Origin of the sequence: Sphingobacterium prati (assembly GCF_013167215.1) — a bacterium.
GTDB lineage: Bacteria > Bacteroidota > Bacteroidia > Sphingobacteriales > Sphingobacteriaceae > Sphingobacterium > Sphingobacterium prati.
Genome location: NZ_JABJWY010000027.1, coordinates 1 through 47296, shown reverse-complemented (window position 1 = coordinate 47296; position 47296 = coordinate 1). Strand labels below are relative to the sequence as shown.

The window sequence follows — 47296 nt, the reverse complement described above, 5'->3', positions numbered from 1 at the left end:
CATTGATCTGGCGGACAGAAAGGTCATCGGATGGTCTTTGAGAACTGATATGACCGCTAAAAACACTTCTGTATAAGCCATCAGGATGGCTATTAAAAACCGGGGTGTCAAAGATGGCCTTATCTTCCATTCGAATAGAGGGATTCAATATGCCTGCGATGAATTCAGGGGTAATTGTAGAAAACAGGATACTTCAAAGCATGAGCAGAAAAGCGAATTGCTGGGACAATTCAGTTGCTGAGAGCTTTTTCAAGACTTTAAAGGCTGAAATGGTCTATCATAGAAAATTCATGGATCAGCAGTCAGCTAAATTGGAGATCTTCGGATACATTGAAGGATTTTATAACACCAAAAGAACACATTCTGCTCTGGGCTATAAGACACCAAAACAGATGGAAGAGATGCTGCTAAAAAAAGATAGATTGGCAGCATAAAAAAAGTCTCCTATTTTAAGTTGCAATTCCAACTAACCTGTAGTTCATAGGGCGGATACATATATTCAGAATCTCTTGGAAAAGAAATCGTCGATATTTTACGGGATAGCTACCTTCCTGAAAAGGGTGGTGAGTAAGTATGGCTTGGCATTTTTGAACATCTTTAGTGTCCCGAAAAATCATTACGTCTAAATGAGCTTTAGGCTACGAATAAATATTAATAAAATTGATGTGTCTAATCATAAAGGATATCGCAAGAAAATAAACTATTACAATTTACAACTAGGGTTTGAACATAGCCCACTCTATATTATATTTGTGTATTGACTCAAACTGGGAAAAAGCTACTAAGTTTTAAGGCTGCGAGTTTACGTAAAAGTCTTGATTTCAAAGCTTATTTAGGAAGATGAAACAACATTATTTCGACGTGTATTATTTTTTTACTGTCTTCCGGTAAACTGAATTCGTAGGTTAAAGAAGTCTCATGGCTATCCTTTAAATGACGAATGTAGTTTGGATGGCTACTGATGTCAGTTTTTATTGTGTCTATAATAGTAGATAGTTCCTTTTGATCTACAAAGAACATAAGTGTAGTTTTGGAGTCTCGATGAGTAAGATAACCCAATAATTGGTCAACTGCTTCCATCATCTTCTTTTGGCCTTTCCAAATTTTACATTCTGCAACGAATAAATTGCTCCCATCCTTAGCATATTTTATTAAAATATCAGTTTTGCCCTTTTTATTAAACGCTTCTCCAACTCCAGTTGCCGATTTATATCGTGTTTCTAGAAATAGCAAGAATATATCTCGGAGATCTTCCTCATGTTTGCCTTTATAAAGCGAGGGTTTACGTTCTATAGCAGTACCACCATTGTATAACACTTCTTTAATGTCAGTATAAACGCTGTCCTGTACATAAGATATCAACTTTGATCAAGTTTGAATCAGCTTTTGGTTAAGGGGAGTCTAAAATTTAATTTTTACTTATCAAGTTAAAGGAGAACAGTAATTGCAGTTGTCCCAAAATGCCGATAAATATGATAAATTTTAGAAACAGGAGCCTTCTTAATTAGGTTCGTGACTGAGATGGATTGCCTCCCTTGACGGATAACGAGGGAGGCCTTTTTGTTTACTTCATAGTCATATTAACACGGTCTAATAAATCGACTACGGTTTCCCGTAACCAATCCTTCTTTCAAACCCATACCTTAGCCTTACAATTTGTAATAATCTGGATAGTTAATATTCACAAACATATTAATTCAGCATAAATAATGTATATTAGGCTTGGGTATTAACCAAGCCCGATTGAAAAGTAGCATGCCATGATAGTAACCACGACCAATTCCATCGAAGGGAGGGAGATTTCACGATATAATGATCCAATAGCTGCCAATGTAGTCATCGGCACCAATGTCTTTAGCGATATAGGAGCCAACTATGTAGATTTCTTTGGCGGTCGCTCTACCAGCTATGAGAAGAAGATGCAGGAAATGTACAAGCGTGTCACCGAAACGCTCAAGCAACGTGCACAGGCAATTCGTGCTGATGCTATTATTGGGCTTAGTGTAGATATCGACGAAATTTCAGGAAAGGGGAGCCAGATGTTTATGATTACTGCAGTGGGGACACCAGTACATCTTAGAGAGGTTGCTCGCGTTCCGGTGGAGAAGCAGGATGATCTATTGGATGGCGAACTGATTCAGCAAAAAGTCCGAGCAGATATTATTCTGGAGAATTATAAGTCGGTGGAATCTATTAATAAAGATACAGCCGAATTCATTGCTACATCTGGTCTAAGCGAATTTGTGCCACTTATCTTCAAAGCAATGAATGAGGATTACGGTATAGAACAAACTCCCAAAGAAAAGCTGGAAATGCTATTCCGTTATTTTGATTACTTACCAGATGAGGAAGCCATTGCTATTCTTTATAATGCTTTATTAGAAGGCAATTTGACAACCTTACAGGTAAAACGTATCAATGCTATCATCACTTCATCCAATTTTATAGATTACTCAAAAGCGATTAACCTTTTTCATAGTAATATACATGCGAGACGTATTGCGCTGAAAATATTCTCTTTAGACAAAGCTTGGTATTCAAAAGAAGATATTGCAATTCTGAAAAGTTTAGAGGGAAATGTTTTAGCAAAGTTCTTCCCTGAAATTGTGCAAGTTGAGGAATCGAAGGGAATGTTTTCGAGTGGAAAAGAAGTATGGCGATGTGAATGTGGCCATACAAATAAGCTCGACAACTCAAATTGTGGCTCTTGCACACGAGATAAGAGAGGTTTTAAGGAGAAAAGTTTGAAACCTGAGGAGGTGCAAGGGAAATTAAATAGGAAGTTAAAGATCATATTTAGCTTAGAGAGTTAAACGATTTGGTTTGATATTGATAAAAACATACTGACAATATTTCACCTTTAAGACAAATTTTCAGAAATAAAATTTTGATAGTGGCATGTATTTAACAATTGTTTTCCGCAATTTCTATTATAAGGTTATCTATGGGATAATATTGGTCAACGAATTTATTATTGCTGGGTTTGGCATATTGTGTGACCTCCATTAATATAGTGAATTAATATCTAACCAATGACAAGTAGCAGTAAAAAGAAAGATCCAAAAGTTTTTAAAGTTTTAACTATTGATGGGGGCGGAATAAAAGGACTTTATTCAGCACAAATCTTACGACATTTCGAAGAAAAATTTGAATGTAGAATTTCGGATTACTTTGACATGTTGTGTGGGACTTCTACTGGAGGACTAATAGCTCTCGCTTTATCACTTAAAATTCCTGCTTCAGATATTTGCGATTTTTATGATAATGAAGGACCTAAAATTTTTACCAATTTTCGTAAAATAAAATTTGCCGGCAAAAAATACAGTAATGGTACTATTAAGCAGGTACTCCGAGGGGGTAAATTTCCTGACACTAAGCTTAAAGAATCATTGGTTGGAATATTTGGAGATAAGAAAATAGGGGAGAGTCATAACCTTCTATGTATCCCGAGTTACAATATTACTGAAGCACGACCATTTGTTTTTAAGTTTGATCATAAGGAGGGAGATCTTAATAGAGATAACAAAGCATCATATGTTGATGTGGCGCTAGCTACTAGTGCGGCTCCTACTTATTTCCCGATGGCCGAAATATCTGCTTATGACAACAAGCAATTTATAGATGGTGGGGTGTGGGGAAATAACCCTACCCTAGTTGGATATTTAGAAGCGCTGCAGTATTTTGTGGGAAAAGGGAAGGAATTCGAAAAACTTAAAATATTATCCGTAAGTAGTCTATCATTGACCGGAGGGAAACCGACTGGGCTTAAGAGAAGTCGATCGTTTTTGGATTGGAAGGACGATCTATTCGAGACTTCATTTACGGGACAAAGTTTTTTTACGGATTTTTTTATGAGAAAAATGACTGAACTACAAGATTTGGATGTTGATTATGTCCGTATTCCGTCGTCGGAAATTTCTAGTTCTCAGGAGGAATTGGTTCAGTTGGATGTTGCAACTAAACCGGCATTAGATCTTATACGAGGAAAGGGTAATGATATGGGGGATATCTATAGGAAAAAACCAGAAATTGCTGACTTTTTTAAACACGAGAAACTTTATAAAACTAAATAATTATGGCTAATTGTCACGACCAATTTGTCGATTTTAATTCGACCATTTCGCTTACTTCTGAAAGGAAATCGAAACTTAAGAAATCTAGAAAAAATTTAAGAGATAGAGTGAGGGATGATTTTAAAGAAAATCATCCCGATGAGATAAAACCACAATTTGGTTCCCAAGGTTCTTCAGAGATGAGAACAGGAATCAATCCTATCGTACGGGTAATTGATGAGGAAGGTGAGGAAAAGAGATTAACTAAATATGATACTGATGATGGTGTATATTTTGTTGGTCCTCTTGAAAAAAGAAAAGCAGTCCAGACTTATCATAATTGGATTTGGGATGCAGTGAACGGATATACTAGCATTGAGCCTGTGGATAAAAATACCTGTGTGAGAACACTATTTTCAGATGGACATCATATTGATCAACCAATATATTTTATGGATGAGGATAATGATGAGCATCCCTGGTTGGCTCATAGAAAGAAGGGATGGATATTGAGTGATCCTAGGGATTTTTATCAATGGTTCAATGATGAAGCTGCAAAAAATGAACAGTTGCGAAGAGTGGTTAAATATCTAAAAGCTTGGTGTGATTATGTGAATTTCGATGATAGTAGCAAAAAAATGCCATCTGGTTTTATCTTGACTATTTGGGCAACGGATAATTTCAGGGAATCAGAAAGGGATGATATCTCATTAAAAAATACCCTTGAGGCCATTTATGATAATCTTACCATACATTTTCAATGTCTTCGCCCTACAACTCCGATCGGTGAAGATGTTATGGATGGATATAGTTACAAACAATATTTTATGGAAAAACTAAAATCCTTTCTCGAAAGTGCTAAGCAGGCTATAAATGAAACTAATCAGAAAGATGCCTGTTATAAGTGGCAGAAACATTTTGGAGCGAGATTCAGTTGTTCAACAGCTAAAGACGAAGATGAGGGAGCAAAAAGCTATTCCAATCCACCCGTAGTTACTAATAATGCTAAAAGTGCTTAAAACAAATGGTTGATTTCAAAAAAGCAAGGGAAGCAGCATTTGAGTTCGTCGAAAGAACAAATAGCATTGAAAAGATAAATGTCGTTGTGCCTGACAGAAGAAAGGGCTTAAAGCGCACAATTGAAATTTTTAGAGTTACTATTGAATTACTTCGCGGAGGTGTGTTGACTGATGTTGTACTTGAAATTGAATTAAAACAGGATTTTCCACTTTCTCTGCCAAAAATAAAAATCTCGCAAAACGATTATGAGGCAATAAAATATATTCCTCACATAGACTGTTCTAGAGACATCTGTTATATTGATAGCGACAATTTAAAACTTGATGTCGAAAATCCAGGAGGTATTTTGAAATATTGTATCAATCGTGCGAAAAAGATAATTGGTGATGGAATAAATGGTGACAAATTATCAGATTTTCAGGAAGAAATTGTCGCCTATTGGGAAAATACTTACTCGCCGAAGGATACTGTTGTCGGTGGTTTTGCAGGTGTGGAAATGAAGAATATTATTCCCGGGAATACATTTCCAGCTTACTTTTTGAATCAACCATATCGAGATACCAATATTTATGTGTGCGGTAATTCGGACGATTCTGATAAACTTTTGGATTATTTTAGATTTCGGGGCCATGTTATATCCAGAATGGAAGGCTTGTTTTTAGGACATGTTGATGAAATGGAGCCTCCTTTCTTTTACACGAATAAAAGTCTATTGGAGTTCCTAACAATGGAATTTGAATCAAAGAAAAATAATTTAAAAGCCTATTTGAATAAAAATTCCTTTGATAAGAAACTTATGATGTTTTCGTCTGGTAAAAAAGACAATCCAATTTTTTTTGGTTTTTTTCTTTATCCATTCAAAACCAATATTAAGGGATGGCGATTAAATAAACTTAATGCATTAGATATAATGTTAAGGGTATATCCAAAAGAGCCTGTTATTAGAGTTAGGTTTGTGGACTTTACTCCAGAGAGAATTACTAAACGAACAGATGGACGAAATATAAAAAATACCCCTTATAAGTTTGTGATGTCTGGGTTAGGGAGCATAGGATCCAATCTTCTTCAATATTTGAACAACCTGAATGTATCTGATTTCTTTTTGATTGATCCAGAAATTCTCGAGGTAGAGAATATAAATCGGCATCTTCTATCTTATAATGATGTCGGAGAAAAAAAGGTCGACGGACTATATAAATACCTAATTCACAATAATCCGTTTCTTAATATCGATACTTTTGGAGGGTCAGTCGTTGATGCAATGAATCTGCATCTTAAAAAAATTAATGAAATGGATTTTATCTTTTGTGCGATAGGAAAAGATCCGATAGAAAACTACATACTACAAGGACTCACAGAAGGTATAATTAAAGTTCCTATTTTTATATTTTGGGTTGAACCATACCTTATCGGTGCTCATGTGCTTTATTTACGCCCATTTTCTTCATTAAATTTAAAGGAAATGGATAGAGATGGCTTTTATCGTTTTAATGTAATTGACAAGTCTGACTATTTAGATCCTGAAAAACAGCTCTCTCTAAAAGAAGCGGGGTGCCAAGGAACGTATTTACCTTACGGTCAAAAAGAAATAACTTTATTCTTTAGTCTTTTGATGCCAAGGTTGTATGAAATGATTGCTAATCCTCCAACAGAAAATAGGGCCATTACTTATACTGGTGATTTTGATGACCTAAAAGAATTACAATTGACCATTTCTGACTTTGGTCAAAGTATTGGGCCGAATAAGATTACCATTAAAGAGATTTAATTGATTATGGAGTTGAAAATAAACAAATACTCGATTGTTATACATAGAGGGCCATTGGACATCTTAGAAAGATTCACCCAAAACGGGGCGAAGGCACATGAAGCCGGTGGTATAATTGTAGGAAAAATAATAAATGAGCAAATAAATATAATTAAACTTTCAGTTCCCTCAAGAATGGATAAGTCTTCGAGGATGAGTTTCGATAGAAACAAAGATAGTGCACAAATAATTTTGGATTATGAATTTCATAACAGCAACGGACAATTTACTTACCTAGGTGAATGGCATACGCATCCAGAGCCTTTTCCAACTCCATCTAATACAGATTTACAGATGTTGAAGCAACAGTTTAAGAATAATAGAATCATGACCGATTTTATTATTCTTTTAATAAAAGGAACTAAAGGCATATATCTAAGGGTTTTAGACAAATATGGATTCCATGAATTGAGAATTCCAAACAAAAACTAATTTGTAAATTTTAAATGTTATACTTGGAATTATACAGATACTTTGGAATAAAAAAACAGTAAAATACCATCATTTAAATGTATAGCCGATACGACATAGCGAAGGATGAATTCGAAATTGAGGACGATGATGGCAAACATCGACTCGTTTACGCATATTTTGGACTTGCGATCTTTTTTGGACAGTTCTTTTTGCACATGACGCAGAAGATTTTTGTCAAGATTGATATTAATAATAAACAGAATAATAAGTATTATTGTGTGTGAATAAAATAAATCATTCTTCATTGCGACTTACTGTCCTTCAATCTATCGGGGATTTATTGACCGGAGAGGGCTTCATAGTTGATGAAAGGATAAATTTAGGAGTGCTTGAAATTATTAATCTTTTAGCAGATTATTATGAAGAGGGCCAACACCTATTTCCTGAGGTATTAATCACAAACGATATCAATACTTTCTTAGAAACCATTCCCAACAAAATCTTTCCAATTAAGGAGACTGAAATTAGATCAGATGAATTTAAAGAAGTAATTAAGCTTTGTGCACCTCTAGCATTATCAGGTTGGGTTATTTTTATTCAAATCATTGAAGGGAAAATGAAGTATGGTTTAATAAGTGCAGAAATGATCGAAACTAGCCCGTCAATGTATAATCAAACCGTTGGAGAGCTTAAAATAACAGGATGGTATAAGGGGGTTTCAATTGTTTATCTTAGGAATATTAGTCCTAAAGTTGTTGAAGTTTCCGGATTGAACAATTGCCTAATTGTGTCACAAAATCTTGAACAAGAAAAGGATTTTTTTGAAAACGAAATACATCAACTTGCTCTCTCGATTTCGCAAGATGCCGAAGATGAAATAAAAATAAACTTAAAAGCCTATATTGAAAAGATAATTGATCAAGCTTTAAAGGATGGTCATGGTAATTTGATAGGTATTATTAGCGATACCGAAGAGGCAATTAAGAATGTTAGAAATAATCTTGCCGTTAAGGGGGGCGTTTTTCTTGAGGAACCAATTGATTTTTCGGATCTTCTAAAAGATGTAAACACCTTGGAAGGTGAATTTTCTACAAATTTAAGAGCATATTCTTCGTTGCTAAAGTCTATGCTAAACCATGATGGTATAACTATTATCACAAGTAAAGGGAAAGTAATAGGTTATCATCTTCTGATTGATGGATATATTAATGCTCATGATGTTATTAGTGGAGGATCTAGGTCAAAAGCGTTCGTTGCGATGAAAAACTGCGAACACTTTATTTTCTGTTTTTACAAATCTCAGGATGGAACAATTAAAATTTGGAAGAAATGAATGAATCGCAATTGTGGACGGGACCAAATGGTGTAAATTTACCAAGATCGTCAGATAAGCCAGATGAAATTTTGCCATACGCCACTACGCTGACCGGCAGGCAACAACATCAGATTGTGGCGGCTTTTCAGTTGGAAGCATATGATATGGCCGCGGAGTATGCGTGGAAAAAAGCAATGGTTAAATTAAAAGAAACTATTGGTACTCTAGGTATGAAGTTTATTGGGGAGATGCTTTCGCGTCCAGATTTAGATGATTTTACACCAATAGACGTCGCAATTACTGACCACACTGCAATAGAACTTGCGGAACAACTTGGCGTAATTAATAAAACAGCTGCAATTAAGCTAAGACATAGTAATGAATTAATTAATCATTATTTCTCGAAAGAAGCCGATGAAGAACTAGATAAAACTACTGCTTTTGGCATAGTTAAGTCAAGCATACAATATATACTTGGCGAACAAGATATATCAATTGCGTTAGAGTTTTCTACTTTTAGAGATCGACTATTAAATGAAACTCTAAGAATTGACGATCCTCACGTTGAGCAAATAATTAATTCGCCAGTATTTTACTTGAGAACTGCTTTGACAGTTTTGATATCTGCTATCAAATATGAAAATGGTGCGAAATTAGAACACGCTCTTAGTAATCTTAATTTAATGCTTCCTCATATATGGGATTCAATTGGAGATAATGATAAATGGAACGTTGGAGCTACCTATAGGGACGTAACTGCTACAGGTAATTCTATAGCTATTAATGGCGTAAAGTCCGCTTTGATGAAAGTAGGTGGATTCGATTTTGTTCCAGAAAATTTACGGTCTTCAACTTTTGTTAAAGCAGCGAAGCAATTGTTAGAAGTTCATTTTGCTTTTAATAATTTTCATAATGAGCCTTCAGCAATAAAAAAACTTTCTAATCTAGGTACGACTATTCCAGTACCAGCTTTAATTGACTGTATGCAAGCCTACTTAGCAGTCTATTTAGGTAACTCATATGGTATTTCACGAACTGCTGCTCCAATTGCGGAAAACGAATTAAAAAAGATCTCTAGAGATAGATGGCTTTATTATTTTGAAAGAGTTATAGATAAGGATGAAGTCGTTCTAAGAAAAATGGAGGCGGGGCAAGTGAGTAGATTTCAAAGGTTGTTAGGTGAAATCGGTAATTTAGATTTTGAAGGTTTGCCTAAAGATAATCAATCGCTTTATAGCGCTATAACCAAGAATAATTGGCATAAAGCTTACGGAATTAGTCAAACAATGCTTAATAAATTAAGAGGTAGCTAGATCATAATTATGAATATTCTAACATTAGACGGGGGCGGCTCAAAAGGAATTTATACTTTAGGGATTCTAAATGAATTGGAAAAACTATTGAATAAGCCATTGCACGATCACTTTGATATTGTTTACGGAACTAGCACTGGGTCAATAATTGCTTCAATGATAGGATTAGGTTATACTATTGAGTCTATTATTAAAAAATATTATGAACTTATTCCCAAAATTATGAACAAAAATTCGGCTGCCTCAAAATCCGCCGAACTAAAATTACAACTTGAAGAAGAATTTGGTGAAAAAAAATTCATGGAATTTCTTACAGGTGTTGCAATTGTTTCTATGAACTATGAAAGGGAAAAACCTTTTATCTTTAAACGCAATGTTGAGCAAGCATATAGATTGAAAGCAACTTTTTCACCTGGATTTGGTGCGACGATAGCTCAGGCAATACAAGCTTCTTGTGCTGCATATCCTATTTTTGAAAAAGTTTTAGTGAAAACAGAAAACCAAGGTGACATTTTAGCTGTTGATGGAGGATTTATAGCCAATAATCCAACTTTGTTTGCTATCACAGATGCTAAGGTTGCTCTAAAGGAAGCATCAAATAATGTAGCTATTTTAAGCTTAGGAACAGGGAATTTTATCGAAAAATCAATGGGCTGGAAATCCTCATTTTTTAAAAGCTTACAATTTGTACAATTATTTGAAAAAATGTTAAAGGCAAGTAGTTCCACGACTGAAATACTAATTGATCTGAATTTTAGTGAAATCCCTTTAGTACGTATTAATGAAACTTTTAACCAACCAGAGTATGGAACAAATTTTGTTGAAACTGATGTTGAAAAATTAAAACTCTTACAAAGACTTGGTAGAGAGTCATTTGAACGAAATGAAGATAAAATAAAAACATTATTTAAAATTTGAAAATCACTAGGATTTATTTGTGGGATTTACACACATCTTTTTGTAATCTCACCCTAACTAGCTATATCCAAAACTAAATAATTCCAATCGAATATAACAAGATGTACTGGAAATCTATATGCAGAGCAGCATCCGGTATACTGCATAACTTCGAAAAAATCCATAGCTACTATGCCTAAGATCACAGACCTTCCTATGCATGCCAGATACAGTTCAATTTATTCATATGTATATTAAAATCGATAATTTCTTCTACTCGAATTCCCAAAAGTTATAGTTGGATCTGCACACTTTTTTATTGATGTTTTAAGAAATGTTTCCTTTACCTGTTTTAAAGTTTCTTTGATTAAAGTTGAACACAATACTTTTTCATCATCTATTTTTTCAATAACCCATTTTTGCGTTGAGTCGGCTTTGTGAAACACTTCGTCGCCAATTTTAAATTCTTCCATTATAATTATTTGTTTTATTAACGTGCATAGAACAAATTCAGACCATCAAATCGATTAGTCATAGGTGCTGATAGCTCTTTTTTAAGTTCATTTGATTCACAATGTAGAAAAACTAAATTTTCATCACGCTGTTTACGCAAAACGTCTTCACTTCCTCTAATTTCAATAAGATTTTTTATAATACTGAAGCGAGAGGAGTCACTGTGGTAGATGACTATGATTTTTCCAGTTGCACCTTCTTTGTTTATGTTATCTACCTTATTAAAAACTTCGTTAATATATAGAGCGTCTGATTTATCTAACGAATGTCCCCAAAAAAAGAACTGATATAGCTTGTCCTCATTTTCAATTTCATCCACAAATTTTAGATTTATCCCAGAATACAACTTTTGGAAATATTTAGTAAATGGAATCAAACTAGATCGGTCATTTATTGTTTGTTCCCAATCGTTTATTCCTAAAACAATGTTGTTTTTTTCCAACTCACCATGAATAAAGGTTGTAGGTATTGATTTGGAGATTAGTCTCGAAAACGTAGGAGTATAATTAAATGTAAAATGATAATCTATGTGTTTTAACAAATCTATTCTGATAGTTCCTTCCGAAAGCTCTGTTAAAGGTAGGACTATATTTGACAAATAATCACTAAAAAGACTTGTGAAAATATTCAGTTCATTCAGAATAAAGTCATATAACTTTTCCTTTTCTAGATCGACATAAAATTTTTCAATCGATTTTAAAAATGTTGGGTTTAATTTAATCTGGTCGAACTCATCATAAAGTATAATTTTAAAATCGATTAAGGTGAGATATATCTCATATTGTGTTTCGTCAAGATCTTCTTTATACAATATTCCGCCATTAATTGGGTATCTGCCATTTTTAATAAAAGTTTCTACTTTTATGTCATCTAAAATAGCTAGTATAATAGATAATGCTTTTTCAATATGCTTTTCAAAGTCTATCCATGTATTGATACCATACTCCCTAGATAAGTATCTGAACCAAGTGTTTTCATTAAGTTTTTCTTTGAAAGTCTCGAAATCAAGAAAATCGGAGTTAGGTAGCTTCTCTGAATTTTTTAGCACTATGATGTCATCTTTCAAATTGCTCCAATCAAATTCTTTAGAACTCTGAAGTTTTTTACAGATTTTAAGGAAATCAGAATATCCAGTGGGTAGACCAAAACTCAGGTCAAAACCATTTCCGGTAATAAGTATTTTAGGCATATCTTGAATTAATTCTTATGATAGTTGTAAGGTTTACCTTTCATTAAGGGTTCTAACACTTCTTTGTCTGCAATTATAATTTATTACTCATATATTTTAGCTCCCTTGAAAATATCAGCAAATGTTGACCACGCAGCTTTCTCAGCATCAACACTTGAATTTGTATTATCATAATACCCTTGGATATCTTCTGTATATGCAGCTAAAGCTTCCAGAAAATCAGGTAAGGTTTTGTTTTCCCAAGTCTCAGGATGTTGAAGCAAATCCAGACGCAACAAATCAAGAAATTTGATGAAGCTTTGTCTGTTTGTTACCTTCAATTCATCAATTGATTAACCATGTATTTTTTAATATATGTTTATAATAATTTTTCACCAATTAAGTGAAGACACATCCTTAATTATGGCCATAACAAATAATATTATCACCGTACAAAAAAACAGATGCCCCATAAAGAACATTGTCCGTTTTTTCCTTGGTTCTTCTTTTGCTTGATAACTTTTCCAACTATAATACAAACCTATTGGAGCCAATATTAATGGAATTAATACAGGTAATAGTGTTATCGCCGATATCAATATTAAATAATCCTGATGTAAAGGCGACAAAAGCATAACTAGTAAAATCAAGATTAATGACGCAATGGTATAGAATCTAAATATTTTTATAGATTTGTTTAAATACTGTGTTTCTGCGATTACGGACATGTAATTATTATTTCTTACTTTGTTTATTTCCTTCCGCTTTAGTCTCAGCATCAACAACTACAATTTCAACAACTACATTTTCCATAAGTTTGGAATCTGTTCCATCCGCTTTCTTCTTCGGCACCTTTTTATATTGGATTACGATTTGCTCATCTTCAGGAATTCCGTTGGGAAAAAAATCATCCAAGCTTTCAAAACCAAATACCTTCTTTAATATTCCCATATGGCGAAGGTTATACTTTTCAGGTTGGTCAAGCGATTCGCATTTACCTACAAATTTTACTGCAAACCCCATTTTTGCGCTCAATACTTCTTGTGACCATCCTTTCTCCTCACGCAAAACTTTAATATTGCAAGTCAATTCATACTCTATTCGGAATATAGATTTTGTTTGATAAATTTTAATCATGTAAAAAAAATTATACGACCAAATATTTGGTCGTCTTAAACATTGTTTTTATATTTGTCTAGCCAATCTAGGATTGGTTATAAAATAGTTAACTAACTCCACCTAAGTGGAGCGTGAGTTGAACGAGCCTCTGAATCCAAAAACTAGCAACTTTAAATTCAAAGCGAGGCAGCAGGTTTAACCCACGTCTAAAGATATTGTGTATATTTACGCAGTCTTTAGGCAGGGCCTGTTGATTACCGCTTTGAGGGCTGCTAGTCCCTGGATTCTGGTATGAGACAGATAACCCTGCCTTCTGCATTTAAGGTCGTTCACATAAAAACCAAAAACGATTATGAGAACGAGCAAAACAAACACCGCCCATTACCCGCATTCGATCAGAGATCGCTTCGCGAGGTATTCCCGCAAATCACTTTTAAAGAACATCTTTCGCGCACCTGAATAAGTAGCACACAATCAAAAACAGGCTGTAAAGAGCAATAAAAAAGGGAGGCTTTGACTTTCTTTTAAATGAAAAGACAGCTGAACTTAGTTCAGTTTAATTTCCCTCTTTAGATGCCTGTCACCGACCTATAAATACCAAGGATTGCATAATAAGGTAATATTGGCCAATGAAAGAGCTTGTTTTAACCTTTTCCACCCTAAAATTAAGTAATTTTTTGTTGAGTCCCAATTTTTTACCGTCAGTTTTTATTGCAATACAATAGTATGCTATGGGTCGGTTTGTCTTTTATTCCGGTAGGAAGCGTCATAATTATTCCTAATCAATGCCTTGTAACCGTTTTGACGGCGCTTTTCGGATAAGCTAATTCTTTATTGTTGGATCGGCAAGAGTCATACCCAGGGCCTTTGCACAAAACATTTTTAACATGCAAAAATTTTGCAACGGGGAGCGTATTGCCTATTTATTGGGAACTGTCAGTAAAAAGGCTCTTAATATTTTAAATGATTTTATTTGCCTTTCAAAGGCATTAAGGAATACAACAATGCTTTTGACATACATTGCTGTATTTCACATGTTTAGTTTATCAGCTCAGACGCCCCGCAAGGACAGCGGGGCCGATGGGCTCTTAACAATATCCGGGAGAGTCGTGTCGGCTTCGGACGGTGAACCAATACAGGGGGTGTCGGTTCGCATAACAGATGAAAAGGGGAGAGCATCCACTAAAAGTGACGGTACCTTCTCAGTGCCAGTAGTAGCTTCGACAGGAACGGTGAAGTTTAGCCATGTGGGTTTTAAGCCTTTAACTTTGCTGCATTCCGTTGGGGTATCGTTAAGAGTAAAGTTGATACCGTTGGAGAATCAATTGGAAGAGGTGCAGGTAGTAAGTACAGGATATCAGAAGATTCCCAAAGAACGGGCGACGGGAAGCTTTGAGTTTGTGGACAATAAACTATTCAATCGCAAGGTGTCAACAGACTTTATCAGTAGGCTAGAGGATGTGGTGCCCAGTGTATCAAGTATCAAAATCTTTGATGACAATAGGGGTCTGCTGCCTAATATCAACATTAGAGGCCGTAGTACCATTCAATCTAAGGTATGGCCACTCATTGTATTGGATGGTGTCCCTTATGAGGGTGACTTCAACTCAATCAACCCCAATGATGTTGAAAATGTAACCCTTTTAAAGGATGCTTCCGCATCTTCTATCTGGGGTGCGCAATCAGGTAATGGTGTCATTGTGGTGACCACAAAACGTGCTGGCTATGAGAAACCTGTGCGTGTCACCTTTAATAGTAATGTAACGGTGACACAAAAGCCAGATTTATACTACCAGCCCCAAATGAATACGTCGGATTTTATCGCTGTCGAAAGATTGTTGTTTGATCAGGGCTTCTTTGATGGGCGCATGTACGACATCAATTACAATATCACGCCGGTAGTCCAGTGGTTGAAAGGGCACAAAGAGGGAAATATCTCGTCAGCTGAGCTGGAAGCTGAAATGGAACGCTTGCAGAAAATTGACATGCGCGATGATTTTACCAAATATATTTATAGAAACGCCTTAAAGCAGCAATATAATGTACAGATTGACGGTGGCGGCAAGCTGATCAATAGCCTGTTTTCCCTTGGCTATGACAAGAATAAAAATGGACTGGTGACGTCGGGTAATGACCGTCTTTCTTTGCGAAGCAGTACGTCCTATCGTCCGCTACCTAATCTGGATATCAATCTTGGTACCCAATATACGGAGTATAATACCAAGGAGTCCATGATTCCTATAGGCTACAATGCCCTTGGCGCGGGCTATGGCAATTACCCTTATATGGAACTGGCTGATGCAAATGGAAATCCTTTGATCGTGGATGCGATCGGCTTAAATCCTATATTTCGGGATACAGTTGCCGGGAGCAGGCTATTGGACTGGAAGTATCGTCCATTGGCGGAGCTGAATGAAACCGCTGTCACCAACAGGATGCGGGAGATGATGCTTTCCTTCAACGCGCGATACAAGGTGTTGCCATCCCTTAACCTGTCACTGCTCTATAATTACCGAAACGCAAATACATTGCAGGACAACTGGCGGGGAATGGGGAGTGTATTCCAGCGGGCTGAAATTAATTATTTTGCCGTATGGGACCAAAATAGCGTCAAATGGAATATCCCTGTGGGGGATTACCTGTATCGCCTGAATAGGCAAAATGTCTCTCAGCAGGGACGGATACAGGCTGATTTCAATAAAAAATTTGGCGATGCCCACGAACTTAGTTTCCTTGCCGGTGCCGAGGTAAGGCAGCAGAAGGAAGGTTCGTACTCTACTACATTCTGGGGCTATGATCCGGAGAGCCTTATCGCACAGCCGATGGACTATATCAATCAATACCCTTACCTGAATGGACGCTTCGGTAAACGCCGGATACGGGACAATACGGTCTCTAGTGAACTGATCAATCGCTATACCTCATTTTTTGTGAATGGATCCTATACGTATCGGGAAAGATATATGCTGAATGCCAGCGCCCGTAAAGATGCGTCTAATCTGTTCGGCGTCAAAACAAATGACAAGGGTAAACCATTTTGGTCTCTGGGAGTGGGGTGGATCGTGAGCAATGAGCACTTTGTCGGGAAAGAGCTTTTTTCATTGCTTAAGTTGCGTGCCACCTATGGACATAACGGCAACGTCAACAACACCTCCTCCGCTTACCCGATTATCTATCGTGCTACGGAGACTCATTTTTTGACGGGATTGCCTTACGCTACGATGCAGTCGCCGCCCAATCCCACGCTCCGATGGGAAACGGTGGGCATGTTAAATCTTGGTCTCGATTTTCAGTTGGCAAGCAATAGGCTTAATGGATCGGTCGAGTACTATGTGAAGAAACCGAAAGACCTGATCTCAGATACACAACTGGATCCGACCACCGGTTTTGGCAGTCTTTATATCAACAGTGCGAATTTGCTGGGACGGGGACTGGATATCGGATTACACAGTGTAAACATCCTGCGTAATTCCTGGGACTGGAAGTCTGATCTTGTATTTGCCTATAGCAGGACCAAAGTGACACAGTCCTATGTATCCAGTCCGATCGGACAGTATTTTCTGGCGGGGGCGTATGGACTGATGACCACCCCGATTAAAGGTGCTGATCTGAACAGTATATATGCCTATAAATGGGCGGGACTGGACCCTGAGACAGGGATGCCCCGTGGATATATAGATGGGGAGGTATCGACCAACTATAGCCAGATCTATTACGATACACCGGTAGAGGAAATGGATAACCATGGCTCTGCACTACCCATCGTATTTGGCTCCTTGCGTAATTCATTTCGCTATAAAGACTTTGATCTTTCTTTCAATATCAGCTATCAGCTGGGACACAAGTTTATGCGCAAATCGGTCAATTACACCGAACTGATCTCGGATCATATCGGGCATCCGGATTATGCCAAAAGATGGCAAAAGCCGGGGGATGAAATGCATACGGATGTGCCGGTATTTAAATATCCGGCCAACTATTTTGCCAGTTACTTCTATAATTTTTCATCCGCGCTGGTGGAGCCTGCCGATCAGATCAAGTTCAGGGATATTCAGCTGGGTTATTACCCGAGACTGCCAGCAAGGTATGGATTGAAGGATCTGCGGCTATATGCCTATATCAACAATATCTGTACGCTATGGCGAGCCAATAAATTGGGCATAGACCCTGAATTTGGTAGTAGCAGCCCGGATCCACTGGCTTGCTCGCTTGGTATCAGTTTTAAGTTTTAATGATTTAACCCTATTTAAATGAAAAAAATAATGCAACTGCTTCCCATCCTGTTGATGATGTATGGATGCAATGGTTTTTTAGACATTAAACCGGATAAAAAAATGTCCATCCCACAGACTTTAGAGGATTGTGAGCTTCTGCTCAATGACTATACCGCATTGAACAGCTCTTATCCTGTATTGGGGGCAATTGCTGCTGAGGAGTTTTACCTCACTTCGGCAGATTGGAACAGTATCAGCGATCAGGATGATAGAAATGCCTACATCTGGTCGGACGAACCCTCATTGAAAGCATCGGCCTGGCAGAGCAGCTATAAGGTTGTTTACATCGCCAACCAGATGCTACAGGTATTGGATGGGTTGGATGATACGCAAAAGCAATCCAGTCAATTTAAAACGGTAATGGGGAACGCGTATTTCTTTAGGGCTTTTGCCTTTCAACAGCTGATAGAGATCTATGCTCTTCCTTATGACAAGGCAACAGCGGAAACGGAACTTGGTGTTCCGATCCGATTGAGGCCGGATCTTGATGTTATCTCACCTCGTGCTACCTTAAAACAATCTTATGATCGTATCATTGAGGACTTTAAAAATGCGACTTCGCTATTGAGCAGTACAAGTATTGCGAAGAGCCTGCCCGCCGCTGTAGCAGCGAATGCCGCACTTTCAAGGGTATATCTAACCATGGGGGATTATCAAAACGCCTATACCTATGCAGATCTGGCCTGGAAAGCCAGTCCTCAGTTAATGGATTATAACACATTGGATATACAGGCGGATTATCCGATTGCCCGTTTTAATAAAGAGGTATTGTTCTCAGCCCTCACGCAATACTCGGATGCGATAGGCAATTACTATGCACGTATCAGCCCGGAATTATTGGCTGCCTACGAGCCCAATGACCTGAGAAAACAGATTTTCTTTCGGCCAAGTGATGCAGATCCAACTGCATTTGCCTTTAAAGGTTCTTACGATCAGGGGCCCGGTGGTGTATTTATAGGTCTTACCAGTAGTGAGGTTATTTTAAACAAAGCTGAATCTGCCTGCCGGCTTGGGCAAACAGCAGTAGCACTGGCGGATTTAAACAGCTTGCGTAAAAGCCGGTGGAAAACAGGATTGTATCAATCCATTTCGGAGACGGATCCTGATCGCTTGCTTGATCTTATCTTGCAGGAACGCCGGCGCGAACTTGTGTTCAGAGGAAGAAGATGGTCTGATGTAAAGCGTCTGGCTGCAGACCCCCTGTTAGCAGTGGAACTCAAAAGAACAGTTGATCAAAAGGTATATATACTTGAGACTAACTCGTTGAAATATGCTTTTTTAATTCCGCAATTAGTCATAAACCAGAATAACAATATCCAACAAAATAAAAGATAAGATGAAATTAAACCTGATTTTTATAATAGTATTATTTGCCAACAACCTATTTGGGCAGCATAATGGAAAAGGAAATGAATACCTGAACGTTGGAGATCGATTTGAAGTCAATTCAAGCTTCCCGGTACTAAATTACAACAGCGCAAAAGTTGACCTGAATAAGTTCAAAGATAAGATTATCGTACTCGACTTCTTTGATACCTATTGTGTAAGCTGTATAGAGGGGATGCCCAAACTGCAAGAAATGCAGCAACAGATGCAGGATAAAATTCAGGTCCTAATGGTGACCTGGCAGTCTAAAGAAGTTATTGAAAAATTCTATCGTAATAACGGATTTCTGAAAGAAAAGAAAGTCAAACTGCCCACGATAGTTTCCGACGTCAAATTTAAAAAGTTATTTCCGCATCAGGGTGTTCCACATACGGTATTAATCTATAAAGGGAAAGTTCAAGCGATAACTTATCCCGATTATATCAAACCTAAATTTATCAGCGAGTTATGGAAAAATGGAAAGATCAATCTGCCTGTAAAGGATGACTATAAAGCTCAAAATTCGAATAGCTTCGGAGAAGTGGATGGAGTAAAAGGAACGGTGTTGCTCACAGGTTATCAGGAGGGTCTGCAGGAGAAAGGGGGATTAAATATCACGCTAGATACAGCTTCCGGGATGTATACCAGCTACTTCAACAACGTCGGGATATTGAGGGCATATATCGCCATGTACAGCTATATGGCAAAACCTCAATTTTTGATAAACGATCAGCGGATAAAGTGGAAAGTTGCGGATAAAAGCAAGTATGAATACAAGGAAAATAGCGGTGGACAGCATATCTGGTTAAATGAACACGGTATTTGTTATAAAAGGACGAGCAATAGGAAGATGGAATTGCCCGAGCTTGCGAAGGTCGTTGTGCAGGATCTAAATTCGTTATTGGGACTAAAAGTGTATTGGGGTAAAGAAGCAAAGGATTGTCTTGTGATCCGTAAACTCGACAAGATAGATGTTACACTTAAAAAGCCAACGAACGGGCAGGTAATGGAAAGCCTATCCGTCTTAACCTTTCTGATGGACTACTCAGGTGAATATCCGATCGTTATTGATGAATCGGGCTATTCCTCGTCCATTGAAATCTCAACGTATACCGGTGTCGATGAATTAAATAAACAGCTCAACGCCTATGGGCTCGAAATCGTTAAGGCAAAAAGAGAGGTTGATGTATTGGTGGTAGAGGAAACGATCTAAAAGTAAAAGGGAGCATGAAGTTGCTCCCTTTTGTCCTCAATCGTCTAACGACTAAGGGGTGCTTCGCAATTCAACATTGGAAGAAGGTGATCCCGTTTGCAGCGCAACGATCATCTCATCACGCAATGCATTGGTGAGCTGAGGTTTGTTGCTGCCATCGGGTGTAGCCTGTATTGCACAAATTTTTCCTGTCCCGCTACAAGATGGTGTGCTTGCAGCGTTATAGTCATTTGGAATAGTCGGGTTACCACCAGCTTTTAATTGAAACCATGCCATAATAGTAGGTTTTAATAGGTGACTAACTAAATTTATAATTCAGTACGCTGCAGTCATACCGGCCCCCATACTGGTTACGGTTGCTCGTAACCGACGATCTGGCGGGGTACTCCTTTTGCCAGACCGTTTTTTTACCCTTTGAACTTTTGTCTCCCAAGTTCATGATGTCGGTGATGTTTTACTTATGTTCCTTTTCTTATCACTAAGTTCGTAAGTGCTTTGCCACATTCAATTTGGATATTCAAAGACCTGGATATAAAAATTAATAAGGATGGATATCAATTTTCACAGTGGCAATTGACTGAAGTAGCTGACATTCATATGCAGATAATTGGCCAGATCTTTATTTTGAATGCGATTATAAGACCAACCCAAACGCTCCACAAGTGCTGCTTTACGCTCCGCCGCGGGTAAAAGCATCAGCTCAATACGTCGTTGCCGTTGCTTTGCCCATTCAAAAATCAAATCTCTGTAAGGTGAAATCAGTTGCTTGTGTTGAGATAGGAGGTTGTCCAAGTCTCGCGCCCTTAATACAAACAAAACACAAGGCTCCACACTGACAAAACTATAATTGCTTCGGTCGACCGGAAATATGCCAAAATCTCCCTCAAGCATAAAATGGGCGATATCGCCACTGAGCTGATTCTCCTTTTTCAAAATTCCCGAATGGAGAAAGAAATTATCCTTCTCATGCAAAGACAGATAATGGTCTCTGTTGATACGTTTGATAAAAATATGGGACAGTAACTGTTCCTGCATCTCTGGAAGTAGGGATACATGTTGCAAAATGGTGTTAATGAGATTCGCCGTCGGTTCCTTATCCATAATCTTTCTTTTAGCTGATAAAATAGTTGACACCGCCAGATACAAGATCATCTTGTCCCGGCTGTGCGGTAACTTCGACTTTTTCCTCACGACGGATAAATTTTGAACTGCGTTGGGTAATATCTCCCTTGGTCAAAGTGACCTCGAGTCGGTGCCGAAAACAGTAGGCGAGCACAGGGCCATTATTCAGTGCAAACTCTATTCCGAGGGAATACAAATAAACAATCTGATCTTCGGTCAGGATAAAGGTGCTGATGATCCAATCAAAAAAATTGAATTCTACATAATCGGCTTCCAATTTAATTTCGCTATCATCTTTTTGATAGAGATTATAAATTTTTTGGCCTACACCAGGTGATGTTAATGGGTACTTTTCTGTAAACATAGTTTAGTTTATTAAATTGTTATAAATGGAATTGATTTTATCTGGTTTCAAATCTAAAAAAAGCTGATCTGGTCTTAAAACTTAACACCTCGATTTGGAGAAATTAGGACACTTTTGGAGAAATTAGGACAGTGTTTTACAATATGCCCACACTTTTGTGTAGCTAATAGTAGATAAATTTTATGTGTACCATCAAATTTGTTACTTATAAATAGCGCAACATCTACTTGTTTAACCTTTAATTACGTATATTCGGACTAACCTAAGGCTCTATTCTTATAGCGTCTTCTTTTTCTAATAATTTTTAAAGAATTTTCTATGCAACGTTTGTATAAACGGCGGAAAGCTATTTTTAATATTTGCAGATTTGCTGTTTCCATCGTTGGATCATATATTGTACTTTCCTATGGTGAACCTGAAGGCTTTTTGGAGATCTTCAGAGAACCTGGGTTCGGTTTGCAGCTTACGATAAATACCATAGGATTTTTTGTACTGTCCTTATTTATTAGCTGGTTGATGAACTGGCAGCGCCCAATGGTTTCAAAATTAAAATATGGTGCTATGAGTTGGATATTGCTCTTTCTTAAGGGCTTTTTGATCCCTGTGACTGTATTGCTAATATTGTCTTATACTTACTTTTATAGTTTCGGGAAGCCGTTTAGTTTATCAACTTATTCCAAAGTTATTTTCCCGATTTCACTTTTGGTAATTTTTGTCTTCGTTGGTTTTGAGCTTATCTTATTCGGGATGTACTATAGTATGGTTTTGGCCCGAAATGCCCGCATGCTAAAACTACAAAGACCTGCTCTTGGAAATCAGTCCTATCGTGAAGATGATCCTGATGATACTTTTGGAAAATTCTATAAAATCGAATTGGTGGAAAGATATGCTGTTGGATTTGACCGGCATGGAGAAGAACACAAATTGCCTTACAGAACATTGAAAAGGGTAAAAGAACTCATCGGTGAAGACCCACGGTTTTTCTCTACCGCTAATTGGGTTGTCCAATATGAGGGAATAATGGAATTTAAAAATGACAGTAATAGCAGGGCACTGAAAATTTATTTAAAACCTCCGCTAAATGGTTATCTGAACTTAAATAAGATGTATAAAAAGGCATTTTGGAAGTGGTATGAAGCATCTAAAAATTTATAATTTACTACCCAACTCACATCAACTGTACTTTTAGAAAAGGAACATGAAGTAACACGCCGACGGATTATGGGCTAAGCTTTCAGAAAGACATTAGATCAATTGCGGAGACATTGCTTTCGGATGGTTTCTACATCAATACCGGTATAGGAAGAAAACTCTTCCACTGTAATGTACTGATTGAGATCCTTTCCATAGGCATCTTTAATTGTCCGGAGGATACGGACAGATTGCTTGTAACTCTTTCCCAAGAGAATACTGACATCTTTAGCATAGATGCAGACACGTTGATTGCTCATAATTATATTTATTTAATTGTTAAAAATTGCTTATTAATCGGCTTATTGTCCGTTTATCATCCTACTCCTACAAAGCACCTCTGTAGTACTGTTTTAGTACATTTCACCATGTACATTATTAGTACTTCAACAGTGCTATATCTGTGCTTCACATGTGCTTTGTCTGTGTCGGGCAAATATTGGTTATTTGTAGCTGCATTTTACCAGCAAAACGCACGAATTGCTGTTAACCTAAAATTAGGAAATATTGTTTTATATGTAAAAGAGACAAATGAACCCATTTAGCCCCATTTGGATACAAGTAAGCCCACCAAAGGCCATTTGGGACCGGACCTGATTTTTGCCTGCGCATCTTTGTATCGTAATCCAATGATATACAATCATGGCAAGACAAGTAAGTTTAGTAAAATTTGAAGGTAAGATCGGGGATCTTTCTTTCTACAAGGACAAGCGCGGTTATCAGGCTCGCATGAAAGGCGGTCCAACTAAAGATCAGATCAATTCTGATCCGCGTTTCCAACGGACCAAAGAAAACGGCCAGGAATTCGGTCGGGCAGCAAATGCCTCAAAAAAACTGCGTGAACAGCTGCGCGAGCTGCTCAGTCAGGGCTCAGATGCTGCATTTGCCAATCGCCTCACCGGCCGTCTGAACCGTATCGTCCGTGCTGATGAAGTAAATGGCAGGGGCGACCGCCAGGTACTCTCTTCCAACCTGGGCCCACTGGTGGGGTTGGAATGTAACCTTAAGGCGCAGCTCAAGGATGTATTCTTCCTTAAATTCCGGCCTGCCTATGATCGAGCTACAGGCGATGGTTCGTTCACAATCCCAGAAATGATCGCTAAGAACGTGATCAAAGGACTGAATGGAGCCACGCATGTACAGGTTCAGCTTGTAGCGACGGAGTTTGATGCACAAAATCCAGAAGCTGATGAAGTGGATATTGCTCGTTCGTCCTATTTGGATATTGGCAAAAGCGATGTTTCGGCACCTGAAGTGTTGAGCATACAACTGGTACCACAGCCTGGCGCTGCTGTGTTGATCATGATGGGAATAAGTTACTTCCAATTCGTCAATGGTGGGTACTATCCCTTATCTAATGGCATGTACAATGCCTTAACATTCGTCCAAGTAATCCAACCGTAGGCTTATGAAAACTAGGCATACTCTCAAGCTCCTCCGGAAATATGGAGCTGAGGGAACAAATGGAACGATCACCTTCAATGGAGAGCATATCTGCCATACCATCGAGCTGCCGGATCGCAATAACATCAGGCGCATCAGTTGCATTCCGATCGGTCAGTACAAACTGGAGAAGGTTCGCTACCAGCGGCATGGTGAGCAGATCGGTATTCCGCATGTGCTAAACCGCGAAGGGATCTTGATCCACGCGGCGAATAACGCAAAGGACGAACTGCTCGGCTGTATCGCTCCGGTCACCAGCCTCACAGGAGAGGGGCAGGGAACTGGAAGTGGTAAGGCTTTAGCTAAGCTCAAAGCGCTGGTGTATTGCCTGTGGGATATGGGGGATGAAGTGTATTTGAGTATTCGATAAATAGAAGGGCGGGAATAAATCGTTGCTTTCTTTTGTGTCATCTTTTTAGTTCTCTGGCTATATGAATCAAACTCGCTGCGCTCAGACAGTGATTCATATCTACGCCAGATCCCGTCAAAGCTTGACAGTCAGAAAGCTATAATTTTTATTCCTTGCCCTTCATTTTAATCGATTTGGTTGTTGGAGGGAGGAATTGGTAGTACGAACGCAAGGCTTTCAATTCTTTGTCCTCCTATATTGTATGAATAAAGTGTTATTTCTATTCCCTGGCCTTCATTTTAATCGATTTGGTTGTTGGAGAGTGATGGAGAAAGAATGCAAACAAAATGAAAAAAGTCTTTAACAAAATAGGACAGGTGCTGCAGCTGGTGCTGGCGGCGCCTGTTAAACTACCGGGTAAGGTGGGGAAAGTATTGAAGTATGTGGCTATTGGCTTGGGCATACTCGAAACGGTATTGGAGGAAGAGCCACCTCCGGAAGTAAATAAACCGTCTGTCGATAGTCCTCCTGACTTTAGCGAAGAAAGGAGCGGAGCCAATGAAGCTGAATGATATCCGCATATCGGCATTAGGTGGTACACTCTGCTCCATCTGGGCCAGTATCTCGCTGGGGGATGTATTGCAAACAGTGCTGACAGCTGCCCTGGGTACGCTGGTCAGTTTCGCAACGAGTAGGCTACTGGGGCGATGGGGCAACCGAAGGCAACAGTAGAAGCTGATAAAGCGCAGGGCATCTGTGTGCGTTACCAATTTTAAAATCCTGCAATATTGGATAACAATATTTTAGGACGTAATTTGGGCCAAGCGTTGTATATGCTTGGCCCAAAATTTTGCCTGCTTTAATGATATCGGCATAAAGATAATGTGCGGAGGTATATGGGCATTGTGCACGAAGTGGCTTCTTTACTCAGCTGAGCCCTGAAAGTACATTGACAATTGAAAGCAAATTATTCCTGAACAGTAAAATAAATTTTGTTTTATTCATTTTTCTTCCTAATTTTATGTAGGACATAACAACTAATAAACATAAAAATAATAACCAATAGCTGGATGATTTGACCGATCATATGCCTTAATAACTACTAGATATTGTGCTGTACTACACTGATTTAGGATAGGTCATCGTTTAGCGAGCGTCTGCGAGGAAGCGCTCATTTGCATAAGTTTTCTACACTTATAAAATATAAATTATGATTTGGACAAGCAAAAAAGCTAGCTTATTTGTAGGGACCCAAATAATCCTTGTATCATCCTTATATGCCCAGCAGCATATCGAAGGGACGGTCCGGGATCAACAGGGAAAACCTTTACAATCCATTACGGTGTCAGGCCGCCGCTCGGGCAGCCAGACGCAGACGGACGCCAACGGAAAGTTCCGGCTGGATGTACAGCAGCTACCGGATACGTTGCAGTTCCGTTCGGTAGGCTATCAGCCATTGGACAGACAGGTGACCTCGACGGCGCCGCTGACAGTGGAACTTAGCGCAACGAACAGAAGCCTGGACGAGGTCGTGGTGGTCGGCTATGGCACGCAATCCCGTCGCACACTGACAACAGCCATCAGTAAAGTGGATGGCAAGGCGCTGGAAAATGTTCCGGTCAGCACCGTCGGTGAGGGACTAAAAGGAAAAGTGGCTGGTGCCCGGGTGTATCAGTCAAACAATAGTCCCGGAGCGGACCCGGTCTTTCGGATCCGCGGCGGATCGTCCATCAATAAAACCAACGATCCCTTGATCCTGGTAGATGGTGTCGAACGTTCCTTTTCAGGGGTCAATCCCAATGACGTGGAGTCCATTGAGGTGCTGAAAGATGCGGCCTCAACCGCGATTTACGGTTCTCGGGCATCAAATGGGGTGGTGCTGATAACCACAAAAAAAGGGAAAACAGCTGAACAGGCGACCATCACCTTTGATGCTACTTATGCTTTTCAGCAGCCGGAATCTAAACTAAATATGATGAGCGCCCGTGATTATATCCAGCTCGTGCGGCCCGCTGTTGCCTTAAGCCCCAATCCCAATTATAATACGAGTTCGGGTTACTCCGCCAGTTCGGGCAATGATGCCAGCTCGATCTACTCCACGCGCTATCTCCAAGCAGGTGAGGCTGTTCCTGCCGGCTATCAAAGTATGCCGGATCCCTTGGATCCAAGCAAAACGCTGATCTTCCAGGACAACAACTACCAGGACCTGCTCTTCCGGAATGTGGGCTGGCAGAATTATTACGTTGGTGTCAACGGGGGGAGCCAGCTTGTCCGATATGCCGCTAGCGCCGGCTATACGGACGATGCGGGTGTAGCACTGGGTACAGGGTACAACCGCTTCTCTGCACGGGGTAAGGGGGATGTGACCATTTCGAAAAAGCTGTCACTCAACACGGCCTTTGATTATTCCCTGACCAATTCGCAGGAGTTTGACAATCAGACGAACGTGATTGCCCGAGGGCTGGCCACTCCGGCAACGCAAAAGATGTACTTCGACAATGGCCGCCCGACACCGGGTTATAATGCGACCTCACCAAATCCGCTCTGGTGGGATTATACACGGGATTATGATACCAAAGACCGGCGTTTATCGCTGATCGGTGGCTTGGACTATGCCATTATCGACGGCCTAAAAGCGCAGGTGCAGGTATCCAACTATTCGGATCTGGTCAACTACCATTATTTTGAAAAAGCGCATGAATTTTCGGGATTGCGGACGACCAGGGCGAGTCAGTCCCAGCTGGATCGTACCAAAGTGGATGCCTTACTGAAATACGATGCCAACTGGAATACAGACCATACCTTATCCCTGCTGGGCGGCTACTCTTATCAACAGACGGATTTTAATTCCTTTAACGCGACCGTCAATGGTGCGAGTTCGGACAAGGTGCCCACACTGTCGGCCGGACCGAATAAAACGGGTGCCGAAGAGGATATCTGGCAACAGGTTCTGATCGGCTATTTCGGCCGTGTCAACTATGCCTACAAACAAAAGTACTTATTGATGGGAACCTTCCGGTACGACGGCTCCTCGCTCTTTGCCAAGGAAAACCGCTGGGGATTTTTTCCGGGTGTCTCGGCAGGCTGGGTCGTGACACAGGAACCTTTTCTGCGCGATCAGCAGACGGTGAACTACTTAAAATTCCGTACCAGTTATGGCCAGACGGGAAATAATTCCATCGGCCTCTATGATGCGCTGGGAAAATACAGCACCGATATCCGGTACGACGGTGCCGCGGGGATCTATGCCGCAACCATGCCCAACCGCGACCTGACCTGGGAGACCTCAACGCAGTTTGACTTTGGCTTTGACCTGGCCCTGTTCAACAACCGGATCAATATCCAGGCGGACTATTTCAATAAGATCACCAAAAACCTGCTTTTTAGCGTACAGCTGCCCAATACCTCGGGCTTTTCAACGGTGCAAACCAATGTCGGTAAGGTGCGCTTCCGGGGTTTTGATATTGAAATCGGCAGTGAGAATATGCGTTCCGGCAAATTTCGCTGGGACAGCAAGCTGACCTTAAGTTTTGTTAAAAATAGGGTACTGCAGCTTCCGGACAATGGCCGCGATAAAAACCGTATTGGCGGGATCCAGCTGGCGGACGGCACAGCCTTTGGCGGGACCGCTGAGGGTGAATCGCTGTACCGCTATTTCGGCTACAAGGTGGACCATATTCTGCAGACACCCGAAGAGGCCGCTGCCGCCCGTTACGATGAGTCGGCACGTGGCTGGAGCCCCACGGACAAGAAGAACATCAAAGGGCGCAAAATGGCCGGTGACTACGAATGGCAGGACCGCGACGGCGACGGAGTCATCAGCAGTAAGGATCAATATGAACTGGGGGTCAGCGTACCGCATACCACCGGCGGACTGGCCAATAACTTTAGCTATGGCTCATTCGGACTTAATATTTTTGTCGATTGGGCACTGGGCCATTCCATCAATCATACGGCTTATATGCGCTATTTCATGAATACCTTTGCCAACAACTACACCCTGGTGGATGAGGTCAACCAGACCTGGAAAAATCCGGGCGATCAGTCGAAATATGCCCGCTTTACCGCCAATGACCCGGATACCGGGAACAGCAATTTCTCCCGAACTTCAGATGTATTCAATTACAAAGGGGACTACCTCTGTCTACGGGAGGTATCTTTCCTGTATCAGCTGCCCGATACCTGGAGCAAACGCATCGGGATCCGCTCCATGCAGCTTTCGGTTTCCGGTCAGAACCTCTTTTATTTTTCCGCGCTGCGGGGAACGGGTATCTCACCTGAAGTCGGTGCCGGAACAACCTATGGTAACGATTATTATAACTATCCGGCCATCCGTAAAATCGCGATCGGTGCTAAGTTAACCTTATAAAAGAAACGAAAATGAAGACAAAAAGAATTTTATACGGATCAATATTATTCCTGGGCCTCTTATCCGGAACCGCTTGTTCGGATAAACTGGATGCCGATCTGAAAGCTGCAATCAATGCCAACTCCATGTGGAAGGATGAGAGCGATGCTCAGGCAGCCGTAACAGGTGCCTACGTGCGTATGCGCAGTACCTTTGCCACGGCTTATATCTTCTGGGGCGAATACCGCACAGGCTATTGGGGCGCCGGACTTGAAACCAATGCAACCTACAGCACGGCATTCTTAAACCAGCTGAACAGTACACATGCCCATGCAAACTGGAATAATTTATATACCACCATTAACGACTGCAACCTGATCTTGAAACATCTGCCGGAAATCAGTTTTTCCACGGTGGAAAAAAAGAATGAATACCTCGCGCAGGCGTATTTTATCCGTGCGTTCTGTTATTATTGGATCGCCCGCATCTGGGGCGATGCACCGGTGCTGACCGCCGGTTTTGAATCACCCAATCAGGAGGATCTTTATCCATCACGTCAGCCTGTACAGGCAGTTTTCCAATTGGTCAAAGAGGATCTCGATCGGGCGGAGGAACTGATGCCGGCTACCGCCACAAAAGCACAGTATGGTAATCTGGATGCAATCCGTTTACTCAAAACAGACTATTACCTCTGGATGGCCAAACGGCAGAATGGTGGCGCAGCGGCACTGAATATGGCGAAACAGTGCGTGGATAAGGTGTTAACGGGAAAGCACGCCCTGATGCAGAAATTCCCGGATATCTTTGCTACGGAATTGAATCCCGAAGTGATCTTTTGCTGGCGCCTGACACAGGATGAATTTACGGGTGGCTATCCCGCGGATTTTCTGGTGCCTATCCAATATGTTTCGCCTGGCCTGGTTGAAAATCCCATTAAAGTGGGTTCACATCAGCAGTGGATATTTCTGACGAACAGTTACAAGGCATTTTTGACGGAAAATACGGCCGACACCCGCGCAAAGGTCAGTTTTGATACGGCTTTCGACAAAGGTAAAAACCTGACTTTCCAATGGATCAATAAATATGCTGGGAAATGGGAGAATGCCACCCGTATCTTTGATGCTGACCTAATTGTCTACCGGTATGCGGATGCCCTTCTGTTCAGTGCCGAAATCGAAAATGCACTGGGGAACGGGCAGACTGCCATCCAGCAGTTGAACAAGATCGCAAAACGGGCGTATGGAACGGATAATTTTTATGCAGCCGGACTTCCGACCAATGACATCAATACCGCCATACTCAGTGAACGGAAACGGGAATTCGTGGCCGAAGGTAAACTCTGGTGGGACCTGATCCGTCTCGGCGTGGTGTTTAATGAAGTCGAGAGCCTAAAAAATCAACAGTCCAAAACAAACATCCTGTTATGGCCGGTTCACGATAGCTCGATCAACACGAATCCCAATATTAAACAGACCGAGGGCTACAATTAGGGCGCTTGGATTGCTATTCTTTTTTTGTTAATTTGTAGAACATAATAAATGATTTATTTGCTTATAATATGATCAATGACCTTACCCCAATAGCGACCAGTACCCGCGCTGATATAGTCGAAATACGCATAAGAGAATATCTTTCCAGCAAGAAATTAAAAGCAGGGGATACCCTCCCAACAGAACTGGAACTCGCGGAGGCGCTCGATGTGAGCCGCAATGTACTGCGGGAAGCCCTGAGCCGCCTGCGCATGCTGGGCCTGATCGAAACCAAAAAGAAACGCGGCATGGTGCTGTCCGCACCGGATATCCTGGGTTCCTTTGAACGGGTACTGAATCCGCAGCTGATGGACGAAAATACGATGAAGGACATTTTTGAACTGCGCCTGCTCCTGGAACTGGGGATGGCTGACCTGCTGTACCTGCGCAAGACGGATAAAGATATCGCCGAACTGGAACGCATTGTGAAAAAGGACAAAAATGCCGACGCTGAAGAGTTCAGAATTAGTCAGGAAATTGCATTTCACGGTAAGCTGTATGAAATTACTGGCAATACTACCCTGAAACGTTTCCAGACGATGCTGATGCCGATCTTTGGTTTTGTGTTGAACAAAAGCCACCATAGCATCAAATCTGAGGTCTCTCACAGCGATCTGGTGCAGATACTCAAAACCGGTGACCGCGATGCGTTTTCAAAGGCCATGCAGGAACATTTGCGCCCACACCTTGAATTTCTTGGGGAACGCTAGCCGCTTCCCAATATTTTTTTATACTATAATGTAGTACATAAGTACCTAAAAGATGATAATGATAACCAAAATACACTACAGCTTGCTCGCCCTTTTCAGTTTACTGACAGCGACCTCTGTAGCCCAGGTAAAGATTGCCGAACGGCATTATACCTTGCCTGTATTGGCAGATCAACCGATAAATGTCCTCAAACGGCTGGAATTTGTGGCAGACAAACAGCAACGTGTCGATGCGGAACTTAGGATCAGGGTCGATGCACTGGGTGCGGAGCAAATCGATAGCCTGAGCTGCTGGTTTGCCGGCACGGACTCGACGCTTATTGAAAACGGAAAACCCGGCGCAAAGCAGCTGCTGATCGCTCAGAAATGGAAAGGAAAAACAGGAAAAATTGAAATTCCGCTAACCCTGGAGAAGGGCGTCAACTACCTTTGGGTGACGGCCAAAGTACGTCCTTTTAAACAGTTGAACCGAACTTTTCAAGTGGCCATAACTGGTGTTTCACTCGCGGGCTTGGCATCTAAATCGCTGCTTTCGGGCAAATTCAGCAACTATAGACCTGCAATCGCTGTTCACCGTCAGGGTGCTCGAGCTGTGCATACAGCCCGTATCCCGGGAATAATTACGGCCAAAGACGGCAGTCTGGTCGCGGTATACGATGCCCGCAGGGAGCTGGGCCGGGACCTGCAAGGCGACATCGATATCGGCGTATCGCGCAGCCTAGATGGTGGCCGCAGCTGGCTGCCGATGGAGACCGCGATCGATATGGGTGTCTATGGTGGCCTGCCACAAAAATTCAACGGCGTTTCGGATGCAAATATCCTGCTCGACGAGCGAACGGGAACAATCTATATTGCCGGACTCTGGATGTATGGTGTGCTGGATGAAACGGGCACCTGGTATCCCGGGATCAAAGATGGCCGCGAAATCCATAACCATCAATGGAAAAACAAAGGCTCACAGCCTGGCTTTGATCTCAAACAGACATCTCAGTTTCTACTGGTGAAAAGCGAAGACAATGGCCGCACATGGTCCAAACCAGTTAACCTGACTCATTTAAAACAGGCGGACTGGTGGCTCTGGGCACCTGCACCTGGCCATGGCATTACCCTGCAGGACGGCACGTTGCTAATGCCGAGCCAAGGACGCGACCATACCGGCAAAGCTTTTTCCAATATCACCTACAGCAAAGACGGTGGTACAACCTGGAAAACATCCAATCCGGCCCTGGCAGAATCCACAACGGAATGCATGGCCGTCCAACTGGGTAATGGAGAGATCATGTTAAATATGCGGTCAAACTACAATGCTACCCACAAGGGGGATGACAATGGCCGCGCAATTGCCGTAACGAAGGACCTGGGTGAAACCTGGACCGAACACCCCAGTTCGCATAAAGCGCTGATTGAACCGACCTGCATGGCCAGTATCCACAGGCATGTCTATCAGTCCGGAAAGGACAGCAGTTCGCTGCTGGTATTCTGCAATCCCGATTCAAAATTTGTCCGTTCACATATTACCTTAAAAACCAGTAAGGATAATGGCGACTCCTGGCAGCCCAAGGTTTTGCTTGACGAAGGCAAGGGTCGGGGTTATTCCTGCATCACTTCGGTGGACGAGCATACGCTTGGCGTGCTCTATGAAAGTAGCCAGGCAGATCTGATCTTTCAGCAGATACCAGTAAAAGAATTGTTATAACCGCAACTATTGCAAAAAATAATGGAAAAAAAACATAAAATAAAAGGCTTGATCGCCGCGGCATTTGCCAACTATGATCCTACCGGAAATATTGACCTGGACGCTATTCCGGCCATGACGGAGCACCTTGTCAGCCAGGGGCTGCGGGGGATATTTATCTGCGGGACCAATGGTGAGGGACCGAGCCTTTCGACGGCGGAACGCATGGCAGTCGCCGAACGTTATATCAAGGCCATTGACGGCCGGATCCTTTCTTTTGTCCATGTGGGGCATAGCTCCATTGCCGAAGCCAAGCGCCTTGCAGCGCATGCCGAAAGCATCGGTGCGGATTATATTTCAGCAGTCTCGGCGTTTTATTTTAAGCCTTCATCCGTAGAAAATCTGGTCGACGCCATGGCCGCCATTGCGGCCGCGGCCCCTCATACGCCATTCTACTATTACCATATTCCGGCTGTCACGGGGCTACAGATCGATATGCTCCGCTTTCTTGCCCTGGCGGAAGAGAAAATTCCGACCTTTCAGGGAGTCAAATATACGGCGGCGACCTTGCACGAATACCAGGCCTGCCTACAATACAAGGAGGGCAAATACGATATCCTGTTTGGCTACGATGAACTGCTGTTGCCGGCACTGGCGGTGGGAGCCACTGGCGCCATTGGCAGTACCTACAATTACGCTGCTCCGCTGTATCTGGAGGTAATCCGCCGTTTTAACGCAGGTGATCACGAAGGCGCCCGAAATTTACACTTTGAAGCCGTGCAGATGGTGCAGCTGCTGGTAAAATATGGGCCTATCCCGGTGCAGCGCGCTATTATGAAAAAAATTGGATTAGATCTGGGGCAGCCGCGGCTACCATTGACGCTGTTGGATGAAGTCAATGAACAGCTGCTGCTGGCCGAATTGGAACAGTCGAAATTCTTGGATCATGTGGCCTTATATCAGTAAACTTCTTTTATTTTCTTTATTATTTATGGGATATCGAGATGGAATAGCACAGGTGCTGAGCGATCGGATGGTCTGGGACACAAGCGGGCAGGTCGCTGATCCGATGGGTTATGCCGGTGCCTATGTCGGCCAGGCAGGGGGTCGCGTGTACGCCTTGGGCGGGGCCAACTTTCCTTCGGGAATTCCGCCCTGGAAGGGTGGCCAGAAGGTCTGGTCGGACCGAATTTTTGTGATCGAGGAAGACGGATCCTCACATGCGGCTTCGTTTCGTTTACCTCAGGCGATGGGCTACGGCGCCTATGCTTCGTATCTGGACTGTATCTATATTGCTGGTGGCAGCGATCAGTCGGGGCATCTACAGACCACCTATCGCCTGGAGGTTTCGGCAGATAGCGGCAGGTTCACCGGTCTGCCGGATCTTCCGGCTCCAATTGCCAACTGTGCCTCGGTCCGGATCCAAAATTATTGGTATATCCTGGGTGGCATAAATAGCCCCGATGCCTTGACGGCAAACAATAACTGCTGGCGACTGGACCTGGATCACCCCGAAAAAGGCTGGACGGTGTTGACCGCCATCCCCGGTCAAGGCCGCATGCTTGCCGTGGCCGGAAATGCCGATGGGGAGCTAATTGTGCTGTCGGGTGTAACACTGATCAATGGCAAACGGAAGTATCTGAAAGATGCCTATCTGCTAACGGCAGATGGAACTTGGCAGCAGCTGCCGGCCCTTAGTCATGCTGTCGCGGCGGCACCCAGTCCCGCCGCCTTTGACGTCAAATTGGGACAGCTCCTAATTTTCGGCGGTGATGACGGCACATTGGCTGCGGCAAGCCCTGTGGGGCATCCCGGCTTCTCGGATCGGATCCTGGCATATGATATCCAGCTGCGCACATGGGTGGATGCCGGTCAGCTTCCTTTCCGCAACAACAGCGGTCGAGCGGAGCGTCTGGCAATAGCAGTATTACCCCCGGTGACGACGGGTCTGGTACAATCGGATGATAAAATCGTTATCCCAATGGGTGAAGTGCGGCCCGGTGTGCGGACCAACCGGATATTAACGGCCCGTTTTAAACCTTAATGTACTAAAGTAGCTCGCTTAATACGTTAGTAGCGTATCACGCTTAAGAATGTACTAGCGTATCGCGGTTAACAAAACTTGAATAAACCCAAAATAATGATAAACACGACAACAAAACGTTATGCTTGGCTGATCGTCATCTTGCTGTGGGTGGTCGCCTTTTTAAACTATTTTGACCGCCTGCTGATGACTTCGATGCGGGATCCGATTCTCAGTGAATTTAAGTTGAACGATGCACAGTTCGGCTTGCTCACCGCCGTCTTTTTATGGTGTTATGGCATTGTGAGTCCCTTTGGCGGCTATATGGCTGATCGCTACTCCCGCAAGAAAGTGATTCTTTTCTCGGTATTCGTCTGGTCTGCTGTTACGCTTTGGACAGGTTATGCGCGTTCCTTTCCCGAGTTGTTACTGACAAGGGTGTTGATGGGTGTCAGTGAGGCTTGCTATATTCCTGCCGCCCTGGCACTGATCAGCGATTACCATAGCGGCCGTACACGTTCCCTGGCTACGGGGCTGCATATGTGCGGACTGTATACTGGAATGGCCATGGGCGGTCTGGGGGGATATATCGCCGAATATTGGGGCTGGCGCGAGGGATTTCACGTCTTCGGCCTTTTTGGTGTTGTGTACGCACTGCTACTGGTTTATACCTTGCGCGACCGGACTGTTCCCACCGCTCCGAACGAACCGCTACCGGAGCAGGTAGGGAAGGTGCAGCTCAAAGCCATCCTGCATAACTTATTTCGCCTGCCTTCCTTTTATGTCATTATGGTCTATTTTGCGGTGCTGGGCATGGCAAACTGGTTGATCAACGGCTGGCTTCCGACGTTCCTGAAGGAACAGTTCAGCCTGGATCTTGGCCAGGCCGGTATTTCGGCCACGGGTTATATGCAGATCGGGTCTTTTGCCGGTGTCATTGTGGGAGGCCTGTTAGCGGATCGCTGGCAGCGCCGGAATAAACGCGCCCGGCTGTATGTGATCGTCCTGGGCTTTGTGCTGGGTGCCCCCTTTTTGTTTTTTATGGCCTGGACTAATGTTTTTGCCTGGGCAATCCTTGCGATGCTTATTTTCGGACTGGCACGCGGTTTCAATGATGCCAACCTGATGCCGCTCTTGCGGCAGGTGGCCGACAGCCGCTACAGCGCCACGGCCTATGGCTTCCTGAATTTTTTGAGCACCATTGTCGGCGGACTGATGGTGTATGTCGGGGGTGCCCTGAAAGATGCCAATGTAAGCCTGGCAATAACCTATCAGGTCGTAGCAATCGGGCTGCTGCTGGCTGCACTGGCACTGCTGTTGGTGAAAGTTAAAAATGATACGATACAATAAGATCCGGCAAAAAGACCTATCCCAAGGAAAACGAAAATAAACGGGACTTGGCCAGAAATAGCGACGGACTAATTGCGCCAGGCTGGCGCATAAACAAAAAAGAAGATGAAAAAGAAAGTAGGACTTATAATCGCCTGTTGCCTAATACTATGCCAGGCACATGCGCAAAATTTACGGCTGCCGGCATTCTTCTCGGATCATATGGTGCTACAACGGCAGTCTATGGTGAATATCTGGGGTTGGGCCAAAGCCGGACAGCAGGTCAAACTGATTCCATCCTGGTCCAAAGATACCCTATCAGTGGTGGTCAGCGGTGACGCGACCTGGCGCACGCAGCTGGAAACCCCGAAAGCAGGTGGGCCGCACAGCATTAAACTGGTCACTCCGCAGCAGGAGCTGGAACTTAAGGATATCATGATCGGCGAAGTCTGGCTTTGTTCGGGCCAGTCCAACATGCAATGGTCCGGCGCCAATAAGCTGCAGGAGATCCTGGATATCCTCCCAGGCAGCAGCAATCCGAATATCCGCTTGTTACAGGTCAGTAATATCGCTGCCCAAACCCCGCAGCACAATATCTTTGACAGCTGGCAAACATCACGGCCGGAGACCGTCAGGGACTTTTCGGCAATCGGCTATTTCTTTGCGGAAAAACTATCGCGCGAACTCGATGTCCCGGTGGGTATCATCAATGCCAGCTGGGGTGGCACTGCCGCAGAATTCTGGACACCAAAGGAGAAGATCTTAGCTAATGAGCAACTCACGCATTATGCGGCACTACAGAAGCTGGCGCCCCGCAAACCCCATCAGCCGGGGGTACTCTGGAACGGTATGCTGGCTCCATTGGCGGGCTATACGATAGCCGGTTCCCTCTGGTATCAGGGGGAGGATAATACCGTATCATATGCCGGGTATGATCAACTGATTCAGACCATGGTGGGTGCCTGGCGCGAGGCCTGGGGATACCAATTCCCTTTTTATTTTGTACAGATTGCCCCCTTTGTTTACACGCAATATAAAAAGCCTAATGCGGCATTGCTCCGTGAGCAGCAGGCAAGGACCGCCCGAAAACTGCCGCGGTCGGGGATGGTGGTCACCACTGATCTTGTCGATGACCTAAAGAATATCCATCCGACAAGAAAAAAAGCAGTAGCCTCGCGGCTCGCGGATCTGGCCCTGGCCGAGGTCTATGCACGGCCCTTGGTGGATTATAAATCACCGACCTTGCAGGACTATACAATCGAAGGTGACAAGATTATCCTTTCCTTTGCCGGCCTGGACGGCAAGCTGCTTGTCCGTGGAAAAGAAATCATCGATCTGTACATTGCCGGCGAGGACCGCAAATTTTATCCCGCCAAGCATACAGTAAAGGGATCGCGGTTGTTGGTCTTTGCCGATCAGGTAAAGGCACCGACGGCGGTACGTTTTGGTTTTACCAACAGCGCTACACCCAATCTTTTCAATAGCAAAGGCTTACCGGTATCACCGTTCCGTACGGATGACTGGCCTGATTTTGAATAAGAAAGCCCATTTTTTTTGTCACGTTTAAACCTTGCCGGAATATTGAGGGAGGGAAAGTGTTATATTTACTTTTACTAAAAATATTAGTTTTATTAAATTATTTTTGCGATATTTACATGCAACAACCAATTATTGAATCTATGAGCGAGCCAGTTTTATAGATCTATCTGAAGAAGACTATATTTGAAAAATTATTTAAAATAGCGGAATACGCAAAGTTGAATAAGGAGGAACGAGCAATGTATGATGTAAGTCTAAAACGTAAATGGGATGCTGAAGCTGTGCGCCAATATCAGGAGCAACAGCTTAGCGAGGCTATTCAGAAAGGTATCGAAACAGGTATTGAACAAGGAATTGAACAAGGAATTGAGACTGGTATTAAACAAGGTATCGAAACTGGCATTAAGCAAGGAATAGAAAAGGGAATAGAACGAGGTGCTGAGGAGAAAAGCTATATTGTAGTGAAAAATTTGATTAATGAGCTTAAGCTTACCGACGATATTATCGCGCGTGTTGCTGGGGTTTCGCTTGATTTTGTAAAGCAAGTACGAGCTGATCTAGCCAGAGACAGAAAGTAATTATTCCCAATATAGACGAAGACCCTATTCGTAGGCAATTGTATCTTTTGGACCTGCAGAAAGAACGCCTGAAACTAGGATAGGGGATCAACCAAACGACTGGGAGCCAATCCAAACTGCTTTTTGAAAGCAAATGAAAAATGGGAGAGATTTTCAAATCCGACCTCATAACAGACTTCCAAGGGCTTTTTTTTCTTTTCTGTAAGCTGATAATAGGCAAGTTCCAAACGTTTATGGGTTAACCAGCGTTGTGGAGTCATGGTGAAAGCCTTTTTGAAGTCCCGCTTAAAGGTTGTAAGACTTCTGCCTGTGAGGTAACCAAATTTTTCCAGTGGAAGATTGAACATAAAATTCTTTTCCATATAATCGACAAGGTTGATTTTTCCGGGCTCTTCAAAATTAGCAAGCACATGATCGATCTCTTGGTTCAGCGTTCGGAGAATACTGATGGCTTCGGTAATTTTAATGGAGGCAATATCCACAGGGATGTCCTTCATGTCGAAATAGGGGATAAGTGATGCCAGGCAACTTTCCAGGAGCGGGTGATTATTGAAACAAAAAATCTTCGGCGAATTTTTGGGTTGGGGAATTATATTCTTGCCTGCATAGAAATCCGTTAAAGTTTCTAATGATAGATGCATGACAACAGTTTTATGAGGTTCACCCTCTTTAGGATAATTAATAATAGTCGCCAACTGATTTCTGGGAATTAGAAAAATATCCCCTTTTCCAAATATATAGGTAGCATCAGCCTGTACAATCTTGGTTTCTCCGGAAAGAAACCAGACCAGCATATGCTGGTCAAACATGATATCTGATTTGAAAAACTTGTCTTCGAAGCTTGAAAGCTTTATATCTTCGGTAATGTATCGGGCTTGGTATTCCATGATTTTTGCTTTTTTATAAGGGAAATTAATAAAATAAAGGTAAGAAATAATAGCATTTACTTTGTTTAAAAGTTCATTGCGAAATTGGGGCAAAATGCAGATCCTGCCCCAGTAGTAAGCTGATTTACGGATTGAAGCGAATACCCGTCATCTCTTCTGTCAGTTTCCATAGTTTCTTCGCATTGGTTTCATCAAGTGAATAAGGATGTACGCCTTTTTGGTCGGTCATATCTGATGATAGTACTGCAATGTCCCCATCCTCACAATAGACCCCTCCAATATGCTCCAGTAAAGGGCTTGTAGCACACCATACTGTTGTAGCGGCTCCTTGTGGCACCGTCTTTAGCGATGCAGCAACTTCGGGGAGCATGTTACCCTGTGCATCCACAAAACCCATTTTTTGAAATAGTTCCAATGGGGCTTCTCTGCCTAATTCAGTTCCACCAATAGAACCTGGATGAATGGCATAGCTTCTGATATTGGAAGATTGTCCCCGCACATCCAGTTCCATTGAAAAAAGATTGACAGCGGTCTTCGATTGTCCATACCCCTGTAACGTTTCATATGCTCTGTGGAGGAAATGGGGATCATCGAAATTAAAAGGCGCAAAATGATGACCGTGGGAAGAAACATTAATCACGCGTGCTCCATTGGCTTTTTTTAGTGACGGCCATAATCTGGCACTGAGCTGGAATAGAGCTAAATAGTTGGTCGCCAGCTGGGATTCTATACCCCGTGCATCTCTGCGAAGTGGTACCCACATAATACCTGCATTGTTGATCAATAAATGTAAGGGTCTTCCTGACGCGATAAAATTTTCCGCGAAAGCATCAATAGATGTGGGAGACATTAAATCCATTGCGACAATTTCGACATTTCTAATTCCTTCCAGATTCTTCTTTGCCTTTTCAATATCGCGCGCAGGTATGATTACTGTAGCTCCAGCTGCGGCGAGAACTTTTGTGGTTTCCAACCCAATTCCTGTGTTGCCGCCAGTGACAATAGCGATTTTTCCGGTAAGATCGATGTTTTGAATGACATCATTGGCTGTTGATTTTGCATTGAAGCCCGAACCGATAGGCTGTTGTTGAACTCCCTGATAATTATTCTTTTCCATTTTGAATACGTTTAATTGTTATTACTGAGACAAAATTAGGACGGATTAACATGCGCTGTTTTGTTCAAAAGTCCTAATTAACTTTGTTCAAAAGGGCAGGTGATTTTATAACAATACCAGTAGTTCGTTTTTCTTTGTTTTGGTTAGGATAATCCTCATTCTGACAACATAAGGTATATCTATTTAGGAGCAACTTTGCATTAAGATTAATACGGAAAACTATATAGCCCATCTGCTGTAGACCCTTAAATTCGGTTTCGTCAACATGGTGTACCACACTTAATAGGAATTATTCTTGCCGGTAGACCAGGTCTTTGCTGATGCAATGTTCTTCCCAGGGCATTTCTATAAGCCGGCTATGCGCGTTTTGTGGAATGATACTTTTTGATGTCGGCAGGTAAAAATGGGTTTTATTTCCACTTCTTAACGTATCGCGTAAATCGGGGATCTTTTTGAGGGTGCGTTGCAAGGCCGCAAAAAATGCTTTTGCGGATTTGTCAGCTTGCTTCATGATCTGCCGCAGGTGGATGATTTCTCTCGTACGATCAGTTTCATAACCACCACTTCCTGCGATTGTATATTCGGCTACAGGCGAATCGTAGAAGAGACCGGAACTTCTGATAGCCTCCTGATCTGAAAAAGGATAGGTGGACAGAAAAAATCCATAATAATCCGATGATGAAAAGCTTTCCAAAAACGCCGACTGATTTTCCTTGCTATATTTCACATAATTACGCTTGCCTGAACGGCGGTTTATCGTTTCAATATAGGCGTGCGCACGATGTTTTTCCATCGTTTCTCCGCAATACTGAAAAAATAGCTCTGCAGGTATGGCAATCCAAAAGTATTGACCCATTTTCTTTCTTGTATTTAATTTAACTAATATAGGATATTTACACTTCCGTATAATTATTGTAACCAATGGCCAAAGGCTTTTGACCATCCACAACATAAACTTCGTTACAGGTAATGCCTAATTTTTTAATGCCCTGAATGTAGGCAGGCAAGTAAATATACTAAAAGAATCAGACCACGTATGTTAAGGTTATATAACTTATTTTTTACTATCTTAATGGCACTAAAAATGATGAAACAGATTTAAAATAATGCTTGAACAGTTCAAAAAACACCTGGATAAATTTATAAAGGTTTCCGATGATGAATTTGCCGACATTACTGGATATTTTGAGCCCCAGACGCTTAAAAAGAAAGAAAACTTATTGACCGAAGGGCAGATCTGCAAAGCCAGTTATTTTGTACTGGATGGAATTCTGCGAAAGTTTTTTATCAACGAAAAGGGTGTTCAGCAGACGACTGAATTCGCGATTGAAAACTGGTGGATGACAGAGACGTTCTCTTATATAAATCAGACGCCCACAGAGTTTTACATCCAGGCTGTACTGCCGGCAGAAGTCCTGGTCATTCGCCAACATGCCCTCGATGATCTACTGGAAAAGCACCCAGTCATGGAAAAGTATTTTCGCATGGTGTATCAGAAAGCTTATGCCGCTGCACAGATGCGCGTCAAGATGCTTTATGAGCACTCCAGGGAAGAGCTATACCGTCAATTTCTCAAGAATCAACCTGCATTTCTGCAGCGCGTACCTCAATATCTCGTGGCTTCCTATCTGGGTTTTACACCCGAGTATCTCAGCGAAATCCGCAAAAAGAATTTTTCTTAAACCCGTTTAAGTTTTTCCGGCACTCCATTTTCCAAATTTGTAATATCAAATTTAAAAATAAGAAAATGGAAAAACGAATCAACATCAGCACAACGGAACCACAGGCATTCAAAGCAATGTTAGGATTGGAAGGTTATCTGTCAAAAATTGAGATCTCGCAAACGCTTAAAGAACTCGCCAAAATCCGTGCATCACAGATCAACAACTGTGCTTACTGTATTAGCATGCACACCAAGGATGCCATCAAAAACGGTGAAAAACCGGAGCGTATCTTTTTGTTGAGTGCCTGGAGGGAGGCTGCCAAATTTTTCACCGAGGAAGAGCAGATCATACTGGCTATGACAGAGGAAATAACCCTTATCCACCAACATGGATTAAGTGAAGAAACCTACAGCAAGGCATCCCAAATTTTCTCCGAAAGCCAGATCGCTCAGATCATCATGCTCATCGTCACCATCAATGGCTGGAACCGCATTGCTTTGAGTACTCATCTGGAAATTGAAGATTAATACATACGTTTATAGGGAGCTGTGGAAATGGACCAGAAGTATTTCATAAGCTCCCTTTATCGAAAAAATCTTAAATGACACAGGCATGTCAGAACATGGCATCCAAAAATTCGGACAAGGCCCGGTAAAAGTATTGGAGCGGAACGAATTCTGGTACAACATCGCAAACCCTCGGAATATAACGGAAAGGTGAACTCCACAACAAAGGAAATTTGAACTCTACAACAAAACGACATAACAGCAATTCGACGAACTTTGTAAAAAAATTAAAGGTTATGTGGACAAAAAATAACATCCCTGATTTATCGGGGAAAATAGCAATCGTCACCGGATCAAACACCGGTATAGGGTTTGAAACAGCAAAAGCGCTGTATGAAGCAGGTGCACATGTGACCATTGCCGCAAGGGATTTCCAGAAAGGAAAAGATGCTATCCAAAAAATCCAGTCCGAAACGGCTGGGGTGGGAACATTGGACTATGGAATGCTGGACCTCGCAAACATCGGCCTGATTCGGGAATTTGCAGATCACTTTATGCAAAAGCATACAAAACTGGATATGCTCATCAACAATGCCGGAGTGATGGTTCCTCCAGCTGCTAAAACGGATGACGGCTTTGAAATGCAGTTCGGCGTAAACTTTATGGGGCATTTTGCGCTGACAGGATATTTGCTGCCGCTCGTTAAGCAGACCGCCAATGCCCGAGTAGTGACACTTTCCAGTGGGGCGGCTACTTTGGTGGACAGCATTGACTTTGACAACCTCAGACTGGAAAAGAGCTATGATGAATGGCGTGAATATGCCGTAAGCAAGCTGGCAGATATCTTGTTTAGCTACGAGCTGGACCAGAGATTCAAAAATGCCCGTATATCGGCCATTTCTGTGGCGGCGCATCCCGGCGTCACGCGAACCGATTTACAGCGGAATATCCCCGGTGAAAATCTGGAAGGTATGTTTGCTGCATTTGATCAGGTGATGGAGCCCGGGCAGGGTGCACTGCCAAGCCTATTTGCAGCAACAGATCCATCCGTTGAAGGCGGTAAATTCTACGGCCCGGACGGTCCGAAAGAATATGCGGGATATCCGGCCTTGTCCGGCCATCATACAGCAGCCATGAACGATGAAGCGCTTGCCAGAAAACTTTGGGAATATGCCGAAAACACGATACAGTTAACTTATAAATTCTAATACTTGATCTGAAATGAAAAATCAAACAGTTTTAGTAACCGGCGGTACCGGATTTTTGGGCGTAAATATTATTCTTGAATTACTCAAAAAAGGATTTACCGTAAGAACAACACTGCGCACGCTCTCCCGTAAAAACGACATTTTGGATGCCCTTACAGCAGGTGGCATCAGCACTTTTGATCAGCTGTCTTTTTATGAGGCCGATCTGCTCTCCGATAATGGTTGGGATGAAGCAGCACAAGGTTGTGATTATGTCCTTCATGTTGCTTCCCCATTTGTGGCTGAGCAGCCCAAAGACGAAAATGAGCTGATTATCCCCGCAAAAGAAGGTACGTTGAGAGCGTTGAAAGCTGCGAAAAAGGCTGGAGTTAAGCGCGTGGTGCTCACATCCTCTTTTGCTGCAATCGGTTATAGCATCGATCCCAGAAATCATGTTTTTACAGAACTTGACTGGACCGATGAAAACGCACCGGTACAGGCTTATATAAAATCAAAAACAATTGCAGAAAAAGCCGCATGGCAATTTATGGAGGATGCGGCCACAGCTATGGAGTTAACGGTCATCAATCCCGTCGGAATTTTTGGCCCTATGCTCGGCGGCATTTCCTCGGCCTCCCTGGATACGGTGGTCAAGGGAATTATTGATGGGCTGATCACGGAAAATGCGCCCTTCACCTTCGGTGTGGTGGACGTACGCGATATCGCTGATATCCATATCAAGGCGATGCTACATCCCCAAGCTGCCGGACAGCGATTTCTAGCAACATCGGAAGGGGCGATGTCTTTTTATGACGTATCCGAACTGATCAAAAAAGAACGGCCCAAATTGGCCGGAAAAATTGCTTCCATGCAGCCCACTCCAGTCGAAGAGTATACGCAGATGTCCAATAAAAAAGCCGTTGAAACACTGGGCTGGAAGCCCCGCACCAGAGAGGAAGCGATACTTGCAAGTGTGGACAGTTACAATTTCAGTAATCCGCAAAATTAATCTGTAGGGATCAGTATATTTGGTAAACCATGAAAGTTAACAACATCCAATCCTGTCACCTTGGCCCGGAGATCTCTCCCGAGAACTATATACCGGAAAACTATTTTCTATACTTATTGAAGGGCGATATGAAGGCTTATGACGGCGAGAAAAACTACACAATGACACCGGGCGACTATTGTATCGCCCGGAAAAATCATTTGGTACGTTATACGAAATACAAGGACAATGATGCGTTTGAAAAAATCATCATCACCCTGGATGAGGCATTCCTGAAGCGATTTCTTGAACGACATGTGTATGAAATCCAGCCATCAACCATCGGTGACTCCTTTATTTTTATACCGGAAAACAAGCTCATCCAGAATTTTATCATATCACTGGAACCTTACTATACCGGTGATCTTGAGATCAGTGCGGATTTTGTAGACGTAAAGAGGGAGGAGTTATTGATTATTCTATTGAAATCGAATCCTGACCTGATTAACATATTGTTCAATTTCTCATTACCTGATCGGATTAATTTAAAGGAATACATGAACAAAAATTTCAGGTTTAACATCAGCCTGGAAAAGTTTGCATTTTTTACGGGGAGGAGCCTATCGACCTTCAAGCGGGATTTTCAACGCATATTCGGAACGACCCCGGGCATCTGGCTCAAGAAGAAAAGATTGCAGGAAGCTTATTTTCAAATCGCCGAGCAATCCAAGAAACCAAGTGATGTCTATCTCGAAGTAGGTTTTGAAGACCTGTCGCATTTTTCCTACGCGTTCAAGAAAGAATTTGGAAAGACGCCAAATGAGATAGCAAAGCCAGTTTCAAATCGCATTTAATAGCAATTAGCAAAAGTTCAACTAAAAATCCATTTGACTGTGAGGTTAAACCAAAAAAACTATCCTGGGTATTTAATAGCGCAACGGCCATGATACATATTGTTATTGTTCTTTTGTGTATAGGGAATAATAATCTCTGTTTAATTCATGGCCTTACAGGATGACCTATTTCCTTAAAGAACTTTGTAAGCATTTCATATGTACTATCATCAGCGGCTTTTTAGCCGAACAATTGTAGCACAAATAATACGATTCTAAACCTTATCCTCCACAATCATTTTTCGATGTTCTCTACCCCAAATAATCATTTCCGAAATAATATTCCCGAAAGTCCTGCAATATTCAGTGGGTTCATATTCAATTAAAACAGGAATATCGGGATAAACAGTTCGTTTAACCAACTTATTTAACTCCATATCTTTCAGTTCTTTTGAAAGCATTCTTGTCGTAATCCCGGGAATACTTCTTTCAATTTCGCGAAAACGTCGGTTACCGTTGCATAGCGAATTAATGACAGGAATTCGCCACTTTCCTCCAATGAAATAGAGTGTGTCCTGCAACGCTCTAAGTTCTTCTGTCTGATCTCTTTCCATGGTTACAAAGTTAAATGATATAATCAATGATACTGATATACTCTGTTATACTGATAACAAAAGTATACCACTTCCCCTATAACTTTGTAGAAAAAATCAGAGAAATGAATAAGTTCAATAATAAATTAGCCATCGTAACAGGTGGAAACAGCGGAATAGGATATGCAACCGCAAAAGAGTTAATCGCCGAAGGAGCAAAAGTAATTATTACCGGAAGACGAAAAGAAGCCATTGAAAAGGCTGCTGAAGAGTTGGGAGCTATTTCTTTTGTGGCGGATCAAGGGAAATTGGAAGACATCGACAATTTCAAAACCCAAGTTGAAGAGCAATTCGGAAAAGTTGATATTCTGTTTATTAATGCCGGAATCACCGGAACTTTAGGTTCGATCGAAACTATGAGTGCTGAAAACTTCGACAATGTAAGGCATTAATTTCAGAGGAGCTTATTTTACCTTAAGCAAATTTATTCCTCTGTTGAACGATGGTGCTTCAGTGGTGTTCCTTTCATCCAACGTCGCGACAACCTCTAAACCCAATAGTTCGATTTACCAGGCAAGCAAAGCAGCATTAAATTCCATTGCAAAAACCGCTGCTGCAGAATTAGCACCAAGAAAAATCAGAGTAAATTTGGTAAGTCCGGGACCAACAAAAACGGAAATTATGACCAAAGCAGGATTGGACGAAAAAACATTGGAAGGTCTTAATGAATGGTTAATCAGCGGAATCCCACTACAAAAAATGGGGTCTGCGGAAGATGTAGCTAAAGCTGTTATTTATCTCTCAGATAACAATGTGGCAAGTTTCATGACCGGAACGGAAATCCTTATGGA

General features: G+C 42.0%; 46 protein-coding genes. 33 read left to right on the top strand and 13 right to left on the bottom strand.

Annotated elements, in window-relative coordinates; translation table 11 throughout:
* The first annotated feature begins 113 nt into the window (after positions 1-113).
* Positions 114-434, top strand: coding sequence for an IS3 family transposase (locus tag HPC41_RS08040; RefSeq protein ID WP_172393111.1), 321 nt, complete (start codon positions 114-116; stop codon positions 432-434).
* A 394-nt stretch (positions 435-828) separates the two neighbouring features.
* Here HPC41_RS08040 and HPC41_RS08035 read toward each other — a convergent pair whose 3' ends face one another.
* The gene (locus HPC41_RS08035; protein WP_172393526.1) at positions 829-1362 is read right to left on the bottom strand and encodes a hypothetical protein; all 534 of its coding nucleotides are present in this window, start codon (positions 1360-1362) and stop codon (positions 829-831) included.
* Between the two features lie 398 nt (positions 1363-1760).
* Between HPC41_RS08035 and HPC41_RS08030 the strand changes: the two genes are divergently transcribed.
* From HPC41_RS08030 to HPC41_RS07995, 8 genes are all read left to right on the top strand, one after another.
* Positions 1761-2813: a YbjQ family protein gene (locus HPC41_RS08030; protein ID WP_172393525.1), complete on the top strand. Its 1053-nt coding sequence runs from the start codon at positions 1761-1763 to the stop codon at positions 2811-2813.
* 219 nt (positions 2814-3032) lie between these two features.
* Positions 3033-4073, top strand: a complete 1041-nt coding sequence (locus HPC41_RS08025) for a CBASS cGAMP-activated phospholipase (protein WP_172393524.1) — start codon at positions 3033-3035, stop codon at positions 4071-4073.
* 2 nt (positions 4074-4075) lie between these two features.
* Positions 4076-5071 (top strand): CBASS cGAMP synthase, encoded by a 996-nt coding sequence (locus tag HPC41_RS08020; RefSeq protein WP_172393523.1) that lies wholly within the window; start codon positions 4076-4078, stop codon positions 5069-5071.
* Positions 5072-5076: 5 nt separating this feature from the next.
* Positions 5077-6840 carry an E2/UBC family protein gene (locus HPC41_RS08015; protein ID WP_172393522.1) on the top strand — a complete coding sequence of 588 codons (1764 nt, stop codon included), beginning with the start codon at positions 5077-5079 and terminating at the stop codon, positions 6838-6840.
* A gap of 6 nt (positions 6841-6846) precedes the next feature.
* A complete protein-coding gene (locus HPC41_RS08010; protein WP_172393521.1) occupies positions 6847-7311 on the top strand; it encodes a Mov34/MPN/PAD-1 family protein in 465 nt (154 codons plus the stop codon).
* A gap of 262 nt (positions 7312-7573) precedes the next feature.
* Positions 7574-8626: a hypothetical protein gene (locus tag HPC41_RS08005; protein ID WP_172393520.1), complete on the top strand. Its 1053-nt coding sequence runs from the start codon at positions 7574-7576 to the stop codon at positions 8624-8626.
* On the top strand, positions 8623-9921 hold the full coding sequence (locus HPC41_RS08000) for a hypothetical protein (protein ID WP_172393519.1): 1299 nt from the start codon (positions 8623-8625) through the stop codon (positions 9919-9921). The genes HPC41_RS08005 and HPC41_RS08000 overlap by 4 nt, the downstream gene beginning before the upstream one ends.
* 9 nt (positions 9922-9930) lie before the next feature.
* Entirely contained in the window at positions 9931-10839 is a 909-nt protein-coding gene (locus tag HPC41_RS07995; protein WP_172393518.1) for an anti-phage phospholipase, read from the top strand.
* Between the two features lie 233 nt (positions 10840-11072).
* Here the strand turns inward: HPC41_RS07995 and HPC41_RS07990 are convergent, their stop codons facing one another.
* The 4 genes from HPC41_RS07990 to HPC41_RS07975 all read right to left on the bottom strand — a co-directional run bounded on the left by HPC41_RS07990 (position 11073) and on the right by HPC41_RS07975 (position 13636).
* Positions 11073-11291: a hypothetical protein gene (locus tag HPC41_RS07990; protein ID WP_172393517.1), complete on the bottom strand. Its 219-nt coding sequence runs from the start codon at positions 11289-11291 to the stop codon at positions 11073-11075.
* A gap of 17 nt (positions 11292-11308) precedes the next feature.
* Positions 11309-12520 carry an AbiH family protein gene (locus HPC41_RS07985; RefSeq protein ID WP_172393516.1) on the bottom strand — a complete coding sequence of 404 codons (1212 nt, stop codon included), beginning with the start codon at positions 12518-12520 and terminating at the stop codon, positions 11309-11311.
* Positions 12521-12603: 83 nt separating this feature from the next.
* A complete protein-coding gene (locus HPC41_RS07980) occupies positions 12604-12840 on the bottom strand; it encodes a DUF7660 family protein (RefSeq protein WP_216660703.1) in 237 nt (78 codons plus the stop codon).
* A gap of 394 nt (positions 12841-13234) precedes the next feature.
* Complete coding sequence (locus HPC41_RS07975) at positions 13235-13636, bottom strand: XRE family transcriptional regulator (protein ID WP_172393515.1); 402 nt, start codon at positions 13634-13636, stop codon at positions 13235-13237.
* Between the two features lie 869 nt (positions 13637-14505).
* On the opposite strand from HPC41_RS07975, the gene HPC41_RS07970 reads away from it, so the two are divergent.
* The 3 genes from HPC41_RS07970 to HPC41_RS07960 are packed head-to-tail and all read left to right on the top strand — an operon-like array spanning position 14506 to position 20470.
* Positions 14506-17850 (top strand): SusC/RagA family TonB-linked outer membrane protein, encoded by a 3345-nt coding sequence (locus HPC41_RS07970; protein ID WP_172393514.1) that lies wholly within the window; start codon positions 14506-14508, stop codon positions 17848-17850.
* An 18-nt stretch (positions 17851-17868) separates the two neighbouring features.
* A complete protein-coding gene (locus HPC41_RS07965; RefSeq protein WP_172393513.1) occupies positions 17869-19227 on the top strand; it encodes a RagB/SusD family nutrient uptake outer membrane protein in 1359 nt (452 codons plus the stop codon).
* Between the two features lies 1 nt (position 19228).
* On the top strand, positions 19229-20470 hold the full coding sequence (locus HPC41_RS07960; protein ID WP_172393512.1) for a TlpA family protein disulfide reductase: 1242 nt from the start codon (positions 19229-19231) through the stop codon (positions 20468-20470).
* 51 nt (positions 20471-20521) lie between these two features.
* Here HPC41_RS07960 and HPC41_RS07955 read toward each other — a convergent pair whose 3' ends face one another.
* The 3 genes from HPC41_RS07955 to HPC41_RS07945 all read right to left on the bottom strand — a co-directional run bounded on the left by HPC41_RS07955 (position 20522) and on the right by HPC41_RS07945 (position 21956).
* Positions 20522-20746 (bottom strand): hypothetical protein, encoded by a 225-nt coding sequence (locus tag HPC41_RS07955; RefSeq protein WP_172393511.1) that lies wholly within the window; start codon positions 20744-20746, stop codon positions 20522-20524.
* A gap of 285 nt (positions 20747-21031) precedes the next feature.
* Positions 21032-21571, bottom strand: coding sequence for a cyclic nucleotide-binding domain-containing protein (locus HPC41_RS07950; RefSeq protein ID WP_172393510.1), 540 nt, complete (start codon positions 21569-21571; stop codon positions 21032-21034).
* A 10-nt stretch (positions 21572-21581) separates the two neighbouring features.
* Positions 21582-21956 carry a hypothetical protein gene (locus HPC41_RS07945; protein ID WP_172393509.1) on the bottom strand — a complete coding sequence of 125 codons (375 nt, stop codon included), beginning with the start codon at positions 21954-21956 and terminating at the stop codon, positions 21582-21584.
* 318 nt (positions 21957-22274) lie between these two features.
* Between HPC41_RS07945 and HPC41_RS07940 the strand changes: the two genes are divergently transcribed.
* Entirely contained in the window at positions 22275-23111 is an 837-nt protein-coding gene (locus tag HPC41_RS07940; protein WP_172393508.1) for a G protein-coupled receptor family protein, read from the top strand.
* A 95-nt stretch (positions 23112-23206) separates the two neighbouring features.
* On the opposite strand, the gene HPC41_RS07935 is transcribed toward HPC41_RS07940, so the two are convergent.
* Complete coding sequence (locus tag HPC41_RS07935) at positions 23207-23407, bottom strand: hypothetical protein (RefSeq protein ID WP_172393507.1); 201 nt, start codon at positions 23405-23407, stop codon at positions 23207-23209.
* Positions 23408-23789: 382 nt separating this feature from the next.
* Between HPC41_RS07935 and HPC41_RS07930 the strand changes: the two genes are divergently transcribed.
* From HPC41_RS07930 to HPC41_RS07870, 13 genes are all read left to right on the top strand, one after another.
* A complete protein-coding gene (locus HPC41_RS07930; protein WP_172393506.1) occupies positions 23790-24551 on the top strand; it encodes a hypothetical protein in 762 nt (253 codons plus the stop codon).
* A gap of 4 nt (positions 24552-24555) precedes the next feature.
* Positions 24556-24960, top strand: a complete 405-nt coding sequence (locus tag HPC41_RS07925) for a DUF5675 family protein (protein WP_172393505.1) — start codon at positions 24556-24558, stop codon at positions 24958-24960.
* Positions 24961-25286: 326 nt separating this feature from the next.
* The gene (locus HPC41_RS07920; RefSeq protein WP_172393504.1) at positions 25287-25511 is read left to right on the top strand and encodes a hypothetical protein; all 225 of its coding nucleotides are present in this window, start codon (positions 25287-25289) and stop codon (positions 25509-25511) included.
* Complete coding sequence (locus HPC41_RS07915; RefSeq protein WP_172393503.1) at positions 25498-25671, top strand: hypothetical protein; 174 nt, start codon at positions 25498-25500, stop codon at positions 25669-25671. Before HPC41_RS07920 ends, HPC41_RS07915 begins: the two co-directional genes overlap by 14 nt.
* 478 nt (positions 25672-26149) lie before the next feature.
* On the top strand, positions 26150-29308 hold the full coding sequence (locus tag HPC41_RS07910; RefSeq protein ID WP_172393502.1) for a SusC/RagA family TonB-linked outer membrane protein: 3159 nt from the start codon (positions 26150-26152) through the stop codon (positions 29306-29308).
* A gap of 11 nt (positions 29309-29319) precedes the next feature.
* Positions 29320-30777, top strand: a complete 1458-nt coding sequence (locus tag HPC41_RS07905) for a RagB/SusD family nutrient uptake outer membrane protein (RefSeq protein ID WP_172393501.1) — start codon at positions 29320-29322, stop codon at positions 30775-30777.
* Between the two features lie 68 nt (positions 30778-30845).
* Positions 30846-31526, top strand: coding sequence for a FadR/GntR family transcriptional regulator (locus HPC41_RS07900; protein ID WP_172393500.1), 681 nt, complete (start codon positions 30846-30848; stop codon positions 31524-31526).
* A 52-nt stretch (positions 31527-31578) separates the two neighbouring features.
* Positions 31579-33222: a sialidase family protein gene (locus HPC41_RS07895; protein ID WP_216660702.1), complete on the top strand. Its 1644-nt coding sequence runs from the start codon at positions 31579-31581 to the stop codon at positions 33220-33222.
* Between the two features lie 21 nt (positions 33223-33243).
* Positions 33244-34167, top strand: a complete 924-nt coding sequence (locus tag HPC41_RS07890; RefSeq protein WP_172393499.1) for a dihydrodipicolinate synthase family protein — start codon at positions 33244-33246, stop codon at positions 34165-34167.
* Complete coding sequence (locus HPC41_RS07885; protein WP_172393498.1) at positions 34148-35245, top strand: galactose oxidase; 1098 nt, start codon at positions 34148-34150, stop codon at positions 35243-35245. Before HPC41_RS07890 ends, HPC41_RS07885 begins: the two co-directional genes overlap by 20 nt.
* Before the next feature lie 96 nt (positions 35246-35341).
* Complete coding sequence (locus HPC41_RS07880) at positions 35342-36574, top strand: MFS transporter (RefSeq protein ID WP_172393497.1); 1233 nt, start codon at positions 35342-35344, stop codon at positions 36572-36574.
* A 105-nt stretch (positions 36575-36679) separates the two neighbouring features.
* Positions 36680-38092, top strand: a complete 1413-nt coding sequence (locus HPC41_RS07875; protein ID WP_246250476.1) for a sialate O-acetylesterase — start codon at positions 36680-36682, stop codon at positions 38090-38092.
* A gap of 218 nt (positions 38093-38310) precedes the next feature.
* Positions 38311-38670, top strand: coding sequence for a FliH/SctL family protein (locus tag HPC41_RS07870; protein ID WP_172393496.1), 360 nt, complete (start codon positions 38311-38313; stop codon positions 38668-38670).
* Positions 38671-38744: 74 nt separating this feature from the next.
* Here HPC41_RS07870 and HPC41_RS07865 read toward each other — a convergent pair whose 3' ends face one another.
* From HPC41_RS07865 to HPC41_RS07855, 3 genes are all read right to left on the bottom strand, one after another.
* Complete coding sequence (locus tag HPC41_RS07865; RefSeq protein ID WP_172393495.1) at positions 38745-39557, bottom strand: helix-turn-helix domain-containing protein; 813 nt, start codon at positions 39555-39557, stop codon at positions 38745-38747.
* A 124-nt stretch (positions 39558-39681) separates the two neighbouring features.
* Positions 39682-40674 carry an SDR family NAD(P)-dependent oxidoreductase gene (locus HPC41_RS07860; RefSeq protein ID WP_172393494.1) on the bottom strand — a complete coding sequence of 331 codons (993 nt, stop codon included), beginning with the start codon at positions 40672-40674 and terminating at the stop codon, positions 39682-39684.
* A 289-nt stretch (positions 40675-40963) separates the two neighbouring features.
* Positions 40964-41530: a hypothetical protein gene (locus HPC41_RS07855; RefSeq protein WP_172393493.1), complete on the bottom strand. Its 567-nt coding sequence runs from the start codon at positions 41528-41530 to the stop codon at positions 40964-40966.
* Between the two features lie 250 nt (positions 41531-41780).
* Between HPC41_RS07855 and HPC41_RS07850 the strand changes: the two genes are divergently transcribed.
* The 5 genes from HPC41_RS07850 (at position 41781) to HPC41_RS07830 (ending at position 45873) form a co-directional block, all read left to right on the top strand.
* Entirely contained in the window at positions 41781-42356 is a 576-nt protein-coding gene (locus HPC41_RS07850; RefSeq protein WP_172393492.1) for a Crp/Fnr family transcriptional regulator, read from the top strand.
* Between the two features lie 65 nt (positions 42357-42421).
* A complete protein-coding gene (locus HPC41_RS07845; protein ID WP_172393491.1) occupies positions 42422-42865 on the top strand; it encodes a carboxymuconolactone decarboxylase family protein in 444 nt (147 codons plus the stop codon).
* Between the two features lie 275 nt (positions 42866-43140).
* On the top strand, positions 43141-44052 hold the full coding sequence (locus tag HPC41_RS07840) for an oxidoreductase (protein ID WP_172393490.1): 912 nt from the start codon (positions 43141-43143) through the stop codon (positions 44050-44052).
* Positions 44053-44065: 13 nt separating this feature from the next.
* A complete protein-coding gene (locus tag HPC41_RS07835; protein WP_172393489.1) occupies positions 44066-45040 on the top strand; it encodes an SDR family oxidoreductase in 975 nt (324 codons plus the stop codon).
* A 29-nt stretch (positions 45041-45069) separates the two neighbouring features.
* Positions 45070-45873, top strand: coding sequence for a helix-turn-helix domain-containing protein (locus HPC41_RS07830; RefSeq protein ID WP_172393488.1), 804 nt, complete (start codon positions 45070-45072; stop codon positions 45871-45873).
* A gap of 254 nt (positions 45874-46127) precedes the next feature.
* On the opposite strand, the gene HPC41_RS07825 is transcribed toward HPC41_RS07830, so the two are convergent.
* Positions 46128-46466, bottom strand: coding sequence for a winged helix-turn-helix transcriptional regulator (locus tag HPC41_RS07825; protein ID WP_121123283.1), 339 nt, complete (start codon positions 46464-46466; stop codon positions 46128-46130).
* 104 nt (positions 46467-46570) lie between these two features.
* On the opposite strand from HPC41_RS07825, the gene HPC41_RS25565 reads away from it, so the two are divergent.
* Together HPC41_RS25565 and HPC41_RS25560 are read left to right on the top strand one after the other, a co-directional pair.
* Positions 46571-46897, top strand: a complete 327-nt coding sequence (locus HPC41_RS25565) for an SDR family NAD(P)-dependent oxidoreductase (protein WP_216660701.1) — start codon at positions 46571-46573, stop codon at positions 46895-46897.
* Positions 46898-46940: 43 nt separating this feature from the next.
* Positions 46941-47296 (top strand): SDR family oxidoreductase (locus HPC41_RS25560; protein WP_281358797.1); only part of this gene is annotated, 356 nt, incomplete at its 3' end.

Bases quoted from the DNA above. Each gene is read 5' to 3' on its own strand.
- HPC41_RS08040 (WP_172393111.1), top strand. From the start codon at position 114: ATGGCCTTATCTTCCATTCGAATAGAGGGATTCAATATGCCTGCGATG.
- HPC41_RS08030 (WP_172393525.1), top strand. From the start codon at position 1,761: ATGATAGTAACCACGACCAATTCCATCGAAGGGAGGGAGATTTCACGA.
- HPC41_RS08025 (WP_172393524.1), top strand. From the start codon at position 3,033: ATGACAAGTAGCAGTAAAAAGAAAGATCCAAAAGTTTTTAAAGTTTTA.
- HPC41_RS08020 (WP_172393523.1), top strand. From the start codon at position 4,076: ATGGCTAATTGTCACGACCAATTTGTCGATTTTAATTCGACCATTTCG.
- HPC41_RS08015 (WP_172393522.1), top strand. From the start codon at position 5,077: ATGGTTGATTTCAAAAAAGCAAGGGAAGCAGCATTTGAGTTCGTCGAA.
- HPC41_RS08010 (WP_172393521.1), top strand. From the start codon at position 6,847: ATGGAGTTGAAAATAAACAAATACTCGATTGTTATACATAGAGGGCCA.
- HPC41_RS08000 (WP_172393519.1), top strand. From the start codon at position 8,623: ATGAATGAATCGCAATTGTGGACGGGACCAAATGGTGTAAATTTACCA.
- HPC41_RS07995 (WP_172393518.1), top strand. From the start codon at position 9,931: ATGAATATTCTAACATTAGACGGGGGCGGCTCAAAAGGAATTTATACT.
- HPC41_RS07990 (WP_172393517.1), bottom strand. From the start codon at position 11,291: ATGGAAGAATTTAAAATTGGCGACGAAGTGTTTCACAAAGCCGACTCA.
- HPC41_RS07985 (WP_172393516.1), bottom strand. From the start codon at position 12,520: ATGCCTAAAATACTTATTACCGGAAATGGTTTTGACCTGAGTTTTGGT.
- HPC41_RS07975 (WP_172393515.1), bottom strand. From the start codon at position 13,636: ATGATTAAAATTTATCAAACAAAATCTATATTCCGAATAGAGTATGAA.
- HPC41_RS07970 (WP_172393514.1), top strand. From the start codon at position 14,506: ATGCAAAAATTTTGCAACGGGGAGCGTATTGCCTATTTATTGGGAACT.
- HPC41_RS07965 (WP_172393513.1), top strand. From the start codon at position 17,869: ATGAAAAAAATAATGCAACTGCTTCCCATCCTGTTGATGATGTATGGA.
- HPC41_RS07960 (WP_172393512.1), top strand. From the start codon at position 19,229: ATGAAATTAAACCTGATTTTTATAATAGTATTATTTGCCAACAACCTA.
- HPC41_RS07955 (WP_172393511.1), bottom strand. From the start codon at position 20,746: ATGGCATGGTTTCAATTAAAAGCTGGTGGTAACCCGACTATTCCAAAT.
- HPC41_RS07950 (WP_172393510.1), bottom strand. From the start codon at position 21,571: ATGGATAAGGAACCGACGGCGAATCTCATTAACACCATTTTGCAACAT.
- HPC41_RS07945 (WP_172393509.1), bottom strand. From the start codon at position 21,956: ATGTTTACAGAAAAGTACCCATTAACATCACCTGGTGTAGGCCAAAAA.
- HPC41_RS07940 (WP_172393508.1), top strand. From the start codon at position 22,275: ATGCAACGTTTGTATAAACGGCGGAAAGCTATTTTTAATATTTGCAGA.
- HPC41_RS07935 (WP_172393507.1), bottom strand. From the start codon at position 23,407: ATGAGCAATCAACGTGTCTGCATCTATGCTAAAGATGTCAGTATTCTC.
- HPC41_RS07930 (WP_172393506.1), top strand. From the start codon at position 23,790: ATGGCAAGACAAGTAAGTTTAGTAAAATTTGAAGGTAAGATCGGGGAT.
- HPC41_RS07925 (WP_172393505.1), top strand. From the start codon at position 24,556: ATGAAAACTAGGCATACTCTCAAGCTCCTCCGGAAATATGGAGCTGAG.
- HPC41_RS07920 (WP_172393504.1), top strand. From the start codon at position 25,287: ATGAAAAAAGTCTTTAACAAAATAGGACAGGTGCTGCAGCTGGTGCTG.
- HPC41_RS07915 (WP_172393503.1), top strand. From the start codon at position 25,498: ATGAAGCTGAATGATATCCGCATATCGGCATTAGGTGGTACACTCTGC.
- HPC41_RS07910 (WP_172393502.1), top strand. From the start codon at position 26,150: ATGATTTGGACAAGCAAAAAAGCTAGCTTATTTGTAGGGACCCAAATA.
- HPC41_RS07905 (WP_172393501.1), top strand. From the start codon at position 29,320: ATGAAGACAAAAAGAATTTTATACGGATCAATATTATTCCTGGGCCTC.
- HPC41_RS07900 (WP_172393500.1), top strand. From the start codon at position 30,846: ATGATCAATGACCTTACCCCAATAGCGACCAGTACCCGCGCTGATATA.
- HPC41_RS07895 (WP_216660702.1), top strand. From the start codon at position 31,579: ATGATAATGATAACCAAAATACACTACAGCTTGCTCGCCCTTTTCAGT.
- HPC41_RS07890 (WP_172393499.1), top strand. From the start codon at position 33,244: ATGGAAAAAAAACATAAAATAAAAGGCTTGATCGCCGCGGCATTTGCC.
- HPC41_RS07885 (WP_172393498.1), top strand. From the start codon at position 34,148: ATGTGGCCTTATATCAGTAAACTTCTTTTATTTTCTTTATTATTTATG.
- HPC41_RS07880 (WP_172393497.1), top strand. From the start codon at position 35,342: ATGATAAACACGACAACAAAACGTTATGCTTGGCTGATCGTCATCTTG.
- HPC41_RS07875 (WP_246250476.1), top strand. From the start codon at position 36,680: ATGAAAAAGAAAGTAGGACTTATAATCGCCTGTTGCCTAATACTATGC.
- HPC41_RS07865 (WP_172393495.1), bottom strand. From the start codon at position 39,557: ATGGAATACCAAGCCCGATACATTACCGAAGATATAAAGCTTTCAAGC.
- HPC41_RS07860 (WP_172393494.1), bottom strand. From the start codon at position 40,674: ATGGAAAAGAATAATTATCAGGGAGTTCAACAACAGCCTATCGGTTCG.
- HPC41_RS07855 (WP_172393493.1), bottom strand. From the start codon at position 41,530: ATGGGTCAATACTTTTGGATTGCCATACCTGCAGAGCTATTTTTTCAG.
- HPC41_RS07850 (WP_172393492.1), top strand. From the start codon at position 41,781: ATGCTTGAACAGTTCAAAAAACACCTGGATAAATTTATAAAGGTTTCC.
- HPC41_RS07845 (WP_172393491.1), top strand. From the start codon at position 42,422: ATGGAAAAACGAATCAACATCAGCACAACGGAACCACAGGCATTCAAA.
- HPC41_RS07840 (WP_172393490.1), top strand. From the start codon at position 43,141: ATGTGGACAAAAAATAACATCCCTGATTTATCGGGGAAAATAGCAATC.
- HPC41_RS07835 (WP_172393489.1), top strand. From the start codon at position 44,066: ATGAAAAATCAAACAGTTTTAGTAACCGGCGGTACCGGATTTTTGGGC.
- HPC41_RS07830 (WP_172393488.1), top strand. From the start codon at position 45,070: ATGAAAGTTAACAACATCCAATCCTGTCACCTTGGCCCGGAGATCTCT.
- HPC41_RS07825 (WP_121123283.1), bottom strand. From the start codon at position 46,466: ATGGAAAGAGATCAGACAGAAGAACTTAGAGCGTTGCAGGACACACTC.
- HPC41_RS25565 (WP_216660701.1), top strand. From the start codon at position 46,571: ATGAATAAGTTCAATAATAAATTAGCCATCGTAACAGGTGGAAACAGC.